The organism is Achromobacter sp. JCM 18799 (assembly GCF_055395645.1).
Genome location: NZ_AP043866.1, coordinates 613826 through 668775 on the forward strand (window position 1 = coordinate 613826; position 54950 = coordinate 668775).

Consider the following 54950-nt stretch of genomic DNA (forward strand, 5'->3'; position numbering starts at 1 on the left):
GCTGCGTTCATGACCATCCAGGGATCGAGCCTGTTCAGCCGCAAGTAGCAATGCGGTAGGTCCAAAAGCGCGCCCTCGGGTGCGTAGAGTTGCGCCTTTGCGGACGCTACTGGCCAGGGGCCGGGGCGTCCGTGTGTGCGTGCAGGGTAGGAAATTGTCGTCTCACATTGCTTAACGCTCGGATATTCCATGCTTGTCAACTTGAAAGTCCGCACCTGTCTCGTTCTGGTGTTGCTGCTCTTCACGGGCGCCATGTTCATATCCAATGGCGTGGCGTGGATGGGGCTGAACTCGAGCAATGAGAAGCTGGAGCGGGTCAACGACGCCTACTCCACGCAAGCCTCGCAACTGAACCGTGCCTACATCCTGTTCCTGCGCGGGCGCTTGTTGCTGGCGACTTCCCTGATGGATCTGCAACAAGGAAAGACCGAACAGGCGATCTCGCAGGCCAAGCGTGCGGAAGGCTTGATGCAGGAGGGCGCCCAGGCGCTGGATGCGTACCGCAAGGCACCGCGTCTGGAAGGCTCGGATGCACTGAATCAAAAGCTGGAAAGCGCCTACAAACAGTTCGACGGCGTGGTCAAGCGTCAGGCGGCCGCGTTGTCGACCATGGCCGTGCAGGATTACCTGGACCTGAACGATGCCGGCAGCGCAGCGAACACCGCGCTGAGGGAAGCGGTGGGCGGTGTGCTGGCGCATATCGACTCCACCACCGACGAGCTGGTGGTGCAGGCCGAGACGGCCCACGGCGTGTCGCGCACGGTCACGATCGTGATGCTGGCGATCGCTCTGGCCCTGGCAGTTGGGTGCTGGCTGTTCATCAGCCGGACCGTGCTGCGCCCGCTGCGTGAAGCAGGGGATCATTTTGAAAAGATTTCGGCCGGCGATTTCACCGGTCGCATCGATGTGCGCAGCACCAACGAGATCGGCCAGTTGTTTGGCGCGATCAAGCGTATGCAGGAAAGCCTGACCCGCACCGTGGCGCTGGTGCGCCGTGGCGTGGACGAGATCAACGTGGGCTCGCGCGAGATCTCGGCGGGCAACACGGACCTGTCCAGCCGCACTGAGCAGCAGGCGGCTTCGCTGGAGGAAACCGCGGCCTCGATGGAAGAGCTGGCGTCGACCGTGAAGCAGAACGCGGACAACGCGCGCCAGGCCAATCAGCTGGCGGCCAGCGCGTCCGACGTGGCGGAGCGCGGCGGTTCGGCTGTGTCGGAAGTGGTCAGCACGATGCAAGGCATCTCGGCCAGCTCGCGCAAGATCTCCGAGATCGTGTCGGTGATCGACGGCATTGCCTTCCAGACCAATATCCTGGCGCTGAACGCGGCTGTGGAAGCGGCTCGCGCGGGCGAGCAGGGAAAGGGCTTTGCCGTGGTGGCAGGCGAGGTGCGCTCGCTGGCGCAGCGCAGCGCCCAGGCGGCCAAGGAAATCAAGGGCCTGATCGAGGATTCGGTGAGCAAGGTCGGCGCGGGCTCGCAGCAGGTGGAGCGCGCGGGCGCAACGATGCAGGAGATCGTGGCGTCGGTGAAGCGCGTGACGGACATCATGGGCGAGATCTCGGCGGCGTCGGAAGAACAGTCCAGCGGCATCGACCAGGTGAACCGCGCGGTGTCGCAGATGGACGAGGTGACGCAGCAGAACGCGGCGCTGGTGGAAGAGGCTGCAGCGGCTGCAGGGTCTCTGCAAGAGCAGGCGCAGCGCCTGGCCGAAGCAGTATCCGTGTTCAAGATCAATGCGGGCGAAGTGATTGAAGTCCCCGCGCAGCAATTGGCGTCGCAACGCGCCGCGCCGCGCATGCCGGCTCCGTCCGCGCCGCAGGCAGCAGCGGCAAGCAAGGTGTCCACCGAACCTGCCAAGGCAGAAGCGCCTCAGCCGGCGGAACCTGCGCCGAAGGCGGCGCCTGCGCCCCGCCTGACGCAGGTCGCCCGACCCAAGCCAGCGCCGGAAGCAGCCACTACCGTTCGTCCGCTACGCCGGCCGGCCAGCCGCCCGACGAGTGCCAAGGATGCCACGCCTGCGGCGCCAGCCGCCAGCCGACGTCCAACGCCTGTGGCGGACGACGATTGGGAGTCTTTCTGACGGAGGGATCCGTCAGCGCAGCACACGCAGTAAAGCTACCCCCTATTTACGGCTTGGCGGCATGAATGCCGCCGGGACGACTACCGGAATATACGGAAATGTTTAGCAATCTGAAGGTGCGCACGGGCTTGATGCTCGCCCAGTTGGCCGTGGCGCTGGCCGCGCTGGTGTCCATTGTCCTGGGCTGGAACAGCATGCGTTCCAACTCCGAGGCGATCAATGCGCTGGACACCTTGAGCGTGCAGCAGGCGAATCTGATCAAGGACGCTTACACGCAGATGTTGCGCGCGACGATACGCGCCGACATCGCCGCCGCGCAGCGGGCCACAGGCGACGCCAACGGCGCCAGCGAGAACACGCGCACGGTGCAGCAGCTGGTCGCCGACGCCAAGAAGAAGATGGAAACCTTCAAGGCCATCCCGAAGACTACGGCGCTAGGCAAGAGCGCCGAAGGCGATCTTATTTCGTCCTTCAACGGGTTCGCCGACGCGCTGCAGGCCATGATGTCGGCCTTGGACAAGGGCGATTCGGCGGCTTACCTGGATCTGAAGAACACCAGGGCCGGCGCCGCGAGTGGGGCATTCTCGAAGCAACTGACCGAATTTGCCAAGGACATCACCTCCTATAGCGAAGAGATGGTGTCGTCTTCGCGTTCGCAGGCGGCGACGATGGCGATTGTGTACGTCGCGCTCGCCGTGCTGATCTTGGCCGTATGGATGGGAGCCTTCCTGTTCATGAACCGCGTGGTGCTGCGTCCCTTGCGCGCTGTCAGCGACAGTTTCGATAAGATCGCCGGCGGCGATCTCACCGTGCGCGTGGACGCGACCTCCACCAATGAGATCGGCATGCTGATGGCGGCGGTCAAGCGCATGCAGGAAAGCCTGACGCGCACCGTGGCGTCGGTGCGTCGCGGAGTGGATGAAATCAATGTGGGTTCGCGGGAGATTTCCGCGGGCAATACGGATCTCTCCAGCCGCACGGAGGAACAGGCGGCTTCTCTGGAGGAAACCGCCGCCTCGATGGAACAGTTGGCTTCGACCGTCAAGCAGAACGCGGACAACGCACGCCAGGCGAACCAGTTGGCCGCCAGTGCCTCGGACGTGGCCGAGCGTGGCGGTTCGGCGGTGTCGGAAGTGGTCAATACCATGCAGGAAATCTCTGCCAGCTCGCGCAAGATTTCTGAAATCGTGTCGGTGATCGATGGCATTGCGTTCCAAACCAACATCCTGGCGCTGAACGCCGCGGTGGAGGCTGCGCGTGCGGGCGAGCAGGGCAAGGGTTTTGCCGTGGTGGCGGGCGAGGTGCGCTCGCTGGCGCAGCGCAGCGCCCAGGCGGCCAAGGAAATCAAGGGCCTGATCGAGGATTCGGTGAGCAAGGTCGGCGCGGGCTCGCAGCAGGTGGAACGCGCGGGCGCAACGATGCAGGAGATCGTGGCGTCGGTGAAGCGCGTGACGGACATCATGGGCGAGATCTCGGCGGCGTCCGAAGAACAGTCCAGCGGCATCGACCAGGTGAACCGCGCGGTGTCGCAGATGGACGAGGTGACGCAGCAGAACGCGGCGCTGGTGGAAGAGGCGGCTGCCGCCGCAGGTTCGCTGCAGGAACAGGCCGAACGCCTGGCCGAAGCGGTGGCCGTGTTCAAGATCAATGCGGGCGAAGTGATCGAAGTCCCCGCGCATCAGTTGGCGGGGCGACGCCCGGCGGCGCGCGTGGCTGCCCCGGTTGCTCCCTCCGCCCCGGCGGCGCAGGCGGACGCGCCCGCGGCAGAGGCCAAGGCGGTACCGGCCGTGCGTTTGACGCATTCCGCGCGGGCCAAGCCGGCTGCGGCCGAAGGGGCGACTGCGGCACGGCCGCTGCGCCGTCCCACTGTGCGTCCGGCCGCTGCGCCAGCGGCGAAGCCCGCGACGACGCCAAGCCGCCGATCGGCGCCTGCGGATGACGATTGGGAATCTTTCTGACACCGGCCTTGCCGGTAAATGGGTAGGGTATGCGAGGCTATATACATCTTCTGGCAACGGCCGTGTTGGCGGTCTTTCTGGTTGGCTGCGCGGCGACCGGGCACAATTTCGACCCGGACAAGCTGTCGACCTTGACCCCTGGGCAAACGACGCTGGAAGAGGCCTCTCGTGCGCTGACCGCCCCGCCCGACAAACTCTATAAGCAGACCGACGGTACGCTGCTCGCGCTCTGGGCCTTCAAAATCACCTTCGTCGCGGACGGCTTGTACAGCCGCAAGGAAGCGCTGCTGCAGTTCGGCCCGGATGGCCGGCTGCTGCGCCTCGTCGACAGCACCAATATCTTGCTGGAACCCTGGGAACGCCAGAAGCTGCTGGGACCCGCGTCTGTGCCTGACCTGCGTCAGGATATGGCGCCGCCCGCTGCGGCTCCCGAGGTGCAGACCATCTACATACCGGGTCCGGGTGAACCGGCCGGCTTGCAGCCTCAGGGCAAATAACGCCCTGTAGTCCAGCGGGGAGCATCGCGGCGCGCGCCGCGATGTACGTCGCCCGGAGTTCGTGCCTCGTGTAACAAGGCATGTCCACCGGGTGGTTTTTCATTTGGTCAGAGTAGTTCCTGAGGGATGGGGAAATAATATGGAAGCGAGTCTCGAGTCCGGTACGAAATCCGGAAAAGTCGGCAAGAAGAAGGCCGCGCGCGCACCCAAGGTGAAGCGCAAGCTGCGGTTGCGCGATGCCCGCGTCGGCACCATGTTGCTGTGGGTCATGGCGTTTTTCGCCGTGTTGATCGCGGCGGTGGGCGGTCTGGCCGCGTATTTCCTGCAGAACAACTATGAGTCGATCCGCGAAGTCAATGCCTTGACCGAGCGTGCGAAGCAGGTCGAAGTGATCAACAGCGACATGTTGCGCGCGCGCGTTGCGCTGATGGTCGCCGCGCGCCACCTGCAGGAATCCGGTTGGGGCAGCGGCGAGAACTCGGCCCGCGATGCCGCGGCGGCCTTGAAGGGCGCAACGGACCTGCTGACCGGCGTGCGTAGCCGCTTCGCCGATTTCCAGAAGAACATGCTGCAGGACGATACGGGCCGTCAGTTGTCGATGAACCTGGTCCGTCGTTATCGTTCGTACATCGACGATGGCGTGGATACCATGGTCGAAGCCCTGCGCAGCGAAGACTATTCCACCTTCTACATGGTGAACAACGAGTACGGCACGCCGCGTAGCGCAGCCTTCATCGAGGCGCTCAGCGAGTTCGGCAAGTACATCGGCGACCAGCAGCAGGAGACGATCAACGAGGCGGAAGCCAACTTCAACCTCGCCATGGTGGCGGTGGGCGTCGCCGTCGGTCTGGCGGTGTTGCTGATGATTCTGGCGCGTCTGGTGTTTGGTCGCCTGGTGGTGCGCCCCTTGGTGGAAGCCGGCCAGCATTTCGACAAGATTGCTGCCGGAGACTTGACCAGCCGCGTGGAAGTGCGTTCGCACAACGAGATCGGCCAGTTGTTCGCCGCACTCAAGCGCATGCAGGAAAGCCTGACTCGTACGGTGTCCGCGGTACGCAGCGGCGTGGACGAAATCACGGTGGGCTCGCGCGAGATTTCCGCCGGCAACACGGACTTGTCCAGCCGCACGGAAGAGCAGGCGGCTTCGCTGGAGGAAACCGCGGCCTCGATGGAAGAGCTGGCGTCGACCGTGAAGCAGAACGCGGACAACGCGCGCCAGGCCAATCAGCTGGCGGCCAGCGCGTCCGACGTGGCGGAGCGCGGCGGTTCGGCTGTGTCGGAAGTGGTCAGCACGATGCAAGGCATCTCGGCCAGCTCGCGCAAGATCTCCGAGATCGTGTCGGTGATCGACGGCATTGCGTTCCAGACCAATATCCTGGCGCTGAACGCGGCTGTGGAAGCGGCGCGCGCGGGCGAGCAGGGCAAGGGTTTTGCCGTGGTGGCGGGCGAGGTGCGTTCGCTGGCGCAGCGCAGCGCCCAGGCGGCCAAGGAAATCAAGGGCCTGATCGAGGATTCGGTGAGCAAGGTCGGCGCGGGTTCGCAGCAGGTGGAGCGCGCGGGCGCAACGATGCAGGAGATCGTGGCGTCGGTGAAGCGCGTGACGGACATCATGGGCGAGATCTCGGCGGCGTCCGAAGAGCAGTCCAGCGGCATCGACCAGGTGAACCGCGCGGTGTCGCAGATGGACGAGGTGACGCAGCAGAACGCGGCGCTGGTGGAAGAGGCTGCAGCGGCAGCGGGGTCTCTGCAAGAGCAGGCGCAGCGCCTGGCCGAAGCGGTGGCCGTGTTCAAGATCAACACGGGTGAAGTGATCGAGGTCCCCGCGCACCAGTTGTCGGGCGGTTATGCCGCGCCGACGCTGACGCAGGCTTGATGCCCGTCTTCTAACGTCTGCAACAGGACCGCGGCCGCGCTGATGCGCGGCCGCGGTCCATGTGCTTTACGCCTTGGTGTGCGCAAAATTCATGCGCACGTTAAGTTTTCGAAAATTTGGTCGTTAACAACAATAACGCCTGAAAAGGGCGGTGAACAGTGTTCGAAAACGCGGGGGCCATGCCGTCCCGGAGCCTGACGAACCTGGCGGGGGAACACGTCTATGCGGGGCGTCAGATCCGGTTTGCTCGCCGATATTCATTCGCTGCTCGACATGATGTACCCGGAGACAAGCTGTGCGCGTCAACCTACCTGTCCACAATGTAGAAACCAAGCTGCGCGAGGATCAATACCTGATCTCGCGTACTGATACCAAGGGCCGGATCGTCTATGCGAACCCGGCCTTTGTCGAAGTCAGCGGTTTTTCCCGAGAAGAGCTCATCGGCAAGCCGCACAATATCGTGCGTCATCCCGACATGCCGCCCGAAGCCTACGAAGATCTGTGGGAAACGCTGCAGGCCGGAGAGTCCTGGCTGGGGCTGGTGAAGAACCGGCGCAAGGACGGCGGTTACTACTGGGTGCTGGCCAACGCGACGCCCATCGTCGAAAACGGCGAGGTCGTGGCGTATTCCTCGGTGCGGGTGCGCCCCTCCGAAGAACAGATCGAAATGGCTGAGGATTTGTATGCCCGCATTCGCGAGGGCACGGCCAAGGGCGTGCGCATCCTGCGCGGGCGTCCCGTGCGGGCAGGCTGGCGCCGCGGCGTGGACGTGCTGGCATTTCCGTTCCGGCGCAATGTCCGCAGCCGCATGCTGCGCCACGCGCTGCTGTCATCGGCAATCATGGCCGGCGCCGGTATTTACGGCCTGCGGGCCAACTGGGCGGAACTGGGCACCTTGGGCGCGAGCGTCGGCTGCGCGGCCATCGCGCTGGGCGTTATCGCCATCTTTGGCATGGGCTGGCGCCTGTCGCGCTCGCTGCTGGATCCGATGGTGGATGCGGCCAATATGGCGCGTCAGGTCGCCGCTGGCAATCTGACCACGCAGATCGTGGCGGATTCCGACGATGAAGTCGGAAGCTTGAAATTTTCGCTCGATGTGATGCGCAAGAGCCTGATCGGGATCGCGCAGGATGTGTATCGCGGCATCGAGGGTACGACCCATGCCGCGGCGCATATCGCGCGCGGCAACCAGGAACTCGCGGGCCGTACCGAAGGCCAGGCGGCGTCCTTGCAGCAGACCGCGGCCAGCATGGAACAGCTGACCTCCACGGTGCGGCAGAACGCGGACAATGCGCGACAGGCCAATCAGCTGGCCGCCAGCAGCATGGAAGTGGCGCGCAAGGGCGGTGTGGCGGTCGGGCAGGTGGTGAGCACCATGCACGGCATTTCGGACAGTTCCCGCAAGATTGCCGACATCGTCAGCATCATCGAAGGCATTGCATTCCAGACCAACATCCTGGCGTTGAACGCTGCCGTGGAAGCGGCTCGCGCCGGAGAGTCGGGCAAGGGCTTCGCGGTGGTGGCGGGCGAGGTGCGCAGCCTGGCGCAGAAGAGCGCCCAGGCAGCCAAGGAGATCAAGGGCCTGATCGAAGACTCGGTGGAACGCGTGACCGAAGGCTCCCTGCAGGCCGAGCAGGCGGGCGCGACGATGCAGGACATCGTGGCCGCCGTGCATCGTGTCACCGACATCATTGGCGAGATTTCGCAGGCCTCTCAGGAACAGTCCAGCGGCATCGAGCAGGTGGATACGGCGGTGTCGCAGATGGACGTGATGACGGTGCAGAACACCGCGCTGGTCCAGGACCTGGGCGGCGCGGTGGTCCAACTGGGCAACCAATCCGGCGCGCTGCGCGAGACGATCCGGGTGTTCCGTCTTACCGGGCAGCAGTGATCGGGCGCGGGGCGGTGTCACACACCGCCCCGGCGGTCTCCATGAGTCCAGTCCTACTTGCCCGCCAGGGCGTCGGCGACGCGGCTCATCGCGGTGAGGCCGGATTCGAACAGCGATTCCAGGAAGGGCCCGGCGTGCGGCAGGACGACCGCCAGAATGGTGACGCCGATGATGAGCGTCACGGGAAATCCGATCGAGAACACGGATAGCTGCTGCGCCGCACGGTTCAGGATGCCCATGGCCAGGTTGATGGTCAGCAGCGCGCAGATCAGGGGCAGGGCCAGCAGCAGACCCGATACGAATATGGTCTTGCCCCATTCCACCACCACGCCAAAGCCGTTCTGATGCAACTGGATCATGGCGACGGGCAAGGTGTCGAAGGAGCGGACCAGCGCCGCCAGGACCAGCAGATGGCCGTCCAATGCCAGGAATGTCAGCATCGCAATGATGTTGAACAGGCGCGACAGCACCGCGGTATTGGCGCCGGAGCTCGGGTCGAAGAACGACGCGAACGACAGGCCCATCTGCAGGCCGACGAATTCACCGGCGGTCTGCACGGCGGCGAACACCAGGCGCATGGTGAATCCCAGCGCGATGCCGATCAGCACCTGCTGCATCACCATCCACAATCCGGCAAACGAACCGGGCGCAATGGGCGGCACGGGATCGAGCGCCGGACTGATCGCAACGGCCAGGACGAAGGACAGCCCGACCTTGACCTTGATGGGAATCAGCGATTCCGAGAACAGCGGGGCGGTGCCCACGAGCGCCAGAATGCGCACGAACGGCCAGAGAAACTGGCCGATCCAGCCGTTGAGCTGCTCGAGCGTGAAGGCGATCATGGGGAAAGGTCCGGTGTCCGGCGGCAGGCGCCGCTCAGGACACCAGCATGGGGATCTGGCCGATCAGCTGCCGTATGTAGTCGACCATGACGCCGATAAGCCAGGGACCGAGCAGCACCAGCACGCCGCACATGGCCAACAGCTTCGGAATGAACGACAACGTCATTTCGTTGATCTGCGTGGCGGCCTGGAAGATGCTGATGACCAGGCCCACCACCAGTGTCACGAGCAGCAAGGGCCCAGCCATCGCAAGCACGATCTTCATAGCCTGGTAGGTCATGGTCATGACGGTTTCGGCGGTCATGGCGATTCTCCTCCAGGCGTTATTGATAGAAGCTCTGGGCCAGGGAGCCCATGAGCAGGTTCCAGCCGTCGGCCAGCACGAAAAGCATCAGCTTGAAGGGCAGGGCCACCGTCACCGGAGGAACCATCATCATGCCCAGCGCCATCAGCACGCTGGCGACGACCAGGTCGATGATGAGGAAGGGAATGAAGATGGTGAAGCCGATCTGGAAGGCGGTCTTGAGTTCGCTGGTGATGAATGCCGGCACCAGGATGCGCAGAGGCACCTGAGTAGGGTCTTCCAGGGCGGGCTGCTTGGCCAGGTTGGCGAACAGCGACAGATCGTTCTCGCGCGTCTGGTGCAGCATGAAGGTGCGCAGCGGCGCGGCGGCGCGCTCGACGGCTGCCTCGAACTGGATCGAGCCTTCGGACAGCGGCTTGTAGGCGTCGGTGTATATCTTGTCGAATACCGGCGACATCGTATAGAAGGTCAGGAACAGCGCCAGGCCGATCAGCACGTGGTTGGGCGGCGACATGGCCGTTCCCATGGCGCTGCGCAGCAGGCCCAGCACGATGATGATGCGGGTGAAGCCCGTCATCATGAGCAGCGCGGCGGGCAGGAACGACAGCGAGGTCATCAGCAGCAGGGTCTGCATGCTGAGCGAATAGGTTTCGGAACCGTTCGGACCCGGCGTTGCGGTCAGCGCGGGCAAGGTGGCCTGCGCGACGACACCCGCGGGAAACAGGGCCAGGCCTAGCAGGGCGGCGGCGCCGAGCAGGTGTAGCGCGCCGGGCCGGGCGCGGACGGGTGTCGTGCTGGTGAGCAAACTCATGGGTGTCGCTTGGAGGGCGCGGCAGCGCTAGCGGCGCTTGAGCGCCTGGCCCAGCTTGGCCGCGAAGGCGGCCGCGGGCAAGGTCGAAGCCTCCGGCAGTTGGCCGGCGGGCAGGGTATGCAGGGTATTGAGCTGGTTCGGGCCGACGCCCACCACCAGCCAGGTGTTCTCGACTTCCACCACCACGATGCTCTGGCGCGGACCGACGGGCAGGCTTGCGACCTGCCGCAACAGGCTGCCGCCGCCGCGCTGTGTCAGCCCGGCGCGGCGCGCCAGCCAGGCCGAGGCCAGGATGGCGGCCACGACCAGGATCAGGCCGGCAAAGACGCGCAGGAGGGCGGAATCGTCCATGACGCCAGGATCAGCGGCGGTTGTTCAAGCGGTTGATCCGCTCGGACGGCGTGATGATGTCGGTCAGGCGGATACCGTACTTGTCTTCCACGACCACGACTTCGCCCTGGGCGATCAGGTAGCCGTTGACGAAGATGTCCATCGGCTCGCCTGCCAGGCCGTCCAGCTCGACCACGGAACCCTGGCCCAGCTGGAGCAGGTTCTTGATGGTCAGGCGGGTGCGGCCCAGCTCGACCGTCAGCTGGACGGGTACGTCCATGATCAGGTCGATATCCGCGCCCGCGCCGCCGGTGGCGCCGGCCAGGGGTTTGAATACGGATTGCGCGGCAGGTTGGGCGGCTGCGGCAGGAGTGGCAGGCGCCGCCGCTGCGGGAGCCGGCGCGGCAGCGGGCGCCGCCGCACTGGTCTGCTCGGCCATGGCTGCGGCCCAGTCGTCCTGGGGCTTCAGGCCGTCGGCCTGGGTGGGCGGATTGGCGCGGGATTGTTCGGCGAGCGCGTCGGCCCAGTCGTCGGCCGGGGACGAGCCGGTACCGGGCTCGTTCTTGTCAGTCATGGTCAGAGGCCTCGTTGGATTCTGTATCGTGGGTAAACATGTTCTGTACGCGCAAGGCGTACTGGCCATTGAAGACGCCGTAGCCGCAATCCATCAACGGCACGCCGTCGACGCTGGCGACTATGGTTTCGGGTACGGTCACGGGAAGGACGTCGCCGACTTTCAGGCTCATCAGTTCGCGGATCGACGAGGGAATGCGGGCAAATTCCGCAACCACGTCGATATCGGCGCTGCGCACCTGGCGCGAGAGCTGCTGCGCCCAGCGCTGGTCCACTTCTTCGAGTGTGGTTTCCTGCAGCGGGCGCGTCAGCAGATCGCGCACCGGTTCGATCATGGAATAGGGCAGGCAGATGTTCAGGTCGCCGCCGGTCGCGCCGAATTCGATGTGGAACGAGGTGACGACCACCACTTCATTGTTGCCGGTGATGCTGGCGAACTTGGTGTGCATCTCCGAGCGCACGTACTCGAATTCGATCGGGTAGACGGGATCCCAGGACTTGCCGTAGCTTTCCAGGGTCAGGTTGAGCAGGCGCCGGATGATGCGCTGTTCGGTCGTGGTGAAGTCCCGGCCTTCGACGCGCGTGTGGTAGCGGCCATCGCCGCCGAACAGGCTGTCGATGACCAGGAACACCAGGTTCGGATCATAGGTGAAGAGGGCCGTGCCGCGCAGGGGCTTCATCTGAATCATGTTCAGATTGCTCGGCACGGGCAGGTTGCGTTCGAAATCCGCGTACTTCTGGATCTTGATCGAACCTACGGTAATGTCGGCGCTGCGGCGCATGAAGTTCAGCAGCACATGGCGCATCTGCCGGGCGAAACGCTCGTTGATGAGCTCCAGCGTCTGCATGCGGCGCCGCACGACGCGGTCCGGCGAACTCAGGTCGTAAGCGCGGGCGCCGGCGTTCGGGTCCGCGGCGGTAGTTTTGCTGTCGCTTTCGCCGGTGACGCCCGCCAACAGCGCATCAACCTCGTCCTGCGAAAGAAATGCCTCGTAGGCCATGCTTATTGCACCACGAACGCCGTGTACAGTACGTCGGTGACATACTGGCCGTCCGGCAGGGGCGAGAAGGGGCGATTCACGGCCTGCTTGATCGCGTTGGCCATGTCGGTCTTGCCTTGCTGAGTCTGCACGCCGGTGGGCGATTGCGACGACAGCACCATCAGGATGCGGCTGCGCACTTCAGGCATGTACTTTTCGAGGCGCGTACGGGTCTGCTCGTCGCTGACGCGCAGCGTCAGGCCCACATGCATGATGCGTTCCGTATCCGGATTTTGCAGCGTGACGGTAAAGGGTTCGATCGGCACGAAGATCGGAGCGGGCACGGCGACCGGGTTGGCCGGCGGCGCGACAAAGGTGGTCGGGGTGGCTTGCGGGCCTTGTTCCGGCTGACCCGGCTGGCCGGGTTGGCCAGGCTGTCCGGCGGGCACTTGACCGACGCCGAGCTGCACGGTTGCGCTGTTCTGCGGCTGCATCCGTTGGGTGATGAACCAGGTGGCGCCGGCGCTGGCCGCGGCAACGATGAGCAGGACCAGGATTGCCAGCAAGGGGCGAAGAATACGGCCCATGCCGCCGGAGCGGGAAGAAGGCGCGCCGCGCGCAGGCATGGGTGAAGGTTTGGAAGTCGCCATCTCGGTGTCGATGCGTGTTTTGCCGCTGATGAAAACGGGTTCTTAGTGGATGAAAGCATTCTGCCCCAAATGCCGCTTCCGCTTGGAGGCGAAAAACAGGGCGAAAGCCGCGTATCTCAAGCTATTGCTGCACCGCCCGCAGCCGTGGCCAGAGGCGATGCGTTGCTTTGTCAGGCGAAGGTGTCCACCAGCGCGTTGGCGTTGCGCGGGGTTGCCACCGCAATGGGGGCTTCAGCCGCGGCCTCGGCGCCAGTCTGGCTGCCGCCGGCATGGCGCTGCGAGCCGTTGCCGCCTTGCTGCGCGAACTCCTGTTGGGCGGCTTGTTCACCCACGCTGGTCTGACCCAGCGAGATGCCAGCCTGGGCCAGCGCCTGCTGCAGTTGCGGGATCGCGGTTTCGATCGCCTGGCGGACCGAGGCGTGGGCCGACACGAACGAAGCGCTGGCTACGCCGTCCGTCAGGTTCAGGCTGACGCGCAGCGGACCCAGATCGGGCGGATCGAGGCGCAGTTCGGCAGTTTGCATGCCCTGGCGTGCGCTGTGGCTCATCATGACGACTTGTTGGCCGAGCTCTGTGCCCCAATGGGTGCCGCCCACGGGAGTGGCGACTTGAAGCACCACCGGTACGACGGGTGCGGCGACAGCTGCCGGATTTGCAACCGGAGCGGCGGCAGGACGCTGCGCGGCTGCGGCAAGCGCCTGGGCCAGGTGGTCCTGGGCCGAGGCGCCATGTTGCGGCGCCTGGAATTGCTGTTGGGCGCTGGCCAGGGCCGGCGTTTCTTCGGTCTGTTCAGGCATGGCGGCGTGGTCCGCAGCCGGGCGCGCATCGCGCGCGGGACGGGGCAGCGCGACTTCCGCGGCGAGTCGCGGCGTTTCGGCCTTGACGGGCGCGGCAGCGGCCGGGGTGCGGACCGGCGCTTGCGCGACTGCCGCCGCGTCAGTGCCGGGCTTGGCTGCCGCGGTGACGACCGGCACGGCGATTTCGGCCTCGCGGGCGGCAAGCGCGGCGGCAGCCTCTGCTTGTGGAGCGGTCAGGCCGACAGCGCCAGAGGCGGCGATGGCAGCGGCCTGCGCCTGCGTTGCGGGCGCGGCGTCGGCGGCATTCAGCGCGGCGGTCAGAACGGCGGCGCCGCTGCTCATCGCTGCGGCGGCAGCGGCGGCGTTGCCGCGTGCGAGCTGCACTTGTTCTGCGGCCTGGGCCGCGATTTCCAGGGCTTGCTGCGGGAGAATGACCGCGGGTTGCGCGGCCGCGACGGCCAGCGCGCCTGCCTCGGCCTGCGCGGCGGTTTGCACCGCCTCGTCGATGGCGCCGGCGGCGGCGCCTTCGGCGCGGGCGGCCGGGTCGCTGGAAGTCTTGCCATCAGCGGACGTCTTGGCGCCGTTGTTCGCGGGCCGCGAATCGGCGGCCTGGCTGGGGCGTTGTTGCGCGGGACGCTGCTGGGCCAGCACGTCGGAGAAGCTGGGGCCCTTCTTGTTTACAGGCGCGCTCTTGGCGCCGAGCGCGTCGGCGATCGACGAGGGCGCGGCGGGCGCGATGGAGGGCAGGGGCAGGGGAGCGTTCATCTGGGGCTTCCTGTGAGGTATTGCTTAATGCATGCCGGTCTGGCGTTGGACCAGGCGGGCGGAGTATTCATCGTTGGCGCGCTGTTCGCGGCGGGATTCCACGACGGCCTGGGCGCGCAGTTCGCGCTGCGCCAGGGCGTCGTAGGAGTTGAGCTTGCGTTTTTCCTGTTGCCAGTAAAGCCGGCCCTTGGCGAGGTTGTCGTCCGCCTGGCGCAACACGCCTTGTTGCTGGCTGATGGCGTCGTCCAGCGTGCTGATGAAGCGCTGGTAGTTATGGCAGTCGCTGGCCGACATTCCGCTGGTCATCGCCTGTTGCAGTCGTTCCAGGTAGTCCTGGCGGTAGTCGTGCAGCATGGATAGCTGGCGTTCGGCGTTGGTGCGTTCGGCGCTGAGCCTGCCGAGCAGGCGGGCGGCTTCGTCCGTGCTCTCTTTGGCCAGGTTGATCAGCATGTCCAAAGGCAATTGGCTAGGCATAAGCGTTCCTCAATTCGAAACTGGCCTGCAGTTGGTTGACGGCGGCTTCATAGCCGACGTTTTCGCCTATGTCTTGCTGCAGGAAGGCTTCCAGGCGCGGATAGCGGGCGATGGCGTCGTCCAGCTGCGGGTCATTGCCGGCGGCGTAGGCGCCCACCGCGATCAGATCGCGGTTGCGCTGGTAGCGCGACAGGCTTTGCTTGAAGCGTCGCACCACGGCGAACTGCTCGGGCGTGATCAGCGAGGTCATGGCGCGCGAGATCGACGCTTCGATGTCGATGGCCGGGTAGTGGCCGGCTTCGGCCAGGTGGCGTGACAGCACGACGTGGCCGTCCAGGATGGCGCGGGCCGAATCCGCGATCGGATCCTGTTGGTCGTCGCCTTCGGCCAGCACGGTGTAGAACGCAGTGATCGAGCCTGCTTTGCCGGACGGTCCGGGCGCGCCCATGCCCGCGCGTTCGACCAGCGTCGGCAGCTTGGCGAAGACGGAGGGCGGATAGCCCTTGGTGGCAGGCGGCTCGCCGATGGCCAGCGCGATTTCGCGCTGCGCCATGGCGTAGCGGGTCAGCGAATCCATGATCAGGAGCACGTCCAGGCCCTGATCGCGGAAGTGTTCGGCCAGGCGCGTGGCGTAGGCGGCGCCTTGCAGGCGCAACAGCGCCGACACGTCGGCCGGCGCAGCCACCACGACCGAGCGCGCCAGGCCTTCGGGGCCGAGGTTGTGCTCGATGAATTCCTTGACTTCGCGGCCGCGTTCGCCGATCAGCCCGACGACGATCACGTCGGCCTTGGTGTAGCGAGCCATCATGCCGAGCAACACGCTCTTGCCGACGCCGGAACCGGCGAACAGGCCCATGCGCTGCCCCCGGCCCACGGTGAGCAGGCCGTTGATGGCGCGCACGCCGGTGTCGAGCACCGTATCGATGGGTGCGCGCGACAGCGGGTTGATCGGCTGGGCGGACAGGGGGGCGAGTTCGGCGCCATTGAGCGGACCCAGTCCGTCCAGCGGCCGGCCGGCGCCGTCCAGCACCCGGCCCAGCAGGGCGTTGCCGACCGGCAGGTGGCGGCCCAGCTGCGGCTTGGCGTTGCCGTTCAGTTCGGCCTTGCGCGGCAGCGGGATCTGGCGTTGCACGGGAGGCTCGCCAGGCACGACGCGCGCGCCGGGCGGCAAGCCGGAAATATCCGCCTGCGGCATCAGATAGAGGGTGTGGCCGTCGAAGCCTACGACTTCTGCATCCGCCCAGTGGTCGTGGCCGCGGGCGATTTCGATGCGGGCGGCCGCCCCGACGGGCAGACGCAGGCCGGTGGCGTGCAGCACCAGGCCGGTGGCGCGCGTGATCTTGCCGCTGACGAGCCACGGGTCGGTCGAGGCCGCGCGGATCGAGCCGATCTGTAGCTGAGTCTGCCAGCGGTCGATGACCGGCACCGCGGTAGCGGGCGCGGCCGGCTGGCCGGGCAGGGCGGGAGCCGGATTGGCGCTCACACCGGCTCCTCCCAGGAGACGTTGCGGCCCAGCGAGGCCGCGACCCGGCGCCAGCGCGTCTGCAAGGTGGCGTCGATGTCGCCGAAGGGCGTTTCGGCGCGACAGCCGCCGCGCGAGATGGACTCATCGGCCAGAACGCGCCAGTGGCCTTCCTTGAGCTCGTCCGCCAGATGCAGGCGGATCAGTTCGATGTCTTCGGGGTTGGCCCACAGGCGCATCTGGCCGCCGGCGGTGGGATTGATGTGCAGCACTTCGCGCACGGCGTTGACGACGGTTTCCGGCTGGTCGGCGAGCGTGGTGCGCACGACCTGCTGGGCGATGTCGAGAGCCAGGGTCAGCAGGCCTTGGCCCATTTTTTCCTCGAGCGAGCCTAGGGACGCGGCGCAAGCCTCTACCAGCGCATGCAGGCGCTGCGCTTCCGCGGCGCCCTGTTCGCGGGCCTGGACGAGGCCTTCTGCGTAGCCTTGTTCGCGGCCGGCGGCGAGCCCGGCCTCATAGCCAGCCTGTTGGCCAACTTCGAGGCCGGCGGCGTGGCCCAGCGCGTGGCCTTCCTCGCGGCCTTCGGCAAGCGCCTGGGCGCGCAGCTGGGCCATCACCACTTCGGGATCCGGCCCGGGGTCGGGTTCGGGTTCCGGCTCGGCTTCGACGACCGCGGGCTCGTCGAACGACAGCATCTGCCAACGCCGCCAGGCGGCGCTGCGCGAGATGAGCGCCGTGGCGCCGCTGTCGACCTCAGACATAGGTGTCGTCTCCCTGGTTGCCCAGGACGATCTGGCCGCTCTCGGCCAGGCGGCGCGCGATCTGCAGGATCTTCTTCTGCTCGGTCTCGACCTTGGACATGCGGATCGGACCTTGCGCGTCCAGGTCTTCGCGCAGCATTTCGGCGGCGCGGCTGGACATGTTGCGCAGGAACTTGGCGCGCAGCTCTTCCGGGGCGCCCTTGAGCGCAACCATGAGCGTGTCGTTGTCGATTTCCTTGAGGATGAGCTGGATGGCGCGATCCTCGACGTCGAGCAGGTTGTCGAAGACGAACATCTCGTCGATGATCTTCTGCGCCAGGTCGTTGTCGCGCTCGCGCAGGCTGGCGACCACGGTTTCTTCCTGGGTCGAGTTCATCATGTTGAGGATCTCGGCCGCGGTGCGCACGCCGCCCATCTTGCTGCGCTTTGCGCCCTGGCCGGCCAGGACCGAATTCAGGACTTCCGTGAGCTCGGACAGCGCTGCTGGCTGCACGCCGCCGAAAGTGGCGATGCGCAGCATCACGTCGTTGCGCAGACGGTCCGTCAGGAGCGCCAGCACGCCGGCGGCGCGGTCGCGCTCCAGATGCACCAGGATGGTCGCGATGATCTGCGGGTGTTCGTCGCCGATCAGTTCTGCGACGGTGTTCGGATCGAGCCAGTTCAGCGCATCGATGCCGCTGCCGCCTTCGCCGGCTTCGAGGATGTCTTCGATCAGGCCGGCCGCGCGGTCGCTGCCCAGGGCCTTGGTCAGCACGGTGCGGATGTAGTCGTCCGAACCCAGCGTTACAGCCATGAACTGGTCGGCCTCCTGGCGGAACTCTTCCAGCACCACCGCAACGTCGCTGCGCGTGACCTGTTTCAGGCTGGCCATGGCGGCGCCGACCTGCTGGACTTCACGGGCGCCGAGGTACTTGAAGACCTCGGCCGCGGCATCTTCGCCCAGCGACATCATCAGCACGGCGCTGCGCGTCATGCCGTCCAGCGGGGTGGAATCATTTTTCATCTTTGTTCATCCAGGTGCGCAGAACCATCGCGACGGCGCGCGGATCCTTGGTGGCCATCGTGCGGGCGCGTTCCAGGTTGTCTTGGTAGCGGTCCACTTCCTTGGCGCGGGCCGCGTCCTGGGCCTCGCGTGCGGCTTCGATGCGTTCGGCTTCAGCCTGTTCCGGATCGACCGGCGGGTAGAGGTAGTCGCCCACCGTGCGGCGCAGCAGGCGATACAGCCACAGCGCCAGCACGCCACCGACCAGCCAGGCCAGGATCGTCTTGAACAGCGAGATCATTTCCGGATCGCGCCACATCGGCACCGGCGGCGGGCCGTCGTTGAATTGGCTGTTGACCAGGTTGAGCGAATCGCCGCGGGTCTCGGAGTAGCCCATGGCTTCGCGCACGAGGTTGGTCAGCTTGTTCAGTTCTTCAGGCGGCAGGGGCTGCAGTTCGCCGTCCTTGTCGCGCATGTAGTTGACGACCACGGCGACCGACAGGCGCTTGAGGTTGCCCACCGGCTGCTTGATGTGGCTGATCGTGCGGTCTACTTCGTAGTTGGTGGTGGCGTCGCGGCGTTCATTGAGGTTGCCGGTGACCGCCTGCGTGCCGGTCTGCTGCTGGGCATTGGCGGGTTGCTGCGGCTGGCCGGGGCGGGGCGGCTGGGGTTGCGGCGGGTTGGCGATGGGAGCCTGCGGATTGGCCGGCGCCTGGTTCGACAGCGCGCCAGGCACGCCTTGCGCGGGATTGATGCCGCGCTGGGTCGAGTCGCTGGTTTGCTGGCTGCGCACGGCGGCCTGGCCGGGCTCCTGGTTCGGGCGGTAGACCTCGGAGGTTTCTTCGCGGCGGGCGAAGTCGACGTCGGCGCTGGCCTGGGCGTGCACATTGCCCGGGCCGACCAGCGGATTGAGGATGGTGAGGATGCGTTCGACCGTGCGTTGTTCCATTTCGCGCACGAAGCGCATCTGGTCGGCGTCCATGCCGCGGCCTTCGCCCATCGGCGCCGACAGCAGGCGGCCGTTCTGGTCCACGATGGATACGTTTTCGGCGGTGAGTTCGGGGACGCTCGAGGCCACCAGCCAGGAAATCGCGGAGACCTGGGCGTCGCTCAGGCTGCGCCCCGGATGCATGTTCAGCAGCACCGAGGCGGTGGGCGCCTGGCGTTCGCGCACGAACAGCGACTGGCGCGGCATGGCCAGATGCACGCGGGCGTGCTGCACGGTGTGCATGGCTTCGATCGAACGCGCCAGCTCGCCTTCCAGGCCGCGCTGGTAGTTGATCTGTTCCGTGAACTGGCTGGCGCCGAATCGGGCGTTGTCCATCAGTTCGAAACCGACGGAGCCGCCGCGCGGCAGCCCCTGGGACGCCAGTTGCAGACGGGCGTCGTACACGCGGTCGGCCGGAACCAGCACGGCGGTGCCGGTTTCGTTGTAGCGGTAGGGCACGTTCATCGTGCCGAGCGCCGCCACGATGGCGCCGCCATCGCGGTCGTCCAGGTTCGAGAAGAGCACCTTGTACTTGGGCTCGCTGCTCCACATCGCCACGGCGACGATGACCGCGACGAGAGCCGCCGCCGCGCCCAGCAGGACAGGCTTGGGCAGCGCGCGCACCTTCTCCAGCACGGGGAACTTCGTCAGCAGCGACGAACTCAGGGTGGCCTGCTGGTTCATTGGCGGCCCCCGCTGGCCACGCGGAGCTGGAATTGGGACTTCATGTCTGGGTAGGGCAGATTACACATGCAACGTGCTTCTGGTCTGGGGAGAGCGTGGATTATTGCCCCTGAGACGTCCATCCCAATCGTTGAAAACGGCCGGTTTTTGGCGTTACTTATCTCCTATGTCCCCGACAAGGCGGACAAAGCCGCGGCCGCCCTGACGGCAAGCGGCTGCATTCGTGGAAATGTCGGGTTTTTTGGCGGTTCTTGTCGGCTATGAACCGGCGGAGTTGGCGTTACGCTGTGCGCACAATTGGTGTAATCCCAACCAGCAAGGAATCAGGTAATGGCTGTGTCAGGCTTGTCCGGCATCGAAAGCATGCTTCAGCAGATGCGCGCGGTAGTGAGCAAGGCGGAGACCGGTAATCTCAGCGCGGGTGAAATGGTTGGTCAGCCGGACGGCTTTGCCGCGGAGCTGCAACGCTCCATCCGTCGCGTCACTTCCGCCCAGAATGCCGCTACGGCCCAGGCCAAGGCGTTCGAGCTGGGAGCGCCCGATATTTCCCTCAACGACGTCATGATCGACATGCAGAAGGCCAGCATCGGCTTCCAGACGGCGGTGCAGGTGCGCAACAAGCTGGTTGCGGCCTACAAGGAAATTTCCTCGATGGCGGTCTGAGTCCCGTCGCGGGAACAGCGCTTGCGCGTACGCCGCAAGCGCAGCAGGCATCAGGGGCGGGGCGCTTGCAGCGCATGGCCCCGCCACATCAGGTATCAATTGCGCTGGGCGCCTCTTTCCAGGCGCCAGACTACCTGCTGCAGCCAGTTTTCCTGGCGCGCATCCAGATTCAGGAAGACGGCTCCCAGGTGGCTGACGGGCGGTTCGCCAGTCAGCGAAACATGCCTTGCCGCCGGCTCGTCCGGATCGGCGGATGAGACCATGGGCTGCCCGGAAACCGGGTATACATTGCGCACTTCCAGGCTGGCGTTGAGCTTGCCCTGGTCGCCAAAATCCAGTTGCACATTTTCCAGCACGGTGCCGCGTTCCGGCAGGGCGGAGACCGCGAGTCCTGCGCGCAGGCCTACGCCGTCGACCGAGATGTCGCGTATCGTGAACGCGTAGGGCTTGTCGTTGGGCGTGGCTTGCCAACTGGCGCGGCATACGTTGGCGGCCGCGATCAGGGACGCGCGGAACATCTTGCGGCGCTGGATGCGGGCCAGGCGTTCCGGGAACGGCGATACCAGCGCGGCGCTGCTGTCGTCGAAATGAATGATCTGGGGCCGCTGCACGCGAAAGCGGATCTGCACGCCGCCATAGGCGGTGGCATGGAAGTGGAAGGTGGTGCCGCTCAGCAAGCCCATGGAGTCGGACTGCTCGAAGTCCGCGCCGGCGTAATCGCGCGGCCTCCAGAAGAATTCGCCGGCCTGCTTGTCCACGCCGAGGATCAGCACGGCCATCTCCCGGTCCGCGGCGTCGCGTACCAGGATGTGGCTGTCGGGGTGGGTGAGTTCGAACAGGGCCGAACGCATCTCGTCAGGCCGGGTCAGCAGGAACTCCGGGTCGCTGGCATCCAACACTTTGGTCTTCCTCAGGTAATAGGGTCAGGCGGGTGGGGCGGGTTCGGGGAACTCGCGCGATTCCAGGCGGTAGAGCCAGGCCAGCAATTCTGCCACCGCTACATAGAGTTGGGGAGGAATATGTGCGTCCAGGTCCACCTGCATCAGCAGGCCGACCAGTTCGCGCGACTCGTGGACGTAGAGACCGTTTTCCTGCGCGGCGCGGACGATGGTGTCCGCGAGCTGGCCGTAGCCCTTGGCGACGACGCGCGGAGCGCCGTCCTTTTCTTCGTAGGAAATGGCGACCGCCGCGTTGCGGCCGGAGTTCGGGTCCGATTCCGGATGGGGGGTGAGGCGGCTCATCAGATATCGGCGGGAATGTCGAGGCGCGGTTCGACCACGCTTACCGACAGATTGCTCAAGGTCAGGCCGGTTGCCAGCAGGCGCGAACGCAGCGCGTCCGAGGAGTCATTGATCTCGGCCGCGCTGTGCGGCGCGACGAGTTGCAGGACGATCTGATCGCCGGCCAGGTTCAGTCGGGCATCGACCAGGCCCAGGCGGGGCAGGTCCAGCTTCAGGCGCGTGGCCCAGGTGGAAACTGCCGACTCGGGGTCGCCGCCGTAGGGGTCGCGCTCGACTTCCCATTCCATGGGCGCGCCGGGCCAGGCTTCGCCTTGCCAGGTCAGCGCCTGGTTGGCCAGCACGTCCAGTTGCTGGCGGACGAGTACGGTCAGGTCCTGGTGTATGCCGGTGATGGGCGTGCCGGGGGCCGATGAGGTAGAGGAGGCTGCGCCGCCCGGCGCGGGGTCGGCGCCTGCACGGCCGCTGGGGGCGTTGCCCGCCCGCGGCCGCGAGGGCGCGGCATCTTGCGCTGGCGGATTCTTGCCGAGCACGGCCTGCGGTTCGTTGCGCAATTGCTCAGGGTTGGCGCGGCCGAAGACCATGTCGGTCAGATGGGACTCGTAAAACAGGCCGCTGCCTTGCAGCGCCTGGCGCAGAGCCTGTCCCAGCGCGCGCGCGGAAGGTCCGCCAGCCGCCAGGGCGGCATGCGCTGCGGCGTCGGGTCCTTTGGCTGCGCCGGGATTTACGCCGGGTCCGGCGGGCCGATCCTGTTTGGCGCCGGTCGCCGGCGTGTCGCCGTCAAGGGTTGCCGCGGCCGAGGCGGCGAGCGCGGAGGCTTGCTGGGAGGGAGCCTGTGCCGATGCCTGGCCAGGCATCGGCTGGAGGGTTTGCGTAGCGGTTTGCGCTGTTTGTTGGCCTGCTTGCGGTGCGGGCGTGGGGTTGGCGCTGGCGGCGGATTGGCCCGGCTGCGCATCGGTGGTCCACAAGGGCGCGCGGCCCTGTACCGCTGGCGCGGCCTCCGGAAATTGGGCGAGCAAGGCAAGAATCGTGCGCGCCGTCGTGCCCAGCGTGGTTGGGGCCGAGGCGGTGGTGTCGCTGCTGGTGACCAGGCCACGCGCGGCCAGCGCCAGCGCCGCGGCGATTTTGGGGTCGACGACAGTATTGGGGCGGTCGCCGCGGGCGCCACCGGGCTGTATGCCTTGCCGCGGATCGCGTGTCGATCCGTCCGAAGCGCCGGGTTTTTCCAGGCTGCCAGGCTGGCTGACTGCGTCGGGGCGGGCGCCGGAGACCTGGTTGGCGCTGGCGGCGGACATCGTCGTGCCCAGCACGGCGTCCAGCCGCTGCACCAGGACGTTGCCGAGTGCGGCAGGACCTACGCTCATTCTTCAGGCGCCTGGTAGCCGTAGGCGGACAGCAGGGTTTGCTGGCGCTTCATGCGTCCCAGCAGGTCGCCCAGGCGGGCCAGTTGCGGCAGCGCCAGGTCGCGGGTGAGCGCGTCGTTTTCCAGTATCCGGACCAGCAGGTCGTACTTCATGGCGCGCCCGGCTTCGTCCAGAGGCATGCTGATGTCGGTCAGCCGCAGGCGCTCGACTTGTTCGCAGTATTGCTGCCCAAGAACCATCGCGGCATCCCAGTCACCCGCTTGCGCAGCAGACAGCATGTCGTTCGTGATATGGGCGATCTCCTGGTAGTGCTCCAGGATGGGGTGGGTGTACTGGGTCAGGGACGTCATGGAAATCTCGGGCGGTCGATGGCTGGCTAAATTTGTATTCCGGGCCATCAGGGCTGCATCCCGCCGGCTGGCCGATCTATGGAGGTCTGCCAAGCTTCGGCCAGATCCGCCAGCAGACGGTCGGCTATGTCCAACTGTTCGACGTCAGCCTTGAGATTGGCCATCAGAAGAGTGCGGACGATGTAGTCGTAAAGCAGCGAAAGATTGGCAGCGATATCGCCGCCCGCCTCCATGTTCAGGCCCATCTTCAGGCCTTCGTCAACGATCTTGATCGCTTTCGAGATTGCCGCGCCGCGTTCGGCGATCCGCCCTTCCTGCAGGTGTAGGCGCGCCTGTCCGATGGCCGCGCGCGCGCCCATGTAGAGCAGGGTGATCAGCCGCTCGGGGCTTGCGCCCAGAATCTGGGTTTCCAGGCCGATATCGGCGTAGGAGCGGACAGATTGGGACCCTAGGGGGCGGCGGGCGGCATAAGTCATTTAATGCATCTTCTAGGTTTACTTGGACGATTTGTTCATCGCCGCAAATTGCTGAGTCAGGTAGTTGCCGGTGACGCCCAACTGCGAGACGAACTTATCCAGCTGAACAAAGCGCGTGCGCAGCTGGTCCATTTCGGCATCGCTGCTGGCTTTGGCGCGAGCTTTCTGGGCCGCGAGGTCGTCGATGGTCTTGGTCAGTCCGTCTTGACGGGTTTTCAGCGAGCCATTGGCGCCGAGCACGTCCTTGAAGGCGGCTTCCATCTGCTTGGCCAGGCCGTTTTCGCCCGTCAACAGTTTGGTGACGTCGGCAGAGTTTTCCTTGAGCGCCTTGTCGAGCTTGGTCTGGTCCAGCTTCAGTTGACGGTTCATCGGGTCGGTCGTGATGCCCAGATCCGCCAGGGATTTCACGACGTTTCCGCCCAGGACGCCCTGCAGTGCATTGCTCAGGGCCCATTGGATCGAGCGGGTCGTGCCGTCGCCCGTCAGGGGCTGATTGGTCGCCGCCTTGGCGTCGAATGCGGTCAGGTCCTTGATGGTGGACTGCAGCGTGTTGTAGACGGTGACGAAGTCCTTCACGGCCTTGGTCGCCACGGTCGGGTCCGCTTCCAGCTTGAGCGTGATGGGTTTGTCCGCCGGGGTTTCCTCGGACAGGTTCAGCGTCACGCCGTCGATTGCCTTGTCGATGTTGTTCGAGCCGCTCTTCACGGTGATGCCGTTGATCACGACCTCCGCGTCCTGCGCCTTCGTGTTTGCCATGCCGGTGGTTACGCCGCCGGCATCGGTGCTGAAGCTCAGGATGTCCTTGAGCGACTGGTCGCCCGTGACGGTGATGGACTTGACGGAAGCCTGGACGCCGGTGTCCTTGGCGGTCAGCATCAGGTAGTTGTTGCCGTTACCGTCGTTGATGACCGTGGCGCGCACGCCTGCCTTGTCATCGGCGTTGATGGCCTTGACGATACCGTTGAGCGAGGTGTCGCCCTTGAGGTCTATGGTCTGTTTGGTACCGTTGCTCAGCTCGATTTCGAAGGAACCTGCATCGCCGTTCTTGGCGGTGCGGTCACTGACGCTGCTGGATTGGAGGGTCTGGGACTTGGCCAGCTTGTTGACCGCGATGGTGTATTGGCCCGCGACGACGCCCTCGGCGGCCACGGTGGCCGTCAACGCGGTTCCGCCGGTGACGCTGCCCTTGATCGCCGCCAAGGTTTCGGCCTTACCCAGGACCCCGGCGGCCTTCTGGACCGCTTCCAACGCGCTCTGCAGCTTCGAATATGCATCGATGCGGGTCTTGTAGCTTGCCGTGCGCGTGTCGTAGATCGAGAGCTTTTTGTCCTCGGCGTCCTGCAATTTCTTCAGGGTTTCTTCCAGAGGCAAGCCGGAAACCGAGCCGAGGTTGGTGATAGAGGCCATGTGAAATTCCTTCCTAGCGATGCGATTTTGTCAAAAATACGGTGTCAGCGATTGGCCGGGTAAGGGCATTAGGCGGGCCTAATTCGACGCTTCCATGGTTGGCCCGCTCGATGGCGGCGGACGGCGCAGGAAATCAGGGTCGAATCAAGCCGTCGTTTTAATGCCATTTCCTTGCATGTTCACGATCATTTTGGCGATTTTCAGCAGTGTTTCGCTGGGGATCGTGCGTATGACGTCACCCGATTCCGCGTCGATCACCGAAACCACTACCTGGTGCACGTTGGGGTCGATTTCGAACTGGAGCTGGGTGGACCAGGCCTTCATCTGATCATTGATTTCATCCAGGGCCTTGTCCAGGGGGAGCTTCTGCGAATCGGATTGATCCGATGTCGCGCTGTCCGAAGCCCCGCTGTTCGTTGCGGCGGCCGCGGGCGCGACGCTCACGGAGGGGTCTGGAGCAACCGGCGGGGTCGCGACCGGCGCTGGTGCAAACGATGCGGGGGCTAGGGGGGTTACGGCCATGATCACTCCAACGGCGATGTGGGCGTCTCGGAGGAACGCGCTGTTTTCAGGGAATTCTCAGCTACGATAACGGCAGGCCCGTAGGGAACTTTAGCCACCGGCGGTCCAGATGTTTCACGTGCTAAATAGTTCGGATCGGGTAATGAGTGTCAAGACGGCGCTGCGAGTCATCGAAATCATCGAAACCTATGCCCGCGAAAAGCGCGCGCTGCCACTATCGGAACTGGCCCGGCTGCTGGATGTGCCGGTGTCCAGCTGCCTGGCCCTGATCCGTACCCTGACGGGGCTGGGCTATCTGTATGAAACCGGCCGACGCCAGGGCTACTACCCGACCGGCAGGTTGCTGGCCATGGCGCAGCGCATCGCCCGCGCCGACCCGGTGCTGGACCGGGTCTATCCCAGCCTCACGGAATTAAGGGACGCTACACGCGAAACGATTGTTTTCGCCAAGCTGAGCCAGGACGGGCGGGTGGTCTACCTGGATGTGCTGGACTCCCCGCATACGATCAGATACGCGCCGGTTGCGGGCGAATTCAAGGACGTACACGCGAATTCGCTGGGAAAGGCGCTGCTGTCGCTGTTGGATGCGCCGACCCGCGACGCCATGCTCGCGGACATGACCATGACCCGCCACAACGAGCGCACCCTGGTCACGCGCGACGCGCTGCTGGCGGATCTGGAGCTGTCGCGTCAGCGCGGCTGGTTCATGAACAGCGGTGAATCCATTGCGGACGTGGGTGCGATCGCCTGGCCCGTTACGCTGTCCGGCGAACACTATGCAATTTCGGTGGGCGGGCCGATCTACCGGATCGAGCCGCAGCAGGAGGCCTACGCGCGTATCCTGCGCTCGGCCTGCACCGCGCTGGAGCAGCAGGCCTGACGGGCAGGCCTGGGCGCCTATCGAGCGCCGCTACTCAGTAGGACTTGGGCAGCCCCAGCACTTTTTCCGCGATGAAGCACATGATCAGCTGGGGGCTGACCGGCGCGATGCGGGGAATGAAGCTTTCGCGCAGCAGGCGCTCCACGTGGTATTCCTTGGCGTAACCCATGCCGCCCAGGGTCATGACCGCGGTCTGGCAGGCGTTGTAGCCGGCCTCGGCCGCCAGGTACTTGGCCGAGTTGGCGTAGGGGCCGCAGGGCTTGCCGGCGTCATACAGGCTGGCGGCCTTGAATACCATCAGGTCGGCGGCTTCGAGCTGCATCCAGGCTTGCGCCAGGGGGTGCTGGATGCCCTGGTTCTGCCCGATGGGGCGTCCGAACACGGTACGCTCGCCGGCGTATTTCACCGCCCGGTCCAATGCGGCGCGACCGATGCCCACGGCCTCGGCCGCGATCAGGATGCGTTCGGGGTTCAAGCCGTGCAGGATGTATTCGAAGCCGCGGCCTTCCTCGCCGATGCGGTCGGCCACGGGGATGCGCAGGCCGTCGATGAACAGCATGTTCGAGTCCACCGCCTTGCGGCCCATCTTCTCGATTTCACGCACTTCTATCTTGCTGCGGTCCAGATCCGTATAGAACAGCGACAAGCCCTGGGTGGGCTTGTCGACGTCTGACAGCGGGGTGGTGCGGGCCAGCAGCAGCATCTTGTGGGCGACCTGGGCGGTCGAGATCCAGATCTTGCGGCCATGCACCACGTACTCGTCGCCCTGGCGCACGGCGCGGGTGCTGAGCTTGGTGGTGTCTAGCCCGGCGTCGGGCTCGGTGACGGCGAAGCAGGCCTTTTCGCGGCCGGCGATCAGGGGCCCGAGCCAGCGCTGGCGCTGCTCGTCGCTGCCGAAGACCACCACCGGGTTCAGGCCGAAGATATTCATATGGACCGCCGAGGCGCCGGTGAAGCCTGCGCCGGAGGCCGCGATGGTCTGCATCATCAACGCCGCTTCGGTCATGCCCAAGCCTGCGCCGCCATATTCCTGCGGCATGGCGATGCCCAGCCAGCCGTCGCGCGCCAGATCGGCATGCAGGGATTCCGGAAAGCCGCCTTCGCGGTCGCGTTCCAGCCAATATTCGTCCGGATAGCGTTCGCAGATGCGGGACACGGCGTCCCGCAGCGCCAACTGGTCGGGGGTGAATTCAAAGTCCATCAGTCGTTTCCATCCAGGGTGATGCCGCGGGCCGCCATGGCGTCGATCCGGGCAGGGTCATAGCCGGCTTCGGCCAGCACCTCGCGGCTGTGCTGGCCCAGCCTGGGAGCGGGGCGGCGTATCGAGGTGGGGGTGCATTCGTATCTGCCCAGCGGCGCGGTCGTGCGTATCGGGCCCTCGCTGGGGTGGTCCATGTTCCGGATGAAGCCGGTCGCGGCCAGATGCTCGTCCTGCAGCAGGTCGTCCACGGAATAGAGCGGCGAGGCGGGAATGTCCGCCTGCGCCAGGCCTTCCAGCCAGTCCTGGCTGCCCCGGGTGGCGATGACGTCGGCGACGAAGGCGTAGACCTCGCCGATATGGGCGGCGCGTGCGCCGTGAGTGCTGAAGCGCGGGTCCCGCGACAATTCGGGCCGGTCGATCAGGTCGAAGAAGTTGCGCCAGTGCTTGTCGTTATAGATCAGCAGGCTGATGTAGCCATCGGCCGTGGCGTAGGGGCGGCGATGCGGCGCCAGCAGGCGTGCGTAACCAGTGGGGCCGAGCGGGGGATCGAAGGTGGCGCCGCCGAGATGGTCTCCCAGCACGAGGTGGGCCATGCCCTCGAACATGGGGATTTCCACCTGCTGGCCTTGCCCCGTGCCGCGCGCATGCAGCACCGCTGACACCAGCGCAATGCCGACGTGCAACCCGACCGCGCGGTCGGCCAGGGTCAGCGGCGCGTAGCGCGGCACGTCTCCACTGTGCTGGGCAGAGAGGGCGGCGATGCCGGTCTGGCCCTGGATCAGGTCGTCGTAGGCGGGGCGCCCGGCGTACGGGCCGGCCTCGCCATAGCCGTAGGCGCCCAGGTAGACGATGCGCGGATTGCGCGCCGCGACCGTCTCGTAGGACAGGCCCAGCCGGGCCATCGCCTGCGGGCGGATGTTGTAGAGCAGGGCGTCGCAGCTTTCGGCCAGCTTCAGGCAGGCCTCCAGTCCCTCCGGCGTCTTCAGGTCCAGCACGACCGATCGCTTGTTGCGGTTCAGGTGCAGATAGATATGGCCCATGCCGGGGTTGCGCATGGGGCCGACGGCCCGCATGTTGTCGCCCGCCGGCGGCTCGACCTTGATGACGTCGGCGCCCAGGTCGGCGAGGACCTGGGTGGCATAGGGACCCATCACGACGGTGCTCAGGTCCAGGATGCGCACGCCCGCCAGCGGGCCGCCGGGGGTTTCGGATTGCGGCCGCTCGTTCATTGCTGTTCGATTCCCGCGTCGCGGATCAGCTTGCCCCACAGGTCCAGCTGGGCACCGACGAACTGGGAAAAGGCCTCGGGCGTGCTGGAGAAGGCGTCGAATCCCAGGCCGGCCAAGCGCTTTTTCACGTCAGGCTTGGCGACCACCTGGTTGATCGCGGCATTCAGCTTGGCCACGATCTCCGGGGGCATGCCCGCCGGGCCGAAGTAGCCGTTCCAGGAGTTCAGGTCGAAATCCTGCACGCCGGATTCGGCCATGGACGGCAGGTCCGGGACGATGGCGCTGCGTTCGGCGGTCGATACCGCCAGGGCGCGCAACTGGCCCGATTGCACGAAGGGCAGGCCGGAAGCCAGGTCGGTGAACATGAAATCGACCTGCCCGCCGACCACGTCGGTCAACCCTTGCGGCGTGCCTTTATAAGGTACGTGCAGGATGTCGATCTTGGCGCGGTTCGCCAACGTGGCGCCGGCGACGATGCCCGTGCTGTTGCCGCTGGCGTAGGTGATGCGGCCGGGACGCTGGCGCGCGTCGGCGACCAGTTCGCCCACGGTTTTCCAGGGGCGTTTCGGGTTCACCACCAGGATGAAGGGCAGGTTGCCGCCGCGCGCGATGGGGGTGAAATCCTTGACCGGATCGTAGGGCACGTTCTTCATCAGCCAGGGCGCGGCCGAATGCGAGGTATTGGTGGTGACGAAAAGCGTGTAGCCGTCGGGCTTGGCGCGCGCCACGTAGTTGGCGGCGATGGTGGCGTTGGCCCCGGGCTTGTTCTCCACCACGACCTGCTGGCCGAGGATGTTGCCCAATTCGGCGCCGAAGATGCGGCCCACGGCGTCGGTGCCGGACCCGGCGGGAAAGGGGACGATCAGGGTAATGGGTTTGGCTGGGTAGTCGGTGGCGTGGGCGGCGGGGCCGGCGAACAGCGCCGCGCCGCCGATGAGGGCGGCGCCCAGCAGGCTTAGTGGTCTCATGGGTTTGTCTCCTGTGTGCTTCGGGTCCAGGCGCGGTTTCTGCGTCCGCTGCCCGGGGCTGCGCCGCGTCAAGCGGCTGGGGATGGCGCCGGAAAGCCGCGTATCACGCGGTCTGGGGATTCTTCATAAGGGGGCGTGTAGATCACCAACAGGCGGGCGGGCTCGTCGCTGGTGACGGTGAAGACGTGCGGAATGTCCGGAGGGAAGTAGCAGCAGTCGCCGGGTCCCATGTCGGCCCATTCGTCCTGCACCTGGGCGCGCGCCGTGCCGGACAGCAGGTAGCAGACCTGCTCGATGCCGGGGTGGGCGTGCGGCAGGGCGCCCTTGCCCTTGTCGATCACGCCCAGCAGCACTTCCACGCCCCGGGAGCCGACGGTGTCCGGGCCGATCAGGCGCCGGTTCAGGGTGCCGGTGTGATTGGCGGGGTGGTAGCCGGGCACGTCGGCCTCGCGCACCAGCCAGGCGGGGGTCTTGCCTTGCGTCATGGTTGATCCGTTTAAGTTTTCATACGTGAAATTATTTTTATGTATGAGAAAAATAGTGGCAAGCAGTTTTTCGCTGCGGATACCTTGCCGCTCCCTGGGGGATTAGGGAAAACACCGGGCGCGGACTGCTAAAATCGAAGGCTGACCTCACTACCGGCTTTGTCATGTCTTCTGCCCGCACGCCCGACGTTTCCGCCACCCTGTCCGATTGGCTGCAGTACCTGGAATCGATCCACGCCACCGCCATCGACATGGGCCTGGACCGGGTGCGCGAAGTGGCGGGGCGCCTGGGGCTGGAGCTTTCCGGCGTGAAGTTCGTGGTCGGCGGCACCAACGGCAAGGGTTCCACCTGTGCCATGCTGGAGGCAATCCTGCTTGCGGCCGGCTACAAGGTCGGGCTGTATACATCCCCGCACCTGATCAATTTCAACGAACGCGCCCGCATCAACGGCCAGATCGCCACGGACGAGGCCCTGATCGCCCAGTTCCAGGCGGTCGAAGCCGCGCGCGGCGACGTGTCGCTGACCTATTTCGAGTTCACCACGCTGGCGATCCTGCGGCTGTTCTCGCAGTCGAAGCTGGACGCCGTGGTGCTGGAGGTCGGCTTGGGCGGACGGTTGGATGCGGTCAATATCGTCGATGCCGATTGCTCCATCGTCACCAGCGTGGACCTGGACCACACCGACTGGCTGGGCGACACGCGCGAGAAGATCGGCTTCGAGAAAGCGCACATCTACCGCAGCGGCCGGCCGGCCATCTGCAGCGATCCGATGCCGCCGCAATCGTTGCTGGACCACGTCCAGGAAATCGGCGCGGACCTGTGGCTGTTCGGGCGCGACTTCAACTATTCCGGCGACCGCCAGCAATGGGCCTACGGCGGCCGCGAGCAGCGGCGCAATTCACTGGCCTATCCGGCGCTGCGCGGCGCCAACCAATTGCTGAACGCCTCGGCCGCGCTGGCCGCGCTGGAATCGGTGCGCGACCGCCTGCCGGTGCCGCAGCAGGCCGTGCGCCTGGGCTTGCTGCAGGCGTCCCTGCCTGGCCGTTTCCAGATCCTGCCGGGCCAGCCCGCGGTGATCCTGGACGTGGCGCACAATCCGCATGCCGCGGCGGTGCTGGCGCAGAACCTGGACAACATGGGCTTCCATCCCTACACCCACGCGGTGTTCGGCATGCTCAACGACAAGGATCTGGCCGGCGTCATCGCCAAGCTCGGCACGCGCATCGACAACTGGTACTGCGCCGGCCTGCCGGGTCCGCGCGGCACCTCTGGAGACGCGCTGGCGGAGCAGGTCGCCGCCGCGCTGCCGCCTGCGCCGGCGGATGGCGAAAAACCAGGCATCTCCGCTTACCCGGATCCCGCCCAGGCCTTTGCGGCAGCGCGCGAACGGGCAGGGGAGAATGATAGAATCGTGGTGTTCGGCTCGTTTCTCACCGTAGCCTCGGTTTTGCAGGCTCTGGGTCGCAAGGCATAGGCAGCAGCGGGTCAGTCGCGTCCAGGCGGCCCGCCGCCATATCGCCGCAAGGAATTCTCCTCCATGGGTTTTTTCAAACGCAAAGATCCTGCCGACCAGGCGCAGTCCTCCAAACGGGCGGCTGTGCCCAGCGAGGTGCAGGCTGCGGAGCTGCGCGGCCGCGCGCGGCGCAGGCTGGCGGGCGCTGTCGCGCTGGTGCTGGCAGCCGTCATCATCCTGCCCATGGTGCTCGATTCGCAGCCCACGCCTGTGGACGACAACATTCCCATCAGGGTGCCGGACCGCAATACGCCGTTCCAGCCGCAAGTGACCGAACCGCAAGTCGCCGCGCCGCAGACGCCCGCGCCGGGCAGCGCCACGCCGACGGATCCTTCGGCCATTCCCACGCCGCCTCCGGTCACCTCCGTGCCGCCGCCGGCAACGACGACGCCTCCGGCCGCTCAGCCCGCGACGCCGCCCGCGACCGCTGCCGTCACGCCGCCCAAGCCCGAGCCCAAGCCGGCCACGCCGCCCAAGCCCGAACCCAAGCCCGCGACGCCGGCCAAGCCCGATAACCGTTCGGATGACGGCGCGCGCGCACTGGCCTTGCTGGAAGGGCGTCCGGCGCCCGCCGCGTCGGCGCCCGCGCCCAAGCCGGCCGCCAAGGGCAATTTCGTGTTGCAGATCGCCGCCTACACCACATCCGAGGACGCCCAGTCGCGGCGCAGCAAGCTGCACCAGGCGGGCGTCACCAACGCATTCGTGGAACAAGCCACCATCAATGGCAAACAGCAGTACCGTCTGCGGGTGGGGCCGTTCCCCTCGCGCGAGGCGGCGCAGGCGGCCCAGGCGCGGTTGCGCACCCTGGGCTATGACAATGGTTTCATCGCCGCCCAATAGTGACCGGCTTCGACTTCGTCGTGCTGGCCATCCTGGTGGTTTCGGGTGTGCTGGGCCTGGTGCGCGGCCTGCTCAAAGAGGTGCTGTCGCTGGTCGCCTATCTGCTGGCCTTCGTGGCCGCGATATGGTGGGGGCCCACGGTCTATGCCTGGCTGGAGCCCTATATTGAAACGACGCTGCTGCGCATGGGAGTCTCGTACGCTGCAGTGTTCATCATCGTGCTGCTCGGCGTGGGCTTGGTCAACATGACGCTTGCCGCCCTGATCCGCAGCACCGGACTGAGTCCCGCCGACCACGGCCTGGGCGGGATGTTCGGGCTGGCCCGTGGCCTGTTGATCGTGCTGGCGCTGGTCGCCGCCGCAGGCTACACGCCGCTGCCGCAGGAGCCGTGGTGGAAGGACGCCATGTTTTCGCATTCGGCCATCGAGGCCATCAAACATATCAAGACGTGGCTGCCGCCGTCCCTGGCGACGTGGCTGCCGTATTGATTAGCTTTAAATCAACCAGGAACTCTCACCATGTGTGGAATCGTAGGGGTCATCGGGCGCGGGCCGGTCAACCAGCTGCTCTATGACAGCTTGCTGCTGTTGCAGCATCGCGGGCAGGACGCCGCGGGCATCGCGACATCGCAAGGCAACCAATTCAATATGTACAAGGCGCACGGCCTGGTGCGCGACGTCTTCCGTACGCGCAACATGCGCGCGCTGCCGGGTACGTCGGGCGTCGGCCAGGTCCGCTATCCCACCGCGGGCTCCAGCGCCAGCGAGGAAGAGGCCCAGCCGTTCTACGTCAACGCGCCGTTCGGCATCATGTTGTCCCACAACGGCAACCTGACCAACTGGCGCGAGCTGCGCGAATCGCTCTACCGCGTCGACCGCCGCCACATCAACACCAACTCCGATTCCGAAGTCCTGCTGAACGTGCTGGCGCACGAGCTGCAATCGGCGGCTAGCGGCGTGTCGCTGGACGACGACGCGATCTTCCGCGCCGTGTCGGCCCTGCACAAGCGCGTGCGCGGCGCCTATGCCGTGGTGGCGCAGATCTCCGGTTACGGCCTGCTGGCCTTCCGCGATCCCAACGGCATCCGTCCGCTGTGCATCGGCCGTCAGGAAACCGAAGAGGGCGTGGAGTGGATGGTCGCGTCGGAATCCGTGGCGCTGGAAGGCAGCGGCTTTGCCTTCGTGCGCGACGTCGAGCCCGGCGAAGCCGTGTTCATCGACCTGGACGGCCGCTTCGTCAGCCGCCAGTGCGCCGACAATCCGCAACTGGTCCCCTGCATTTTTGAATACGTGTATTTCGCGCGTCCGGATTCGCTGATCGACGGCGTGTCGGTATACGACGCCCGTCTGCGCATGGGCGAGTACCTGGCCGACAAGGTGGCGCGCAACATGCGCCTGGGCGATATCGACGTGGTCATGCCGATTCCGGATTCCTCGCGTCCCGCCGCCATGCAGCTGGCCGCGCGGCTGAACCTGGACTATCGCGAAGGCCTGATCAAGAACCGCTACGTGGGCCGCACCTTCATCATGCCGGGCCAGGCCGTGCGCCGTAAGTCCGTGCGCCAGAAGCTCAATGCCATCGGCATGGAGTTCAAGGGCAAGAACGTGTTGCTGGTGGACGACTCCATCGTGCGCGGCACGACCAGCCGCGAGATCGTGGACATGGCCCGCGCCGCCGGCGCCAACAAGGTCTACTTCGCCTCGGCGGCGCCCCCGGTGCGCTTCCCGAACGTCTACGGCATCGACATGCCCACGCAGAGCGAACTCATCGCCACCGGCCGCAACGACGAGGAAATCGCCCGCGCGATCGGCGCCGACTCGCTGGTCTACCAGGACCTGCACGACATGCAGCAGGCGGTCCGGGATATCAATCCCAAGCTGTCGCGCTTCGAGGCGTCCTGCTTCGACGGCCAGTATGTTACGGGCGACATCACCCCCGAGTACTTGGCTCGCCTGGGCCAGTCCCGTGGCGAACCGGGCGAGGAAGGCGGGGCCAGCGGCCTGCAGTTCAACATGGGCTACGCCGCCAGCGACGCCTGACGCGTCTGTCTGGTGGCAAGAAAAATGCCGTCCTTCGGGACGGCATTTTTTATTGCGCGGTACTGAGCGCTTGCTCAGGGATATCAGGCCGCCGCCTTCCACAAGGTTTCGCGTGTCGCCTCCAGGTGCGTCAGATACAGCCGCAAGTCGAACTCGTACTGGTGGTACTGCGGTTCCATGCGCAGGCACAGGTTGTAGAAGGCCTTGTTGTGGTCCTTTTCCTTCAGGTGCGCCAGCTCATGCACCGTGATCATCTTCAGGAACTCTGCCGGCACGGTCTTGAACAGCGTCGCCACCCGGATTTCATGCTTGGCCTTGAGCTTGCCGCCCTGCACGCGCGAGATGTAGGTGTGCTGGCCGAGCGCATGCTGGATCACATGGATCTTGCTGTCGAAGGCGACCTTGTTGATCTGGTCGCCGTTGCGCATATAAGTGTTCTTCAGTTCCGTCACGTACTGATAGAGCGCCCGGTCGGTGCGCACGTCATGAGGGCCGGCGGGATAGCGCGCCAGCAGCGCAGGACCCAGCTTGTCTTGGTCGAGCAGCTTTTGGGCCTGGGCGAGCAGGGATTCCGGGTATCCGGTCAGGTATTTCAGGGTGGACATGATCGAGGCGGGCGTGGTCAGGCAGCCCGGCGTTTGGCTGCCGCCCGCAAGGCTGCAGGCGGCATCGGGAAGAGGAGGTTACTGCGACCCGCCGCGCCGGAATACGACCGGCAGCGCCATGAAGAAAATGATGACGAAGAGCGCCAGGCTCCAAAGCGCGTATTCGATGCCCAGCACCGGCACCTTGGCGTCCATGCAGGTGGCATAGATGCCGAACAGCCACGGCACGGCGCTTTCCAGGCCGATGCCCGTCATGAAGCGGTCGGCGAAGGTCTGGTCGCAGGACAGCATGTTGGCCGCTACGCTGTACTGATACCAGGCGGCCGCGATGCCGCCCAGGGACAGCAGCGCGGCGAGTGCGCCGCACAGGCGCGTCAGCGCGCGTCCGCCGCCGAATCCGCCCACCAGCGCGATGACGCCGATCACCAGGTAGATCAGGCGCTGCATGACGCACCAGGCGCAGGGAGGCATGTCGAAGACATGCTGGGAAACCAGGGCGAGGCCGACGGCGCCGAAGCAGAAGAGGGCGATCAGGCGGAGCAGGCGTTCTGAGCGAGAGGTCATTGTTGCTTTGCAAGGGTTGGAAAAGGGGGCGGACTCGGCCCCGAGCCAGGCTTAGGCCTTGGGAATCGGAATTGGTTGCATCACTTGCTGCAACACGCCCAGCAGTAGTTCGCGCGAACCTTCCCAGAAGATCTGCACGCCCAGGCACAGCATGATGAAGGCCGACAGGCGCATGAACACGGCGGTGCCATTGTCGCCCAGGCGGTGCAGCATCTGCGCCGCAAAGCGCAGGCAGATGTAGAGCGTGACCGACACGACGATGATGCCCGGAATCGATCCGCCCAGCCGCAGCAGGCTCAGCACGTGGTTCTGGTCGCGCAGCGACACCCCCACGGTGATGGCCGCGGCGATGGATCCGGGGCCGCAACTGATGGGGAAGGTCAGGGGATAGAACGCGCGGGCCTTGGCCATTTCCGGAGTAAAGGACTCGGCCATGCGCGCCACGCGTTCGGTGTCGGCGTCGGGTGAATTCACCAGCCGCCAGGCGCTGGCGATCACGAGCATGCCGCCGCCGACTCGCACGATGGACAGCGAAATGCCGAAGAAGCTGAGCAGCACGTTGCCCGCGACCATGGCGACGATCAGCATCAGGCAGACATTGATGGCCACGCGCTTGGCCAGCACCATCCGGGTGGACGACGACGCGCCCTCGGTCAGCGACAGGAAGATCGGCGCGATCGCGGGCGGGTTGAGGAACGGCAACAGGGTAGCCAGCGCGAAAAAGAAGCTGGTACCGAAAACGCGCAGATAATCGTTTAGCTCCATGGGGAGGGCATCGCCTGGCCGAAAACCGGGATTGTATGCGGTCCCGGCGGCGCTGGCGATGCCGGGCGCCCGCGGTCAGGCGGCGCGCTGCTGGGCTTCCTCGCCCGCCAGGGCGTCCAGGACGTCGCGCTCGAACTGCATCTGGCTGCGCGGGCGCGTCAGCGCGGTGCCGTCGACGATGAAGACGTCTTCGACCCGGTCGCCCAGCGTCATGATCTTGGCCATCAGCAGGTTCACCTCGTGGCTGGCAAAGACGCGGGCCAGGGCGTGCAGCAGGCCGGGCCGGTCGGTGGCAGTCACGGACAGGCGCCAGGAGGTGCTGCGCTCGTCGGGCTGCAGTTCGGCCTGCGGCATGACCGGGAACACCCGTGACACGCGGGACTGGCGGCCGCGGCTGTAGTAGCCGCCGCGAGCGGGTTGCTGCAAGGCGGCGGCGTGCGGGTCCTTGAGGCGTTCGGCCAGTTCGTGTTCGACCAGGGTGGCCTGGGCGCGCAGGTCGCTGGCGCCTTCCGGCAGCAGCACGATGAAGCTGTCCAGCGCCCAGCCGTGGCGCGTGGTGTGGATGCGGGCATCCTGAATGGAAAGCGACTTGGCGTCGAAATAGCCGCAGATCGCCACGAACAGGTCGGGCGCATCGCGGGTGTACACCATGATCTGCAGGCCTTCGCCGTGTTCGGTCGGGCGGGCCTTGACCACCGCCTGCGCCGGCGCGACTTGATGGTATAGGTGGCGGGTGTGCCAGGCGATGTCCGAGGCGTCGTGGCGCAGGAAGTACGCCACGTCGAGCTGGTTCCAGAAGGCCTCGCGGGCGTCGTCGCGCAGGCCCGCCAGGCGGGTCAGGCGGGCGGCTTCTTCCTTGCGTTCGGTCAGGACAGTGTGGGCGTCGGCATGGGCGCCGCCCAGGGCGGCCAGCGTCAGCTTGTACAGATCTTCCAGCAGCTTGCCCTTCCAGGCGTTCCAGACCTTGGGGCTGGTGCCGCGGATATCGGCCACCGTCAGCAGATACAGCGCTGTCAGATGGCGCTCGTCCTTCACGGTGGCGGCGAAGTCCTGCACCACGGTCGGATCGGACAGGTCGCGCTTTTGCGCCACGGCCGACATCAGCAGATGCTGGCGGACCAGGAACTCGACCAGCTTGGCGTCCTCGGGCTCCATGCCGTGGTCTTGGGCAAACTTGCGCACTTCGCGCGCGCCCAGCTCGGAGTGGTCGCCGCCGCGGCCCTTGGCGATGTCGTGGAACAGCGCGGCCACGTACAGCAGCCAGTGCCGGTCCAGGCCGGCGATCAGCTGGCTGGCCAGCGGATATTCCTGGGCGTGCTCCGGCATGGTGAAGCGGCGCAGGTTGCGCACCACCGCCAGCGTGTGCTGGTCCACCGTGTAGGCGTGGAACAGGTCATGCTGCATCTGGCCGACGATGCGGCGGAATACCGGCAGATAGCGCGGCAGGATGTTCAGCATGGTCATGCGCCGCAGCTCGTGCACGATGCCGCGCGGCTGCTGCAGGATTTGCAGGAACAGCTTGCGGTTGACCGGGTTGCGGCGGAACTGCGCGTCGATGCGGTGGCGCGAATGCCAGATGGCGCGCAGCGTGCGCGCCGACATGCCGGTCAGTTCCGGGTGCTGCTGCATCACCAGGAAGGCGCGCAGCAGCAGGGTGGGATTGCGCTCGAAACCGTCGTCGCGAATGATGTCCAGGCGGTCCCGCAGATTGCGGAAGTCGTCGTCGATGTCGCGCGCGTCGCTGTCCGGGCGCGGAAACAGCCGTTCCTCGATGTTCTGCACCAGGATGCCGTTGAGCTGCGTCACCAGACGCGCCGCCCAGTAGTAGCGCTGCATCAGCAACTCGCTGCCGCGGCGGGTGGCGGTGGCGTGGATGCCGTAGACCTCGGCCAGGGCGGGCTGCAGGTCGAACAGCACGCGGTCTTCGCGCCGGTTCGCCAGCAGGTGCAATTCGATGCGCAGGCGCTTGAAGGCTTGTTCGGCCTTGCGCAGGTCGCGCGCCTCGGACGAAGTAAGCAGGCCGGCCTGCGCCACGGAGCGCCAGCTGTTGCCAAAGCCGGCCGCCCGGGCCATCCACAGGATGACCTGCAGGTCGCGCAGTCCGCCCGGCGACTCCTTGCAGTTCGGCTCCAGCGCATAGGGCGTGTCTTGGTAGCGCGCGTGGCGCTGCTGCATTTCGACGCGTTTGGCGCGAAAAAAAGCGCGCGGGTCCAGGCGCGACTTGGTCGCGGCTTCGAAGGCCTTCATCAGCGTGCGGCTGCCGGCCAGCCAGCGGGATTCCAGCAGAGCCGTTTCCACGGTGATATCGGCATCCGCCTCGCGTTCGCAGTCCTCGATGGTGCGTACGCTATGGCCGGGCTCCAGCCCTAGGTCCCACAGCGAGGCCACCAGCTTCTCGATGGCCGACTCGTCCTCGGGCGTGGGGGCGTGCGGCAGCAGGATCAGCAGGTCCACGTCGGAGTGCGGGTAAAGCTCGCCCCGGCCATAGCCGCCCACGGCCGCCAGCGTGGCGCCGGCGGGCAGCGGGCAATGCTTGATCAGGTCGCGCAGCGCGGCGTCGACGATGCGGCGCAGCTCGGACAGCAGGGTGTCCGGCCGCAGGTGCGTGCGGAATTGCGCCACCGCGGTCCGCCGGGCTTCCTGGATGCGTTCGCGCAGGGCGCTGAGTATGGCGGCGGTCATGGTGGCTAAGCTTGTGTATCAGACGGCTGGGATGACCAGGGGTTCGGTGACGAAGGCGGGCGGCTTGGGCATTCCTGGCGACAGGGTCAATACTTCGTAGCCGGTCTCGGTGACACAGACAGCATGCTCCCATTGGGCCGACAGGCTGTGGTCGCGGGTGACGACCGTCCAGCCATCGGACAGCTGGCGGATCTCGCGGCGTCCGGCATTGATCATGGGTTCGATGGTGAACAGCATGCCCGTCGTCAGCTTCACGCCCGTACCCGGCTTGCCATAGTGCAGCACCTGCGGGTCTTCGTGGAAGCGCTGGCCGATGCCGTGGCCGCAGAACTCGCGCACCACTGAAAAGCCGTTGGCCTCGGCGTGCTTCTGGATCGCGTTGCCGATGTCGCCCAACGTGGCCCCGTTTTTCACCTGCTGGATGCCCTTCCACATGCATTCGAAGGTGATCTCGGTCAGGCGGCGCGACAATATGGACTGTTCGCCTACCGCGTACATGCGGCTGGTGTCACCGAACCAGCCATCCTTGATGATGGTGACGTCGATATTCAGCGAGTCGCCGTTTTTCAGCACCTTATCGCCCGGGATGCCATGGCAGACTTGGTGGTTGACCGAGGTGCAGATGGCGCCGGGGAAGGGCGGATAGCCCGGGGGCGCATAGCCCACCGTGGCGGATTTCACGCCCAGTTCATCGGTCAGGTACTCCAGGCAGAGGCGGTCCAGCTCCCCGGTGGTGACCCCAGGCTTGACGTAAGGCGTGATGAAATCGAGGACTTTGGCCGCATCCTGGCAGGCGGCGCGCATCTTGGCCAGGTCGGCTTGATTGGTGATAGTGCCCATGGAATAGCTTGGCGATGTCTCGCTTGAATGTCTGCTTGAAAGAATAGTAGAATTATAGGCTTCCCTAAAATTTTGGGGAGCAATCGGGTTACGGCAAAGGCTGAACCCGGCGGGTGCAGGCAGCGGAACCGATGCCTCGCAAACCCGGCAGTTGTTCTGGCAGCGGGTCCTTTCATAGTGATCGGCGGCGCGCCCTGAAGTTTCACCGCAAGCGAAGGTTGTGGAGCGAAATCGGGCAGACCGTTGATTCCGTGGGTGGATACGCGAACAGGAAACCAGTCGGGCGGGCGGGGATAGCGGCAAATCCGGAGCAGGCGCCAGGCTGGGGACGCGGCGTGCTTGTAAGCCCGGTCATGTTTTAGAGCGGCGATGCAGGCTCAGAGTTTGGACTCGGTGTGGATGTCGGCTTAAGTTCTTGAAAACGTTCGCGTTTTCTTAAGAAATGCCCCGATGGTCTGATGCGCGGTCGAACTGAAGTCTGGGTGTAAAAAACCCTTGCTTGAACGCGAAGAGCTGGATTTTCCAGAGCTGGATTTCGCCGCCAACAAAACAGGTCCGGGTGCGCTTTCGGGAAACCGCCGGAAACTTCCAGGAAATTCCTGGTGGGTCTGGAAAAGCGCCTGCAAGCAAGCGGTGCAAGGCTCTTGGTCGTGGCGGCCGTCTGGGTTTATCGCGGCAGCATAGTAGAAGGCGCCCCAGGGCGTCGTAGTTATTGCGGCAGTGATCGGTCGGCCCGGTTAAAATTTTGTCATCCCGCATTTGCGGGAAATCGCGCGCAACACCACCCAGGGTGTCAGTCAAAGGCTGATGCAGGTGCGGCGCAAGAAATCAACCCTTGGAGAAAGTTATGTCTTTGATGCGCGAAATGCTGGAAGCGGGTGTCCACTTTGGTCACCAGACCCGCTACTGGAACCCCAAGATGGCCCCCTTCATCTTCGGCCATCGCAACAAGATTCACATCATCAACCTGGAAAAGACGGTTGATAAGTACCAGGAAGCCACCAAGTTCGTGAAGCAGCTGGCTGCTCGCGGCGGCAACATCCTGTTCGTCGGCACCAAGCGCGCTGCCCGCGAGCTGGTCGCCGCTGAAGCCTCCCGTTGCGGCATGCCCTTCGTCGACGCCCGCTGGCTCGGCGGCATGCTGACCAACTTCAAGACGGTCAAGACCTCGGTCAAGCGCCTGAAGGACATGGAAGCCGTTGTCGCCGAAGGCGGCGCCGAGCGCATGATCAAGAAGGAAGGCCTGCTGTTCCAGCGCGAACTGGAAAAGCTGAACAAGTCGATCGGCGGCATCAAGGACATGAACGGTCTGCCTGACGCCATTTTCGTGATCGACGTCGGCTACCACAAGATCGCCATCGCCGAAGCCAAGACCCTGGGTATCCCCGTGGTCGCCGTGGTTGACACCAACCACTCGCCCGAAGGCATCGACTACGTCATCCCCGGCAACGACGACTCGGCCAAGGCCATCGCGCTGTACGCCAAGGGCATCGCCGACGCCGTGCTGGAAGGCCGCGAACAGAACCTGAACGGTCTGGTCGAAGAACTGGGCGAAGGCCAGGAAGAGTTCGTCGAAGTGCAGGACAACCAGGCCTAAGCCTGTTGTCATGTCCGGCGGTTAGCGTCTGGGAGCGGTGCCGAAATCGGTCCGCTCCCGCCTCGCCGGCAATGCGAAGGTGGGCTCCCATCTTCCTGATCCGCTAGTCGCGGATGTCCCATCGAATCAAACCACTGTCCCGGTGCGCCGGGGCATGTTCTAGCAAATTGGAGCAAACATGGCTGAAATTACCGCTACCCTGGTCAAGGAACTGCGCGAAAAGACCGACGCGCCCATGATGGAGTGCAAGAAGGCCTTGACGGAAGCCGAGGGCGACCTGGCCCGCGCCGAGGAAATCCTGCGCGTCAAGCTGGGCAACAAGGCCAGCAAGGCTGCCGCTCGCGTCACCGCTGAAGGCCTGATCGGTCTGTTCATCTCCGCCGACGCCAAGAAGGGCGCCGTCATCGAAATCAACTGCGAAACCGACTTCGTCGCCAAGAACGACGACTTCGTCGGCTTCGTGAACAAGCTGGCCGAACTGGTCGCCACGCAGAACCCCGCCACGGTGGAAGCCCTGTCGGCGCTGCCCTACGGCGACGGCACGGTTGAAAGCACCCGCACCGCCCTGATCGGCAAGATCGGCGAAAACATCTCGATCCGCCGCTTCGAGCGCATCGAGACCCCGAACGCGCTGGCCAGCTACGTGCACGGCGGCAAGATCGGCGTGCTGGTCGAATACACCGGCGCGGAAGAAGTGGGCAAGGACCTGGCGATGCACATCGCCGCCACCAAGCCCAAGGCTCTGAACGCCGACGGCGTGAACCCCGCCGACATCGCCGCCGAACGCTCGGTCGCCGAACAGAAGGCCGCCGAATCGGGCAAGCCGGCTGACATCGTCGCCAAGATGGTCGAAGGCTCGGTCGCGAAGTTCCTGAAGGAAGTCACCCTGCTGTCGCAGCCGTTCGTCAAGAGCGACAAGCACAGCGTTGAGCAGATGCTCAAGGAAAAGGGCGCTTCGATCAGCAAGTTCGTGCTGTTCGTTGTCGGCGAAGGTATCGAGAAGAAGACCAGCGATTTCGCCGCTGAGGTCGCCGCTGCCGCCGCCGGCCGCGCCTGACCCAGGGTAGTGCTTAAGGGCCGGCGCTAGATTAAATTCTAGTCCGGCCTATTTCTTGTCTTACACTTTCGTCGGATTGTTCTTCGGGATATCACCTATGAGCAGCAGAGCATACAAACGGGTTCTTCTCAAACTTTCCGGCGAGGCGCTGATGGGCGACGATGCATTCGGCATCAACCGCTCCACCATCGTCCGCATGACCGATGAGGTCGCTGAAGTCGCCGCCACGGGCGTCGAGCTGGCCATCGTCATCGGCGGGGGCAATATTTTCCGTGGCGTCGCCCCGGGCGCGCAGGGCATGGACCGCGCGACCGCCGACTACATGGGCATGATGGCCACCATCATGAACGCGCTTGCGCTGCAAGACGCGCTCAAGCACAAAGGTGTCGACACCCGCGTGCAATCGGCCTTGAATATCGATCAGGTCGTCGAACCGTACATCCGCCCGAAGGCGCTGCGCTACCTCGAAGAGGGCAAGGTCGTCATCTTCGCGGCAGGTACCGGCAATCCCTTCTTCACCACGGACACGGCTGCTGCGTTGCGCGGCGCCGAGATCGGGGCGGAGATCGTGCTGAAGGCCACCAAGGTCGACGGCATCTACAGCGCGGATCCCAACAAGGATCCCACCGCCACGCGTTACTCGCGCATCAGCTTCGACGAAGCGATCGTCCGCCGGCTGGAAGTCATGGATGCCACCGCCTTCGCGCTGTGCCGTGACCAGAAGCTGCCGATCAAAGTGTTTTCGATCAATAAGTCCGGCGCCCTCAAGCGGGTCGTCAGCGGCGAAGACGAAGGCACCTTGGTACACGTCTAAAGAAAAGGAAATTCCATGAGCGTCGCAGAAATCCGCAAATCCGCCGAAGCCAGGATGGCCAAGTCGCTTGACACGCTCAAGACCAACCTGGCCAAGATCCGTACGGGCCGCGCCCACACCGGCATCCTGGACCACGTGCAGGTCGAGTACTACGGCTCGCCCGTGCCGATCAGCCAGGTTGGCAACGTGAACCTCGTGGACGCCCGCACCATCAGCGTGCAGCCCTACGAGAAGAGCATGGCCTCCGCGATCGAAAAGGCGATCCGCGAATCGGACCTGGGTCTGAACCCCATGTCGATGGGCGACACGATCCGCGTGCCGATGCCTGCGCTGACCGAAGAGCGCCGCCGCGACCTGACCAAGGTGGTCCGCAGCGAAGGCGAGGACGCCAAGGTGGCCGTGCGCAACCTGCGCCGCGAAGCCAACGAAGCGCTGAAGAAGCTGGTCAAGGACAAGGAAATCTCCGAGGACGACGAACGCCGTTCGCAGGACGACGTCCAGAAGCTGACCGACCGCAGCGTGGCTGACATCGACAAGATGGTCACGCAGAAAGAAGCGGAAATCATGACCGTATAATTCCTGGATGCCGTCAGGGTGACAGGCTAGCCCCTATCTCCCTGGCGACCGGGATATCCTGCCTGAGCGCCGTCCTGTCCATTGATTCGCAGCCTTGCTGCCTAGCGGTGGAACGACGGCGCAGGCTTTTCTTCACGTAATTCCGTTTTCGCCGTTTCACCGCGCGCAGCCCCAGACCAATGGCAACCAGTTCGACCCAGGCGGTTCCCGCTACCCGCGACATTCCCGAGCACGTGGCCATCATCATGGATGGCAATGGCCGGTGGGCGACTAGGCGGCTGCTGCCGCGCACTGCGGGCCACGCCAAGGGCGTGCAGGCGGTGCGGCGCGTGGTCGAGGCCTGCGGCCGCGCCGGCGTGCGCTATCTGACCCTGTTCGCCTTCAGTTCCGAGAACTGGCGCCGTCCGGCAGAGGAAGTGTCGCTGCTCATGCGCCTGTTCGTGCAGGCGCTGGAGCGCGAGATCGGCAAGCTGGAAGAGCAGGGCGTGCGCCTGCACGTCATCGGCGACCTGTCGGCCTTCGAGCCCCGTTTGCAGGAGCTGATCTTCGCGGCCCAGGAGCGCACGGCACACAACGACCGCCTGCACCTGACGGTCGCCGCCAACTATGGCGGTCGCTGGGACATCCTGCAGGCGACCCGCGCCATGCTGGCCGCCGAGCCCGCACTGGCCACCCAGCCCCAGCTGGTCGACGAGGAGCGCCTGGCGCGCCATCTGTCCATGTCCTGGGCGCCAGAACCCGATCTGTTCATCCGCACCGGCGGCGAACAGCGCATTTCCAATTTCCTGATCTGGCAGATGGCTTACGCGGAGTTCTACTTCACGGATCGCTACTGGCCGGATTTCGGCGCCGCCGAGCTCGCGGCCGCCTTTGACTGGTACCGCACGCGCGAACGCCGCTTTGGCCGTACCAGCGCGCAAGTCAGCGAAAACGGCGCGTAATAAAACGGACGGCGACTAGCGCGTCTTTCCAGGGCTGTACACGAGGAGACCGTCAAATGTTGGGCCAGCGTATCGTTACCGCAGTCGTTCTGTTGGCCGTTCTGGCCGCCGCGATGGTCAGCGCGAACCCCTGGTGGTTCGTTGCGCTTCTGGCCCTGGCTGCCGCCTGCGCCAATTGGGAGTGGCTGCGCCTGACCCTGCCGCAACCGCCTTCCCCTCTCATTGCCGTCGGCGTCGCCGTCCTGCTGTTCGGGGGCATGCTGGCGTTGGCGTCCGCCTGGCTCGCGGGGCAGAATGCCGGCATTGCGGATCCCGTCTGGGTGCTGCGTTATGTGGTGCCGGCGGTGGCCGCGGTTTGGCTGTTCGGCGGTCTGACGGCGGTGGTGCGCGGGCGCTCCGATGCGCCTCCCGCCAGCTTGGGCTGGTCGGTTTTTTCCGTGCCCGCGGCGTTTGCCGCCTGGGCCGTGCTGGCGCAGATGTTCGTGGCGCATGGCGCCGGTTTCGTGGTGTCGCTGCTGGCACTGGTCTGGGTCGCCGACATTGCCGCCTATTTTGCCGGCAGAGCCTTTGGCAAGCGTAAACTGGCCCCGCGGGTCAGCCCGGGCAAGACGGTCGCGGGCGCGGTCGCCGGCGTCCTGGGCGCGGTGGTCTGGATCGGTCTTTCCAGCCTGTGGGAAGGCACTTACGGCCATGCGCTGGTCGAGCGCTGGAGCTTCTGGCTGGCGCTGCCCATTGCCGCCGTGCTCGGCGTGCTGTCGATCGTGGGCGACCTGTTCGAATCGCTGCTCAAGCGGCGCGCCGGCCGCAAGGATTCCAGCACGCTGCTGCCTGGCCACGGCGGGGTCTATGACCGCATCGACGCGATTCTCCCGGTCGCGCCGTTTGCGCTACTTTTGTCTGGAGTGTTGTTTTGACGGCTTTTCAACGCGTCGTCGTGCTGGGATCGACCGGTTCGATCGGTGAAAGCACGCTGGATGTGATCGCCCGCCACCCCGAGCGCCTGGCGGTTTACGCGCTGTCGGCGTACAGCCGGATGGCGCGCCTGGCGGAGCAGGCGCAGGCCAGCCGCGCTGCCGTGGTGGTGGTGCCGGACTCGGCGGCCCGCGAGAAATTCATTGCCGCATGGGCCGACGGCCAGCCCATGCCGGAAATCCGGGTCGGCGCCCAGGCGTTGGCCGATACCGCCGCCGATCCCCAATGCGACTCCGTCATGGCGGCCATCGTGGGGGCTGCGGGACTGCCCGCTGCCCTGGCGGCCGCCCGCAGCGGCAAGCGCGTATTGCTGGCCAACAAGGAAGCGCTGGTTGCAGCCGGCTCGCTCTTCATGCAGGCCGTACGCGACAACGGCGCCGAACTGCTGCCTATCGACAGCGAACATAACGCCATTTTCCAATGCCTGCCTCATGGCGGGCGAGCCGTCGCGCCGGATCGCCCGGCGCCCGGCGTGCGCCGTCTGCTGCTGACCGCCTCCGGCGGCCCTTTCCGCGGACGCGACCTGGAAGACCTGCACGATGTGACGCCGGCCCAGGCTTGCGCTCATCCCAACTGGAGCATGGGCCGCAAGATCTCGGTCGATTCCGCCACCATGCTCAATAAGGGCCTGGAGGTGATCGAGGCGCATTGGCTGTTCGCGATGCCTGCTGACCGCATCGAGGTGGTGGTGCATCCCCAGAGCGTGGTGCATTCCATGGTCGAGTACGACGACGGCTCGGTGCTGGCTCAGCTTGGCCAGCCCGACATGCGCACGCCCATCGCCTACGGCCTGGGCTTTCCCGAACGCCTGGACAGCGGCGTCGGTCCGCTGGACCTGACGCGCCTGGGGCGGCTGGACTTCGAAAAGCCGGATCTGGCCCGCTTTCCGTGCCTGGCCCTGTCGTTCGCGGCGCTGCGCGCCGGGCAGGGAGCCTGCGTGGCGCTGAACGCCGCCAATGAGATCGCCGTGGAGGCCTTCCTGAGCGGTCGGCTGCCCTATACCTGGATTCCGCGGGTAATCGAGGCTTCCCTGGAGTGGCAGGCGCGGCAAGCATCTGTTACGCTCAACAGTCTTGACGACGTGCTCGCGCTTGATTCCGACGCGCGCGTCTTCGCGGGCAACCTGGGCCTGGCCTGACGCAGGCTCGGTCGCCACCGTCCGCCTGCCTCTGATTTCCTAGATTTCTCCGATTCCGATGCTTTTCACCCTGCTGGCCTTTGCGGTTGCGCTTGGCTCCCTGATCATCTTCCATGAACTGGGGCACTATTGGGTGGCCCGTCTGTGCGGCGTGAAGGTGCTGCGCTTCTCGGTGGGATTTGGCAAGGTCATTCTGCGCCGCACCGACCGCCACGGCACGGAATGGGCCGTTTCGGCCCTGCCGCTGGGCGGCTACGTCAAGATGCAGGACGATCCCCCCGCCGGCGCGAGCCCGGCGGAAGTGGCAGGGGCCTTCAACAGCAAGCCCGTCGGCCAGCGTATCGCCATCGTCGCCGCCGGCCCCATTTTCAACCTGATACTCGCGGTCTTCCTCTACGCCGGCCTGAACATGGCCGGCACCGAGGAGCCCGTGGCCGTTATCGCCCAGCCCGCGGCCGACACGCCGGCCGCCCGCGCCGGCCTTTTGTCGGGCGACCGCATCCTGGCCATCGACGGCGAAGAGGTGGCCTCCTGGTCCGACGCGCGCTGGCGCCTGATGGACGTCATGGCTACCGGCGGCAGCGCCAGGATCGAGGTCAAGACGCCTGCGGGCGCGGTCCAGCAGCGCGAACTGGTGCTGCCGTCGAACACGATGGATCCGGCTGGCGGCGACCCGCTGGCCGCAGCCGGCGTGCGCCTGGCCCAGCCCAAGCCCGCTGTGCGCGTCGTCAACGACGGCGGCGAAGGGCAGGCGGCCGGCCTGCGGGCGGGTGACCTGGTCCTGGCCGTGAACGGCGTCCCCACCCCGGACACCAGCGCGCTGGTCCGGCAGATCCAGGAAAGCGCCGGCAAGACCCTGGCCATGACCCTGGCGCGCGACGGCGCCAATGTTTCCCTGAACGTCACGCCCCGTGCCGAGACGGTCAACGGCCAGGTAATTGGCCGCCTGGGCGTCCAGCTGGGCGGCGACATTCCCATGGTGACCGTGCGCTACGGTGTATTCGAAAGCCTGTGGAAGGGCGCCGTGCGCACCTGGGACACCGCCTGGTTCTCCCTGCGCATGATGGGGCGCATGGTCACGGGCGACGTTTCCTGGCGCAATGTCAGCGGTCCCGTGACCATCGCGGATTACGCCGGCCAGACCGCCAGAATCGGAATTGTTGCGTACATCGCTTATATCGCCTTGATCAGTATCAGCCTGGGCGTACTAAATTTGCTGCCCATTCCCATGCTGGACGGTGGCCATCTGCTGTACTATCTCGTCGAAATTGTGCGGGGTAGCCCGCCGCCAGCAAGGTGGATCGATATCGGACAGCGCGCCGGCATAGGTTTATTGGCAAGCCTGATGGGGCTTGCGCTGTTCAATGATTTCACGCGTTTGTTCACTTGAACGCGATTTAGCATAAAATCCCCCGCCATTTGCACGACCGAGGATACTCAAGGATGTCTTTTCGCCGGATGTTTCATCACAAAAAGGGTGTACTGCCGGGTTTGATCGCCGCACTGCTGGTTCCGGCCATCGCCCACGCCTTCGACCCTTTTGTCGTGCGGGATATCCGCGTAGAGGGTATTCAACGAACTGACGCCGGCACCGTCTTCGGCTATCTCCCCGTCAAAGTGGGCGAAAAGTTCACCGAAGAAGAAGCCACTGAAGCCATCCGCCGCTTGTACGGCACAGGCTTTTTCACCGACGTACAGATCCAGACGGACAACAACGTCGTCGTGGTGGTCGTGCAGGAACGCCCCACGATTGCGTCGGTGAACTTCAACGGCATGCGCGAGTTCGACTCCAAGGCGATCACCACGTCGCTGGCGCAGGTCGGCTTCGCCGAAGGCCGCATCTTCGACCGCTCCATGCTCGAGCGCGCCGAATACGAACTGAAGCAGCAGTACCTGTCCAAGGGCAAGTACGGCATCGAAGTGACTTCCACCGTGACCCCGCTGCCGCGCAACCGCGTGGGCGTGAGCTTTGACGTGTTCGAAGGCTCGGTCGCGCGCATCCAGGAAATCCGCTTCGTGGGCAACAAGGCTTTCTCCGAAAGCGATCTGCTCGACGAGTTCAAGCTGACCACGCCGGGCTGGCTGACCTGGTATACGGATACCGACAAGTACTCGCGCGAAAAGCTCGAGGGCGATCTGGAGCGCCTGCGCTCGTTCTACCTGGATCGCGGCTACCTCGAGTTCTCGGTCGAGCCGCCGCAGGTCACGATTTCGCCGGACCGCAAGGACATCCGCATCACGATTACCGTGCACGAAGGCGAGCCTTACAAGGTGCGCAGCGTGAAGCTGGCCGGCAATCTGCTGGGCCTGGACAAGGAAATCAACGCGCTGCTGGAAATCAAGCCGGAAGAGACGTTCTCGGCCGCCAAGGCCAACGGCTCGGCCAAGGCCATCACCGACTACCTGGGCGAACTGGGCTACGCGTTTGCCAACGTCAACCCGAACCCGCAGCTGGATCGCGCCAAGCATGAGGCCGACCTGACGTTCTACGTCGACCCCAGCCGCCGCGTGTACGTGCGCCGTATCCAGATCGGCGGCAATACCCGCACCCGCGACGAAGTCGTGCGCCGCGAAATGCGCCAGCAGGAAGCCGCCTGGTACGACGCCAAGGACATCAAGACCTCGCGCGACCGCGTCGACCGCCTGGGCTATTTCAGCGACGTCAACGTCAAGACCGATCCGGTCCCGGGTTCGCCCGACCAGGTCGACGTCAACGTCGACGTCAAGGAAAAGCCCACCGGCATGATCAACCTGGGCGTGGGCTACGGCTCGTCCGAAAAGGCCATTCTGTCGGCCGGTATCAGCGAAGACAACGTCTTTGGCAGCGGCACCAACCTGACCCTGCAGCTGAACACCAGCAAGACCAACCGCGCCGTGGTGCTGTCGCACACCGACCCGTACTGGACCAAGGACGGCATCAGCCGCACCACGTCCGCCTACTACCGCGTGACCGAGCCCTGGAACAACAACGACGGCGACTACCGTGTCAAGGCCATGGGCCTGGGCATGAACTTCGGCGTGCCGATTTCCGAGTATGACCGCATCATGCTGGGCGCGAACTTCGAACGCAACCAGATCGATCTGTTCAACAACTCGCCGGCAGCCTACGAGAAATTCGTCAACGATTACGGCGATTCGACCAACTCGGTGATCTTCACCACCGGCTGGACCAAGGATACCCGCGACAGCGGCCTGGCGCCGACCAAGGGCGGCTACACCCGCCTGAAGGCGGACCTGTCGACCGTGGACCTGAAGTACACGATGTTGACGGCTCAGCAACAGTACTTTGTGCCGCTGGGCGGCTCCTACACCCTGGCCTTGAACGGCATGGTCGATTGGGGCCAGAGCTACGGCGGCAAGGACTACCCGGTCATCAAGAACGTCTATGCCGGCGGTATCGGCACGGTTCGCGGCTACGAGGGCTCGTCGCTGGGTCCGCGCGACACGAAGACGGGCGACTACCTGGGCGGTACGCGGCGCGTCATCGCCAACGCGCAGCTTTACCTGCCGTTCCCTGGCGCCTCGAAGGACCGCACCTTGCGCTGGTTCATCTTCTCGGATGCCGGCCAGGTTTCGTCGGGCAGCGGCTTGCAATGCACCGGCGGCAAGCCTGGCAGCGAGGTCGAGGATCCTTGCGGCTGGAGGTTCTCGGCAGGTATCGGGCTGTCGTGGCAGTCGCCGATGGGGCCGCTGCAGTTGTCTTATGCGCGTCCGCTCAATTCGAAGCCTGGCGACGACAAGCAAAGCTTCCAGTTCCAGATCGGGACCGGTTTCTAAGCGCCTCGTTACGCTTGAAAACAAGGGAGAAGGGCGTACGGCCGGCTCCCTTGCTGTTTAGTGGCACAATACACACTTTGGCTTTGCCTTACTGGAAGGTGAGATTTTCATGATGTCTGATTCCGCACTTAAAACCTCGAAATCGCTGCGCACCATGCGCCGCGGCAAACTGGGCGGCTCCATTGCCCTGGTAGGTGCGCTCATTCTCGGTTCGGCTGCTGCGATTCCCGCGCAGGCCCAAGGCACGAAGATCGGTTTCGTCAATACCGAGCGGATCCTGCGCGAGTCGGGTCCGGCCAAGGCTGCGCAAAGCAAGATCGAAGCCGAATTCAAGAAGCGCGACGATGAGCTTCAGCGCCTGAACAACAGCCTGCGTTCGCAAGCCGAGAAGTTCGACAAGGACGCGCCTGTCCTGTCGGAGTCCGATCGCGTCAAGCGCCAGCGTGAACTGTCCAACCTGGATACCGACCTGCAGCGCAAGCGCCGCGAGTTCCAGGAAGACTTCAACCGCCGCCGCAACGAAGAGTTCTCGGGCATCGTGACGAAGGCCAACGACGCCATCAAGCGCATCGCCGAACAGGAAAGCTACGACCTGATCATCCAGGACGCAGTGACCGTCAACCCGCGCATCGACATCACCGACAAGGTGATCCAGAGCCTGGGCAAGTAAGCAGCACCCGTCACGTTATGCCGGTTCTACTGGATCTTGCCCGCGCGCCAACGCTGGAAACACTGTTGAGCGCCGCCAACACCCAGGGGATGGACTGGCGTATCAGCGCGGTTCCCGGCGCGGACCCCATGCGGGTCTGCGGCATCGGAACCCTGTCATCGGCGGGTCGGCAGGAAATCGCTTTCCTGGCCAACCCCCGCTACCAGAGCCAGTTAGGCGCCACGCAGGCGGGGGCGGTCATCGTCTCGCCGGACGTGGCGCAGGCTCTGGAGGCCGAGGGCAACGCCCGGCCGCCATTCGCGCTGGTCGTCTGTCAGCATCCCTATCTGCTTTATGCCCGCGTGGCGCAATGGTTCGATGCCGCGAGACGGCCCGAGCTGCCCGCATCCACGCATCCTTCCGCCGTGGTTGCCGCTGACGCCATCATCGAAGAAGGCGTGCGCATCGGCCCGAATTGCGTCGTCGAATCCGGCGCCCGCATTGGCCGCGATACCGTGCTCGGACCTGGCTGCGTCATCGGCGCAGGCTCGTCCGTCGGCCCCGGCAGCCGCCTGTACGCCCACGTCACCTTGTATGACGGGGTCAAGGTGGGCGCGCGTGCCATCATCCATAGCGGCGCGGTGCTGGGCGCGGACGGCTTCGGCTTCGCGCCCGATCCCACGCTGGGCAAGGGCGCCTGGGGCAAGATTCCGCAGCTCGGCGGCGTGACCGTCGGTGACGACGTCGAAATCGGCGCCAACACCACCGTTGACCGGGGCGCGCTGGAAGACACCGTCCTGGCCGACGGGGTGAAGCTGGACAACCAGATCATGGTGGCGCACAACTGCCGGATCGGCGCGCATACCGCGATTGCGGCCTGCGTGGGCGTGGCCGGCTCGACCACCATCGGTGAGCGCTGCACCATAGGCGGCGCCGCCATGCTGTCCGGGCACCTCACGCTGGGCGACGATGTGCATGTTTCCGGCGGCACCGCGGTGACGTCCAGCATTTCGAAGCCTGGCCGCTATACCGGGGTCTTCCCGTACGCGGAACATGGCGAATGGCAGCGCAACGCCGCCGTGATACAACAGTTGGCGCAATTGCGCCGGCGCGTGCGGACGCTGGAAAAAGACTAGGGCGGCGCACTGCCGCCCCTGGCGCGTCCGCGCCGCATGATTACTTTACTTCGCAGGAAAGCATAGAAAAATGGAACTCGACATCAAGGGGATCATGGAGAGACTGCCGCATCGTTATCCGATGCTGCTGATTGACCGCGTCGTCGAAATGGTGCCTGGCAAGTCCATCGTGGCCATCAAGAACGTCTCGATCAATGAACCGTTTTTCAACGGCCATTTCCCGCACCACCCGGTGATGCCGGGTGTGCTCATCGTGGAAGCCATGGCTCAGGCCTCCGCGCTGTTCTCGTTCACCGACGAGAATGGCGGGCTGAAGTGCGAAGGTTCCAAGACCGCGTATTACCTGGTCGGCATCGACGGCGCGCGTTTCCGCCGCCCCGTGGTGCCGGGCGACCAGTTGCGCATCGAGGTCGAAGCCGAACGCCTGAGCCGCAGCATCTGTAAGTACCAAGCGCGCGCGACGGTGGATGGCCAGGAAGTCGCTTCGGCCAAGCTGATGTGCGCGATTCGCAGCCTGGAAGAGTAAATGGCAGGAAACATTCACCCCTCCGCCGTCGTTGATCCGGCGGCAAAGCTCGACCCGACCGTCGTGGTCGGTCCGTTCGCGACCATCGGTCCCAACGTGACCATAGGCGCGGGCACCGAGATCGGCCCGTACTGCATGGTGGACGGGGTGACGACCATCGGGCGCGACAACCGTTTCTATCGGTACTGCTCGATTGGCGGCATGCCGCAGGACAAGAAGTACCAGGGCGAGCCTACGCGCCTGGAAATCGGCGACCGCAATACGTTCCGGGAATTCGTCACGCTCAACACGGGCACCGTGCAGGACGGCGGCGTCACGACGATTGCCGACGACAACTGGGTCATGGCGTACGTGCACGTTGCACACGATTGCCACATCGGCAGCAACACCATCCTGGCCAATTCGGTGCAGCTGGGCGGCCACGTCCATGTTGGCGATTGGGCCATCGTGGGCGGCCTGACCGGCGTGCACCAGTTTTCGCGCATCGGCGCGCACAGCATGACGGGCGGCAACAGCTCCCTGATGCAGGACACGCCGCCGTTCGTGCTGGCCGCGGGCAATCCGTGCCGTCCGGTGGGCGTCAACGTCGAAGGGCTGAAGCGCCGCGGCTTTACGGCCGCCGACATTTCGGCGCTGCGCGACGCCTACAAGATCATCTACCGCCGTGGCCTGTCCCTGGACGCGGCGCGGGCCGAACTGCGCGCCCGCCAAGAGGCGGAGCCCGAGGTGGCCCCGCACCTGCAGACCCTGCTCGACTTCCTGGACGTCGCAAGCCGCGGCATCATCCGCCCATGAACGCTCGGATCGGCATGGTGGCCGGCGAGCCTTCGGGCGACCTGCTGGCTGGTCGCATCATTGCCGGTCTGCAAGCGCGCGACGCCAGCGTACGCTGCGAGGGTATCGGCGGGCCGCAGATGCAGGCCCATGGTTTCGATACCTGGCACCCCATGCATGCCTTGACCGTGTTCGGCTATGTCGACGCGCTCAAGCGCCTGCCCAGCCTGCTTGGCACCTATCGCGACGTCAAGCGGCGCTGGCTGGCGGAGCCGCCCGCCGTGTTCGTCGGCATCGACGCACCGGACTTCAATCTGCGGCTGGAGCACCAGCTACGCCAGGCAGGCACGCCCACGGTGCACTTCGTTGGGCCGTCGATCTGGGCCTGGCGCTATGAGCGCATCCACAAGATCCGCGAGTCGGTATCGCACATGCTGGTGCTGTTCCCGTTCGAGGAAGAGATCTACCGCAAGGAAGGGATTCCGGTCACTTATGTGGGCCATCCGCTGGCCGGGGCCGTGCCCATGCAGCCGGATCGCGCCGCGGCGCGCGCGCGCCTGGGCATCGACCAGAATGCGCGCGTGCTGGCGATCCTGCCGGGCAGCCGCTCGTCCGAGATCCGTCTGCTGGCGCCGCGCTTCCTGCAAGCCGCGCAGATCC

Annotated in this window: 56 protein-coding genes (2 of these 56 running past the window's edge); 26 read left to right on the forward strand and 30 right to left on the reverse strand. The window is 65.4% G+C overall.

The window, feature by feature from the left end; genetic code table 11:
- The 6 genes from flgL to ACZ5YA_RS03125 all read left to right on the forward strand — a co-directional run.
- Positions 1-48 carry the 3' end of a flagellar hook-associated protein FlgL gene (gene flgL / locus ACZ5YA_RS03100; RefSeq protein ID WP_118934111.1) on the forward strand. The gene continues 1212 nt to the left of window position 1, outside the view, so the window shows 48 of its 1260 coding nt (coding positions 1213-1260); its start codon lies beyond the left edge, outside the window; the stop codon is at positions 46-48.
- 141 nt (positions 49-189) lie between these two features.
- Entirely contained in the window at positions 190-2079 is a 1890-nt protein-coding gene (locus tag ACZ5YA_RS03105) for a methyl-accepting chemotaxis protein (RefSeq protein ID WP_464091997.1), read from the forward strand.
- Positions 2080-2177: 98 nt separating this feature from the next.
- On the forward strand, positions 2178-4037 hold the full coding sequence (locus ACZ5YA_RS03110) for a methyl-accepting chemotaxis protein (RefSeq protein WP_306632827.1): 1860 nt from the start codon (positions 2178-2180) through the stop codon (positions 4035-4037).
- Between the two features lie 29 nt (positions 4038-4066).
- A complete protein-coding gene (locus tag ACZ5YA_RS03115; RefSeq protein ID WP_464091998.1) occupies positions 4067-4534 on the forward strand; it encodes a hypothetical protein in 468 nt (155 codons plus the stop codon).
- A gap of 139 nt (positions 4535-4673) precedes the next feature.
- Positions 4674-6407: a methyl-accepting chemotaxis protein gene (locus tag ACZ5YA_RS03120; RefSeq protein WP_187774047.1), complete on the forward strand. Its 1734-nt coding sequence runs from the start codon at positions 4674-4676 to the stop codon at positions 6405-6407.
- A 295-nt stretch (positions 6408-6702) separates the two neighbouring features.
- The gene (locus ACZ5YA_RS03125; RefSeq protein WP_118935216.1) at positions 6703-8298 is read left to right on the forward strand and encodes a methyl-accepting chemotaxis protein; all 1596 of its coding nucleotides are present in this window, start codon (positions 6703-6705) and stop codon (positions 8296-8298) included.
- Between the two features lie 53 nt (positions 8299-8351).
- On the opposite strand, the gene fliR is transcribed toward ACZ5YA_RS03125, so the two are convergent.
- The 13 genes from fliR to fliF all read right to left on the reverse strand — a co-directional run bounded on the left by fliR (position 8352) and on the right by fliF (position 19701).
- Positions 8352-9140 (reverse strand): flagellar biosynthetic protein FliR, encoded by a 789-nt coding sequence (gene fliR / locus ACZ5YA_RS03130; protein ID WP_059380382.1) that lies wholly within the window; start codon positions 9138-9140, stop codon positions 8352-8354.
- A gap of 34 nt (positions 9141-9174) precedes the next feature.
- Entirely contained in the window at positions 9175-9444 is a 270-nt protein-coding gene (fliQ, locus tag ACZ5YA_RS03135; RefSeq protein ID WP_008163193.1) for a flagellar biosynthesis protein FliQ, read from the reverse strand.
- Positions 9445-9463: 19 nt separating this feature from the next.
- Positions 9464-10255: a flagellar type III secretion system pore protein FliP gene (fliP, locus tag ACZ5YA_RS03140; protein ID WP_059380381.1), complete on the reverse strand. Its 792-nt coding sequence runs from the start codon at positions 10253-10255 to the stop codon at positions 9464-9466.
- 27 nt (positions 10256-10282) lie between these two features.
- The gene (fliO, locus tag ACZ5YA_RS03145; protein ID WP_280016428.1) at positions 10283-10606 is read right to left on the reverse strand and encodes a flagellar biosynthetic protein FliO; all 324 of its coding nucleotides are present in this window, start codon (positions 10604-10606) and stop codon (positions 10283-10285) included.
- Between the two features lie 10 nt (positions 10607-10616).
- Entirely contained in the window at positions 10617-11159 is a 543-nt protein-coding gene (fliN, locus tag ACZ5YA_RS03150) for a flagellar motor switch protein FliN (RefSeq protein ID WP_464091999.1), read from the reverse strand.
- A complete protein-coding gene (fliM, locus tag ACZ5YA_RS03155) occupies positions 11152-12159 on the reverse strand; it encodes a flagellar motor switch protein FliM (protein ID WP_464092000.1) in 1008 nt (335 codons plus the stop codon). The genes fliN and fliM overlap by 8 nt, the downstream gene beginning before the upstream one ends.
- A 2-nt stretch (positions 12160-12161) precedes the next feature.
- Entirely contained in the window at positions 12162-12788 is a 627-nt protein-coding gene (gene fliL / locus ACZ5YA_RS03160; protein ID WP_059380377.1) for a flagellar basal body-associated protein FliL, read from the reverse strand.
- Positions 12789-12958: 170 nt separating this feature from the next.
- Entirely contained in the window at positions 12959-14350 is a 1392-nt protein-coding gene (locus tag ACZ5YA_RS03165) for a flagellar hook-length control protein FliK (protein ID WP_464092001.1), read from the reverse strand.
- A 24-nt stretch (positions 14351-14374) separates the two neighbouring features.
- Positions 14375-14824, reverse strand: coding sequence for a flagellar export protein FliJ (fliJ, locus tag ACZ5YA_RS03170; protein ID WP_054456691.1), 450 nt, complete (start codon positions 14822-14824; stop codon positions 14375-14377).
- The gene (fliI, locus tag ACZ5YA_RS03175; protein ID WP_059380375.1) at positions 14817-16307 is read right to left on the reverse strand and encodes a flagellar protein export ATPase FliI; all 1491 of its coding nucleotides are present in this window, start codon (positions 16305-16307) and stop codon (positions 14817-14819) included. The genes fliJ and fliI overlap by 8 nt, the downstream gene beginning before the upstream one ends.
- Complete coding sequence (fliH, locus tag ACZ5YA_RS03180) at positions 16304-17047, reverse strand: flagellar assembly protein FliH (RefSeq protein WP_059380374.1); 744 nt, start codon at positions 17045-17047, stop codon at positions 16304-16306. The genes fliI and fliH overlap by 4 nt, the downstream gene beginning before the upstream one ends.
- Positions 17040-18050: a flagellar motor switch protein FliG gene (gene fliG, locus ACZ5YA_RS03185; protein WP_054456694.1), complete on the reverse strand. Its 1011-nt coding sequence runs from the start codon at positions 18048-18050 to the stop codon at positions 17040-17042. The genes fliH and fliG overlap by 8 nt, the downstream gene beginning before the upstream one ends.
- Complete coding sequence (gene fliF, locus ACZ5YA_RS03190) at positions 18040-19701, reverse strand: flagellar basal-body MS-ring/collar protein FliF (RefSeq protein WP_118933649.1); 1662 nt, start codon at positions 19699-19701, stop codon at positions 18040-18042. Before fliF ends, fliG begins: the two co-directional genes overlap by 11 nt.
- Positions 19702-20031: 330 nt before the next feature.
- On the opposite strand from fliF, the gene fliE reads away from it, so the two are divergent.
- A complete protein-coding gene (gene fliE / locus ACZ5YA_RS03195; protein ID WP_054456696.1) occupies positions 20032-20364 on the forward strand; it encodes a flagellar hook-basal body complex protein FliE in 333 nt (110 codons plus the stop codon).
- 95 nt (positions 20365-20459) lie between these two features.
- Here the strand turns inward: fliE and ACZ5YA_RS03200 are convergent, their stop codons facing one another.
- The 7 genes from ACZ5YA_RS03200 to ACZ5YA_RS03230 form a co-directional block, all read right to left on the reverse strand.
- Entirely contained in the window at positions 20460-21263 is an 804-nt protein-coding gene (locus ACZ5YA_RS03200; RefSeq protein WP_464092002.1) for a flagellar brake protein, read from the reverse strand.
- Positions 21264-21287: 24 nt separating this feature from the next.
- On the reverse strand, positions 21288-21605 hold the full coding sequence (locus tag ACZ5YA_RS03205) for an EscU/YscU/HrcU family type III secretion system export apparatus switch protein (protein ID WP_464092003.1): 318 nt from the start codon (positions 21603-21605) through the stop codon (positions 21288-21290).
- Positions 21605-22966: a flagellar hook-length control protein FliK gene (fliK, locus tag ACZ5YA_RS03210; RefSeq protein ID WP_464092004.1), complete on the reverse strand. Its 1362-nt coding sequence runs from the start codon at positions 22964-22966 to the stop codon at positions 21605-21607. The genes ACZ5YA_RS03205 and fliK overlap by 1 nt, the downstream gene beginning before the upstream one ends.
- The gene (locus ACZ5YA_RS03215; RefSeq protein WP_464092005.1) at positions 22963-23316 is read right to left on the reverse strand and encodes a flagellar protein FliT; all 354 of its coding nucleotides are present in this window, start codon (positions 23314-23316) and stop codon (positions 22963-22965) included. Before ACZ5YA_RS03215 ends, fliK begins: the two co-directional genes overlap by 4 nt.
- A gap of 47 nt (positions 23317-23363) precedes the next feature.
- A complete protein-coding gene (gene fliS / locus ACZ5YA_RS03220; protein WP_118933654.1) occupies positions 23364-23792 on the reverse strand; it encodes a flagellar export chaperone FliS in 429 nt (142 codons plus the stop codon).
- 18 nt (positions 23793-23810) lie between these two features.
- A complete protein-coding gene (gene fliD / locus ACZ5YA_RS03225; protein ID WP_118933655.1) occupies positions 23811-25199 on the reverse strand; it encodes a flagellar filament capping protein FliD in 1389 nt (462 codons plus the stop codon).
- Between the two features lie 144 nt (positions 25200-25343).
- Positions 25344-25721 carry a flagellar protein FlaG gene (locus ACZ5YA_RS03230; RefSeq protein ID WP_464092006.1) on the reverse strand — a complete coding sequence of 126 codons (378 nt, stop codon included), beginning with the start codon at positions 25719-25721 and terminating at the stop codon, positions 25344-25346.
- A gap of 142 nt (positions 25722-25863) precedes the next feature.
- On the opposite strand from ACZ5YA_RS03230, the gene ACZ5YA_RS03235 reads away from it, so the two are divergent.
- The gene (locus tag ACZ5YA_RS03235; protein ID WP_464092007.1) at positions 25864-26601 is read left to right on the forward strand and encodes an IclR family transcriptional regulator; all 738 of its coding nucleotides are present in this window, start codon (positions 25864-25866) and stop codon (positions 26599-26601) included.
- Positions 26602-26635: 34 nt separating this feature from the next.
- Here the strand turns inward: ACZ5YA_RS03235 and ACZ5YA_RS03240 are convergent, their stop codons facing one another.
- The 4 genes from ACZ5YA_RS03240 to ACZ5YA_RS03255 all read right to left on the reverse strand — a co-directional run bounded on the left by ACZ5YA_RS03240 (position 26636) and on the right by ACZ5YA_RS03255 (position 30484).
- Positions 26636-27802 carry an acyl-CoA dehydrogenase family protein gene (locus tag ACZ5YA_RS03240; RefSeq protein WP_464092008.1) on the reverse strand — a complete coding sequence of 389 codons (1167 nt, stop codon included), beginning with the start codon at positions 27800-27802 and terminating at the stop codon, positions 26636-26638.
- Positions 27802-29031, reverse strand: a complete 1230-nt coding sequence (locus ACZ5YA_RS03245) for a CaiB/BaiF CoA transferase family protein (protein WP_464092009.1) — start codon at positions 29029-29031, stop codon at positions 27802-27804. The genes ACZ5YA_RS03240 and ACZ5YA_RS03245 overlap by 1 nt, the downstream gene beginning before the upstream one ends.
- Positions 29028-29999, reverse strand: a complete 972-nt coding sequence (locus tag ACZ5YA_RS03250) for a Bug family tripartite tricarboxylate transporter substrate binding protein (protein ID WP_059380362.1) — start codon at positions 29997-29999, stop codon at positions 29028-29030. Before ACZ5YA_RS03250 ends, ACZ5YA_RS03245 begins: the two co-directional genes overlap by 4 nt.
- 68 nt (positions 30000-30067) lie before the next feature.
- Complete coding sequence (locus ACZ5YA_RS03255; protein WP_118933660.1) at positions 30068-30484, reverse strand: cupin domain-containing protein; 417 nt, start codon at positions 30482-30484, stop codon at positions 30068-30070.
- 164 nt (positions 30485-30648) lie between these two features.
- Between ACZ5YA_RS03255 and folC the strand changes: the two genes are divergently transcribed.
- The 4 genes from folC to purF all read left to right on the forward strand — a co-directional run bounded on the left by folC (position 30649) and on the right by purF (position 34877).
- Entirely contained in the window at positions 30649-31959 is a 1311-nt protein-coding gene (gene folC / locus ACZ5YA_RS03260) for a bifunctional tetrahydrofolate synthase/dihydrofolate synthase (RefSeq protein WP_118933661.1), read from the forward strand.
- A 63-nt stretch (positions 31960-32022) separates the two neighbouring features.
- Positions 32023-32838: an SPOR domain-containing protein gene (locus ACZ5YA_RS03265; protein ID WP_059380359.1), complete on the forward strand. Its 816-nt coding sequence runs from the start codon at positions 32023-32025 to the stop codon at positions 32836-32838.
- On the forward strand, positions 32838-33326 hold the full coding sequence (locus ACZ5YA_RS03270) for a CvpA family protein (RefSeq protein WP_054456710.1): 489 nt from the start codon (positions 32838-32840) through the stop codon (positions 33324-33326). The genes ACZ5YA_RS03265 and ACZ5YA_RS03270 overlap by 1 nt, the downstream gene beginning before the upstream one ends.
- A 30-nt stretch (positions 33327-33356) precedes the next feature.
- The gene (gene purF, locus ACZ5YA_RS03275) at positions 33357-34877 is read left to right on the forward strand and encodes an amidophosphoribosyltransferase (RefSeq protein ID WP_118933663.1); all 1521 of its coding nucleotides are present in this window, start codon (positions 33357-33359) and stop codon (positions 34875-34877) included.
- Positions 34878-34960: 83 nt separating this feature from the next.
- Here purF and ACZ5YA_RS03280 read toward each other — a convergent pair whose 3' ends face one another.
- The 6 genes from ACZ5YA_RS03280 to ACZ5YA_RS03305 all read right to left on the reverse strand — a co-directional run bounded on the left by ACZ5YA_RS03280 (position 34961) and on the right by ACZ5YA_RS03305 (position 41134).
- Positions 34961-35482 carry a M48 metallopeptidase family protein gene (locus ACZ5YA_RS03280; RefSeq protein WP_306632817.1) on the reverse strand — a complete coding sequence of 174 codons (522 nt, stop codon included), beginning with the start codon at positions 35480-35482 and terminating at the stop codon, positions 34961-34963.
- Positions 35483-35560: 78 nt separating this feature from the next.
- Positions 35561-36046, reverse strand: a complete 486-nt coding sequence (locus tag ACZ5YA_RS03285) for a disulfide bond formation protein B (RefSeq protein ID WP_059380356.1) — start codon at positions 36044-36046, stop codon at positions 35561-35563.
- 51 nt (positions 36047-36097) lie between these two features.
- Positions 36098-36811, reverse strand: coding sequence for a MarC family protein (locus ACZ5YA_RS03290; protein ID WP_059380355.1), 714 nt, complete (start codon positions 36809-36811; stop codon positions 36098-36100).
- A 75-nt stretch (positions 36812-36886) separates the two neighbouring features.
- Complete coding sequence (locus ACZ5YA_RS03295) at positions 36887-39493, reverse strand: [protein-PII] uridylyltransferase (protein ID WP_059380354.1); 2607 nt, start codon at positions 39491-39493, stop codon at positions 36887-36889.
- A gap of 18 nt (positions 39494-39511) precedes the next feature.
- Positions 39512-40333, reverse strand: coding sequence for a type I methionyl aminopeptidase (gene map / locus ACZ5YA_RS03300; protein WP_059380353.1), 822 nt, complete (start codon positions 40331-40333; stop codon positions 39512-39514).
- A 435-nt stretch (positions 40334-40768) separates the two neighbouring features.
- Positions 40769-41134 carry a hypothetical protein gene (locus ACZ5YA_RS03305; RefSeq protein ID WP_464092010.1) on the reverse strand — a complete coding sequence of 122 codons (366 nt, stop codon included), beginning with the start codon at positions 41132-41134 and terminating at the stop codon, positions 40769-40771.
- Between the two features lie 46 nt (positions 41135-41180).
- On the opposite strand from ACZ5YA_RS03305, the gene rpsB reads away from it, so the two are divergent.
- The 14 genes from rpsB to lpxB form a co-directional block, all read left to right on the forward strand.
- Entirely contained in the window at positions 41181-41930 is a 750-nt protein-coding gene (gene rpsB, locus ACZ5YA_RS03310) for a 30S ribosomal protein S2 (protein ID WP_054456717.1), read from the forward strand.
- Between the two features lie 178 nt (positions 41931-42108).
- Positions 42109-42987, forward strand: coding sequence for a translation elongation factor Ts (gene tsf / locus ACZ5YA_RS03315; protein WP_464092011.1), 879 nt, complete (start codon positions 42109-42111; stop codon positions 42985-42987).
- 97 nt (positions 42988-43084) lie between these two features.
- Entirely contained in the window at positions 43085-43801 is a 717-nt protein-coding gene (gene pyrH, locus ACZ5YA_RS03320; protein ID WP_013393440.1) for a UMP kinase, read from the forward strand.
- 15 nt (positions 43802-43816) lie between these two features.
- Positions 43817-44377 carry a ribosome recycling factor gene (gene frr, locus ACZ5YA_RS03325; RefSeq protein ID WP_059380351.1) on the forward strand — a complete coding sequence of 187 codons (561 nt, stop codon included), beginning with the start codon at positions 43817-43819 and terminating at the stop codon, positions 44375-44377.
- A 179-nt stretch (positions 44378-44556) separates the two neighbouring features.
- Positions 44557-45318 (forward strand): polyprenyl diphosphate synthase, encoded by a 762-nt coding sequence (uppS, locus tag ACZ5YA_RS03330; protein ID WP_118933665.1) that lies wholly within the window; start codon positions 44557-44559, stop codon positions 45316-45318.
- Between the two features lie 56 nt (positions 45319-45374).
- Positions 45375-46232 carry a phosphatidate cytidylyltransferase gene (locus tag ACZ5YA_RS03335; protein ID WP_118933666.1) on the forward strand — a complete coding sequence of 286 codons (858 nt, stop codon included), beginning with the start codon at positions 45375-45377 and terminating at the stop codon, positions 46230-46232.
- Positions 46229-47428 carry a 1-deoxy-D-xylulose-5-phosphate reductoisomerase gene (locus ACZ5YA_RS03340; RefSeq protein ID WP_280016416.1) on the forward strand — a complete coding sequence of 400 codons (1200 nt, stop codon included), beginning with the start codon at positions 46229-46231 and terminating at the stop codon, positions 47426-47428. The genes ACZ5YA_RS03335 and ACZ5YA_RS03340 overlap by 4 nt, the downstream gene beginning before the upstream one ends.
- Before the next feature lie 58 nt (positions 47429-47486).
- Positions 47487-48818: an RIP metalloprotease RseP gene (rseP, locus tag ACZ5YA_RS03345; protein ID WP_118933668.1), complete on the forward strand. Its 1332-nt coding sequence runs from the start codon at positions 47487-47489 to the stop codon at positions 48816-48818.
- A gap of 53 nt (positions 48819-48871) precedes the next feature.
- Complete coding sequence (bamA, locus tag ACZ5YA_RS03350) at positions 48872-51205, forward strand: outer membrane protein assembly factor BamA (RefSeq protein ID WP_059380346.1); 2334 nt, start codon at positions 48872-48874, stop codon at positions 51203-51205.
- A 109-nt stretch (positions 51206-51314) separates the two neighbouring features.
- A complete protein-coding gene (locus ACZ5YA_RS03355) occupies positions 51315-51875 on the forward strand; it encodes an OmpH/Skp family outer membrane protein (protein ID WP_059380345.1) in 561 nt (186 codons plus the stop codon).
- A 17-nt stretch (positions 51876-51892) separates the two neighbouring features.
- A complete protein-coding gene (gene lpxD, locus ACZ5YA_RS03360; protein ID WP_118933669.1) occupies positions 51893-52990 on the forward strand; it encodes a UDP-3-O-(3-hydroxymyristoyl)glucosamine N-acyltransferase in 1098 nt (365 codons plus the stop codon).
- A gap of 70 nt (positions 52991-53060) precedes the next feature.
- Positions 53061-53516, forward strand: a complete 456-nt coding sequence (fabZ, locus tag ACZ5YA_RS03365) for a 3-hydroxyacyl-ACP dehydratase FabZ (RefSeq protein WP_008167730.1) — start codon at positions 53061-53063, stop codon at positions 53514-53516.
- Positions 53517-54311 carry an acyl-ACP--UDP-N-acetylglucosamine O-acyltransferase gene (lpxA, locus tag ACZ5YA_RS03370; protein WP_280016415.1) on the forward strand — a complete coding sequence of 265 codons (795 nt, stop codon included), beginning with the start codon at positions 53517-53519 and terminating at the stop codon, positions 54309-54311. It begins immediately after the preceding gene.
- Positions 54308-54950 carry the 5' portion of a lipid-A-disaccharide synthase gene (gene lpxB / locus ACZ5YA_RS03375; RefSeq protein WP_059380342.1) on the forward strand. Its footprint extends 554 nt past the window's final position, so only the first 643 of its 1197 coding nucleotides appear in the window; its start codon is at positions 54308-54310; its stop codon lies off the right edge, out of view. The genes lpxA and lpxB overlap by 4 nt, the downstream gene beginning before the upstream one ends.

What these genes read in the sequence shown, in the direction of transcription:
- bamA (WP_059380346.1), top strand. Translation starts at nt 48,872, where the DNA reads ATGTCTTTTCGCCGGATGTTTCATCACAAAAAGGGTGTACTGCCGGGT.
- ACZ5YA_RS03165 (WP_464092001.1), bottom strand. Translation starts at nt 14,350, where the DNA reads ATGAACGCTCCCCTGCCCCTGCCCTCCATCGCGCCCGCCGCGCCCTCG.
- ACZ5YA_RS03280 (WP_306632817.1), bottom strand. Translation starts at nt 35,482, where the DNA reads ATGTCCACCCTGAAATACCTGACCGGATACCCGGAATCCCTGCTCGCC.
- ACZ5YA_RS03230 (WP_464092006.1), bottom strand. Translation starts at nt 25,721, where the DNA reads ATGGCCGTAACCCCCCTAGCCCCCGCATCGTTTGCACCAGCGCCGGTC.
- fliO (WP_280016428.1), bottom strand. Translation starts at nt 10,606, where the DNA reads ATGGACGATTCCGCCCTCCTGCGCGTCTTTGCCGGCCTGATCCTGGTC.
- ACZ5YA_RS03265 (WP_059380359.1), top strand. Translation starts at nt 32,023, where the DNA reads ATGGGTTTTTTCAAACGCAAAGATCCTGCCGACCAGGCGCAGTCCTCC.
- fliK (WP_464092004.1), bottom strand. Translation starts at nt 22,966, where the DNA reads ATGAGCGTAGGTCCTGCCGCACTCGGCAACGTCCTGGTGCAGCGGCTG.
- lpxD (WP_118933669.1), top strand. Translation starts at nt 51,893, where the DNA reads ATGCCGGTTCTACTGGATCTTGCCCGCGCGCCAACGCTGGAAACACTG.
- frr (WP_059380351.1), top strand. Translation starts at nt 43,817, where the DNA reads ATGAGCGTCGCAGAAATCCGCAAATCCGCCGAAGCCAGGATGGCCAAG.
- fliR (WP_059380382.1), bottom strand. Translation starts at nt 9,140, where the DNA reads ATGATCGCCTTCACGCTCGAGCAGCTCAACGGCTGGATCGGCCAGTTT.
- ACZ5YA_RS03245 (WP_464092009.1), bottom strand. Translation starts at nt 29,031, where the DNA reads ATGAACGAGCGGCCGCAATCCGAAACCCCCGGCGGCCCGCTGGCGGGC.
- ACZ5YA_RS03295 (WP_059380354.1), bottom strand. Translation starts at nt 39,493, where the DNA reads ATGACCGCCGCCATACTCAGCGCCCTGCGCGAACGCATCCAGGAAGCC.
- ACZ5YA_RS03285 (WP_059380356.1), bottom strand. Translation starts at nt 36,046, where the DNA reads ATGACCTCTCGCTCAGAACGCCTGCTCCGCCTGATCGCCCTCTTCTGC.
- fliN (WP_464091999.1), bottom strand. Translation starts at nt 11,159, where the DNA reads ATGACTGACAAGAACGAGCCCGGTACCGGCTCGTCCCCGGCCGACGAC.
- ACZ5YA_RS03290 (WP_059380355.1), bottom strand. Translation starts at nt 36,811, where the DNA reads ATGGAGCTAAACGATTATCTGCGCGTTTTCGGTACCAGCTTCTTTTTC.
- ACZ5YA_RS03120 (WP_187774047.1), top strand. Translation starts at nt 4,674, where the DNA reads ATGGAAGCGAGTCTCGAGTCCGGTACGAAATCCGGAAAAGTCGGCAAG.
- ACZ5YA_RS03240 (WP_464092008.1), bottom strand. Translation starts at nt 27,802, where the DNA reads ATGGACTTTGAATTCACCCCCGACCAGTTGGCGCTGCGGGACGCCGTG.
- fliF (WP_118933649.1), bottom strand. Translation starts at nt 19,701, where the DNA reads ATGAACCAGCAGGCCACCCTGAGTTCGTCGCTGCTGACGAAGTTCCCC.
- fliS (WP_118933654.1), bottom strand. Translation starts at nt 23,792, where the DNA reads ATGACTTATGCCGCCCGCCGCCCCCTAGGGTCCCAATCTGTCCGCTCC.
- ACZ5YA_RS03110 (WP_306632827.1), top strand. Translation starts at nt 2,178, where the DNA reads ATGTTTAGCAATCTGAAGGTGCGCACGGGCTTGATGCTCGCCCAGTTG.
- fliQ (WP_008163193.1), bottom strand. Translation starts at nt 9,444, where the DNA reads ATGACCGCCGAAACCGTCATGACCATGACCTACCAGGCTATGAAGATC.
- fliH (WP_059380374.1), bottom strand. Translation starts at nt 17,047, where the DNA reads ATGTCTGAGGTCGACAGCGGCGCCACGGCGCTCATCTCGCGCAGCGCC.
- ACZ5YA_RS03335 (WP_118933666.1), top strand. Translation starts at nt 45,375, where the DNA reads ATGTTGGGCCAGCGTATCGTTACCGCAGTCGTTCTGTTGGCCGTTCTG.
- fliD (WP_118933655.1), bottom strand. Translation starts at nt 25,199, where the DNA reads ATGGCCTCTATCACCAACCTCGGCTCGGTTTCCGGCTTGCCTCTGGAA.
- ACZ5YA_RS03250 (WP_059380362.1), bottom strand. Translation starts at nt 29,999, where the DNA reads ATGAGACCACTAAGCCTGCTGGGCGCCGCCCTCATCGGCGGCGCGGCG.
- fliG (WP_054456694.1), bottom strand. Translation starts at nt 18,050, where the DNA reads ATGAAAAATGATTCCACCCCGCTGGACGGCATGACGCGCAGCGCCGTG.
- lpxA (WP_280016415.1), top strand. Translation starts at nt 53,517, where the DNA reads ATGGCAGGAAACATTCACCCCTCCGCCGTCGTTGATCCGGCGGCAAAG.
- ACZ5YA_RS03105 (WP_464091997.1), top strand. Translation starts at nt 190, where the DNA reads ATGCTTGTCAACTTGAAAGTCCGCACCTGTCTCGTTCTGGTGTTGCTG.
- map (WP_059380353.1), bottom strand. Translation starts at nt 40,333, where the DNA reads ATGGGCACTATCACCAATCAAGCCGACCTGGCCAAGATGCGCGCCGCC.
- ACZ5YA_RS03255 (WP_118933660.1), bottom strand. Translation starts at nt 30,484, where the DNA reads ATGACGCAAGGCAAGACCCCCGCCTGGCTGGTGCGCGAGGCCGACGTG.
- tsf (WP_464092011.1), top strand. Translation starts at nt 42,109, where the DNA reads ATGGCTGAAATTACCGCTACCCTGGTCAAGGAACTGCGCGAAAAGACC.
- ACZ5YA_RS03115 (WP_464091998.1), top strand. Translation starts at nt 4,067, where the DNA reads ATGCGAGGCTATATACATCTTCTGGCAACGGCCGTGTTGGCGGTCTTT.
- fliL (WP_059380377.1), bottom strand. Translation starts at nt 12,788, where the DNA reads ATGGCGACTTCCAAACCTTCACCCATGCCTGCGCGCGGCGCGCCTTCT.
- uppS (WP_118933665.1), top strand. Translation starts at nt 44,557, where the DNA reads ATGGCAACCAGTTCGACCCAGGCGGTTCCCGCTACCCGCGACATTCCC.
- fliP (WP_059380381.1), bottom strand. Translation starts at nt 10,255, where the DNA reads ATGAGTTTGCTCACCAGCACGACACCCGTCCGCGCCCGGCCCGGCGCG.
- ACZ5YA_RS03205 (WP_464092003.1), bottom strand. Translation starts at nt 21,605, where the DNA reads ATGAGCCGCCTCACCCCCCATCCGGAATCGGACCCGAACTCCGGCCGC.
- ACZ5YA_RS03235 (WP_464092007.1), top strand. Translation starts at nt 25,864, where the DNA reads ATGAGTGTCAAGACGGCGCTGCGAGTCATCGAAATCATCGAAACCTAT.
- rpsB (WP_054456717.1), top strand. Translation starts at nt 41,181, where the DNA reads ATGTCTTTGATGCGCGAAATGCTGGAAGCGGGTGTCCACTTTGGTCAC.
- ACZ5YA_RS03215 (WP_464092005.1), bottom strand. Translation starts at nt 23,316, where the DNA reads ATGACGTCCCTGACCCAGTACACCCACCCCATCCTGGAGCACTACCAG.
- folC (WP_118933661.1), top strand. Translation starts at nt 30,649, where the DNA reads ATGTCTTCTGCCCGCACGCCCGACGTTTCCGCCACCCTGTCCGATTGG.
- fliJ (WP_054456691.1), bottom strand. Translation starts at nt 14,824, where the DNA reads ATGCCTAGCCAATTGCCTTTGGACATGCTGATCAACCTGGCCAAAGAG.
- purF (WP_118933663.1), top strand. Translation starts at nt 33,357, where the DNA reads ATGTGTGGAATCGTAGGGGTCATCGGGCGCGGGCCGGTCAACCAGCTG.
- fliM (WP_464092000.1), bottom strand. Translation starts at nt 12,159, where the DNA reads ATGGCCTACGAGGCATTTCTTTCGCAGGACGAGGTTGATGCGCTGTTG.
- ACZ5YA_RS03355 (WP_059380345.1), top strand. Translation starts at nt 51,315, where the DNA reads ATGATGTCTGATTCCGCACTTAAAACCTCGAAATCGCTGCGCACCATG.
- fliE (WP_054456696.1), top strand. Translation starts at nt 20,032, where the DNA reads ATGGCTGTGTCAGGCTTGTCCGGCATCGAAAGCATGCTTCAGCAGATG.
- rseP (WP_118933668.1), top strand. Translation starts at nt 47,487, where the DNA reads ATGCTTTTCACCCTGCTGGCCTTTGCGGTTGCGCTTGGCTCCCTGATC.
- pyrH (WP_013393440.1), top strand. Translation starts at nt 43,085, where the DNA reads ATGAGCAGCAGAGCATACAAACGGGTTCTTCTCAAACTTTCCGGCGAG.
- fabZ (WP_008167730.1), top strand. Translation starts at nt 53,061, where the DNA reads ATGGAACTCGACATCAAGGGGATCATGGAGAGACTGCCGCATCGTTAT.